51 protein-coding genes, 1 other RNA gene, 3 pseudogenes and 1 riboswitch (1 of these 56 only partly in view) are annotated in these 56,673 nt (G+C 66.1%); of the genes and pseudogenes, 17 read left to right on the top strand and 38 right to left on the bottom strand.

Going from position 1 to position 56,673, the window contains the following annotated elements:
* The 6 genes and pseudogenes from cobT to CF70_RS33540 all read right to left on the bottom strand — a co-directional run.
* A protein-coding gene (cobT, locus tag CF70_RS33560; protein WP_035876133.1) for a nicotinate-nucleotide--dimethylbenzimidazole phosphoribosyltransferase crosses the window boundary here: on the bottom strand, positions 1-975 show its 5' portion. 66 nt of this gene lie to the left of the window's left edge; the window shows 975 of its 1,041 coding nt (coding positions 1-975); it begins with the start codon at positions 973-975; the stop codon falls past the left edge of the window.
* 71 nt (positions 976-1,046) lie between these two features.
* Complete coding sequence (cobO, locus tag CF70_RS33555) at positions 1,047-1,688, bottom strand: cob(I)yrinic acid a,c-diamide adenosyltransferase (RefSeq protein ID WP_035876058.1); 642 nt, start codon at positions 1,686-1,688, stop codon at positions 1,047-1,049.
* A pseudogene (locus tag CF70_RS38535) lies at positions 1,681-1,930 on the bottom strand (ABC transporter ATP-binding protein); the annotation flags it as partial. The pseudogene CF70_RS38535 and the gene cobO, both read right to left, overlap by 8 nt.
* 1 nt (position 1,931) lies before the next feature.
* On the bottom strand, positions 1,932-2,547 hold a 616-nt coding region (locus tag CF70_RS33550; RefSeq protein WP_235185317.1), incomplete at its 3' end, for an ABC transporter ATP-binding protein.
* Positions 2,548-2,552: 5 nt separating this feature from the next.
* Entirely contained in the window at positions 2,553-3,551 is a 999-nt protein-coding gene (locus CF70_RS33545; protein ID WP_035876052.1) for a FecCD family ABC transporter permease, read from the bottom strand.
* A gap of 15 nt (positions 3,552-3,566) precedes the next feature.
* Positions 3,567-5,528: a TonB-dependent receptor plug domain-containing protein gene (locus tag CF70_RS33540; RefSeq protein WP_035876049.1), complete on the bottom strand. Its 1,962-nt coding sequence runs from the start codon at positions 5,526-5,528 to the stop codon at positions 3,567-3,569.
* Positions 5,529-5,623: 95 nt separating this feature from the next.
* A riboswitch (cobalamin riboswitch) is annotated at positions 5,624-5,867 on the bottom strand.
* 209 nt (positions 5,868-6,076) lie between these two features.
* Here CF70_RS33540 and CF70_RS33535 point away from each other — a divergent pair.
* The 6 genes from CF70_RS33535 to CF70_RS33515 all read left to right on the top strand — a co-directional run bounded on the left by CF70_RS33535 (position 6,077) and on the right by CF70_RS33515 (position 9,715).
* The gene (locus CF70_RS33535) at positions 6,077-6,394 is read left to right on the top strand and encodes a hypothetical protein (RefSeq protein ID WP_035876046.1); all 318 of its coding nucleotides are present in this window, start codon (positions 6,077-6,079) and stop codon (positions 6,392-6,394) included.
* Positions 6,391-6,732: a cell division protein ZapA gene (locus CF70_RS33530; RefSeq protein ID WP_035876043.1), complete on the top strand. Its 342-nt coding sequence runs from the start codon at positions 6,391-6,393 to the stop codon at positions 6,730-6,732. Before CF70_RS33535 ends, CF70_RS33530 begins: the two co-directional genes overlap by 4 nt.
* A gap of 285 nt (positions 6,733-7,017) precedes the next feature.
* A non-coding RNA gene (ssrS, locus tag CF70_RS34275) (6S RNA) lies at positions 7,018-7,228 on the top strand.
* 202 nt (positions 7,229-7,430) lie between these two features.
* Positions 7,431-7,925 carry an EVE domain-containing protein gene (locus CF70_RS33525; RefSeq protein ID WP_035876040.1) on the top strand — a complete coding sequence of 165 codons (495 nt, stop codon included), beginning with the start codon at positions 7,431-7,433 and terminating at the stop codon, positions 7,923-7,925.
* 155 nt (positions 7,926-8,080) lie between these two features.
* Positions 8,081-8,893, top strand: a complete 813-nt coding sequence (locus CF70_RS33520) for a sulfite exporter TauE/SafE family protein (RefSeq protein ID WP_035876037.1) — start codon at positions 8,081-8,083, stop codon at positions 8,891-8,893.
* 120 nt (positions 8,894-9,013) lie between these two features.
* Positions 9,014-9,715 (top strand): SIMPL domain-containing protein, encoded by a 702-nt coding sequence (locus CF70_RS33515; protein WP_035876034.1) that lies wholly within the window; start codon positions 9,014-9,016, stop codon positions 9,713-9,715.
* A 78-nt stretch (positions 9,716-9,793) separates the two neighbouring features.
* Here the strand turns inward: CF70_RS33515 and CF70_RS33510 are convergent, their stop codons facing one another.
* The 9 genes and pseudogenes from CF70_RS33510 to CF70_RS33475 form a co-directional block, all read right to left on the bottom strand.
* Positions 9,794-10,453 carry a nucleotidyltransferase family protein gene (locus tag CF70_RS33510; RefSeq protein ID WP_235185316.1) on the bottom strand — a complete coding sequence of 220 codons (660 nt, stop codon included), beginning with the start codon at positions 10,451-10,453 and terminating at the stop codon, positions 9,794-9,796.
* On the bottom strand, positions 10,450-11,493 hold the full coding sequence (locus CF70_RS33505) for an XdhC family protein (RefSeq protein ID WP_035876031.1): 1,044 nt from the start codon (positions 11,491-11,493) through the stop codon (positions 10,450-10,452). The genes CF70_RS33510 and CF70_RS33505 overlap by 4 nt, the downstream gene beginning before the upstream one ends.
* 20 nt (positions 11,494-11,513) lie before the next feature.
* A complete protein-coding gene (locus CF70_RS38530; protein ID WP_235185320.1) occupies positions 11,514-12,074 on the bottom strand; it encodes a VWA domain-containing protein in 561 nt (186 codons plus the stop codon).
* Between the two features lie 7 nt (positions 12,075-12,081).
* Positions 12,082-12,717 (bottom strand): annotated as a pseudogene (locus CF70_RS38525) (carbon monoxide dehydrogenase); the annotation flags it as partial.
* A complete protein-coding gene (locus CF70_RS33495) occupies positions 12,711-13,604 on the bottom strand; it encodes an AAA family ATPase (RefSeq protein WP_035876127.1) in 894 nt (297 codons plus the stop codon). The gene CF70_RS33495 and the pseudogene CF70_RS38525, both read right to left, overlap by 7 nt.
* 19 nt (positions 13,605-13,623) lie before the next feature.
* On the bottom strand, positions 13,624-14,217 hold the full coding sequence (locus CF70_RS33490; RefSeq protein WP_035876028.1) for an SRPBCC family protein: 594 nt from the start codon (positions 14,215-14,217) through the stop codon (positions 13,624-13,626).
* 67 nt (positions 14,218-14,284) lie between these two features.
* Complete coding sequence (locus tag CF70_RS33485) at positions 14,285-16,687, bottom strand: aerobic carbon-monoxide dehydrogenase large subunit (protein ID WP_235185315.1); 2,403 nt, start codon at positions 16,685-16,687, stop codon at positions 14,285-14,287.
* A gap of 58 nt (positions 16,688-16,745) precedes the next feature.
* The gene (locus CF70_RS33480; protein ID WP_035876022.1) at positions 16,746-17,264 is read right to left on the bottom strand and encodes a (2Fe-2S)-binding protein; all 519 of its coding nucleotides are present in this window, start codon (positions 17,262-17,264) and stop codon (positions 16,746-16,748) included.
* A gap of 44 nt (positions 17,265-17,308) precedes the next feature.
* Entirely contained in the window at positions 17,309-18,175 is an 867-nt protein-coding gene (locus CF70_RS33475; RefSeq protein WP_035876019.1) for an FAD binding domain-containing protein, read from the bottom strand.
* 240 nt (positions 18,176-18,415) lie between these two features.
* Between CF70_RS33475 and CF70_RS33470 the strand changes: the two genes are divergently transcribed.
* On the top strand, positions 18,416-19,225 hold the full coding sequence (locus CF70_RS33470) for a PAS domain-containing transcriptional regulator (protein ID WP_051649390.1): 810 nt from the start codon (positions 18,416-18,418) through the stop codon (positions 19,223-19,225).
* A gap of 53 nt (positions 19,226-19,278) precedes the next feature.
* On the opposite strand, the gene CF70_RS33465 is transcribed toward CF70_RS33470, so the two are convergent.
* The 7 genes from CF70_RS33465 to CF70_RS33435 all read right to left on the bottom strand — a co-directional run bounded on the left by CF70_RS33465 (position 19,279) and on the right by CF70_RS33435 (position 27,359).
* Positions 19,279-20,832 carry a malonate--CoA ligase gene (locus CF70_RS33465; protein ID WP_035876121.1) on the bottom strand — a complete coding sequence of 518 codons (1,554 nt, stop codon included), beginning with the start codon at positions 20,830-20,832 and terminating at the stop codon, positions 19,279-19,281.
* 75 nt (positions 20,833-20,907) lie between these two features.
* Positions 20,908-21,690: an enoyl-CoA hydratase/isomerase family protein gene (locus tag CF70_RS33460; protein ID WP_035876016.1), complete on the bottom strand. Its 783-nt coding sequence runs from the start codon at positions 21,688-21,690 to the stop codon at positions 20,908-20,910.
* 43 nt (positions 21,691-21,733) lie between these two features.
* On the bottom strand, positions 21,734-22,720 hold the full coding sequence (locus CF70_RS33455; protein WP_035876013.1) for a Bug family tripartite tricarboxylate transporter substrate binding protein: 987 nt from the start codon (positions 22,718-22,720) through the stop codon (positions 21,734-21,736).
* Positions 22,721-22,812: 92 nt separating this feature from the next.
* A complete protein-coding gene (locus CF70_RS33450) occupies positions 22,813-24,270 on the bottom strand; it encodes a malonyl-CoA decarboxylase domain-containing protein (protein ID WP_035876012.1) in 1,458 nt (485 codons plus the stop codon).
* A gap of 10 nt (positions 24,271-24,280) precedes the next feature.
* A complete protein-coding gene (locus CF70_RS33445; RefSeq protein WP_035876009.1) occupies positions 24,281-24,982 on the bottom strand; it encodes a GntR family transcriptional regulator in 702 nt (233 codons plus the stop codon).
* Positions 24,983-25,350: 368 nt separating this feature from the next.
* Positions 25,351-26,190 carry an HpcH/HpaI aldolase/citrate lyase family protein gene (locus CF70_RS33440; RefSeq protein WP_081862485.1) on the bottom strand — a complete coding sequence of 280 codons (840 nt, stop codon included), beginning with the start codon at positions 26,188-26,190 and terminating at the stop codon, positions 25,351-25,353.
* Positions 26,187-27,359: a CaiB/BaiF CoA transferase family protein gene (locus tag CF70_RS33435; RefSeq protein WP_035876006.1), complete on the bottom strand. Its 1,173-nt coding sequence runs from the start codon at positions 27,357-27,359 to the stop codon at positions 26,187-26,189. Before CF70_RS33435 ends, CF70_RS33440 begins: the two co-directional genes overlap by 4 nt.
* Positions 27,360-27,536: 177 nt before the next feature.
* Here CF70_RS33435 and CF70_RS33430 point away from each other — a divergent pair, with 177 nt between their 5' ends.
* Both CF70_RS33430 and CF70_RS33425 read left to right on the top strand, forming a co-directional pair.
* The gene (locus CF70_RS33430) at positions 27,537-28,508 is read left to right on the top strand and encodes a LysR substrate-binding domain-containing protein (protein ID WP_035876003.1); all 972 of its coding nucleotides are present in this window, start codon (positions 27,537-27,539) and stop codon (positions 28,506-28,508) included.
* A gap of 139 nt (positions 28,509-28,647) precedes the next feature.
* Positions 28,648-29,622 carry a Bug family tripartite tricarboxylate transporter substrate binding protein gene (locus CF70_RS33425; protein ID WP_035875999.1) on the top strand — a complete coding sequence of 325 codons (975 nt, stop codon included), beginning with the start codon at positions 28,648-28,650 and terminating at the stop codon, positions 29,620-29,622.
* 41 nt (positions 29,623-29,663) lie between these two features.
* Here the strand turns inward: CF70_RS33425 and CF70_RS33420 are convergent, their stop codons facing one another.
* From CF70_RS33420 to CF70_RS33410, 3 genes are all read right to left on the bottom strand, one after another.
* Complete coding sequence (locus tag CF70_RS33420; RefSeq protein ID WP_035875995.1) at positions 29,664-31,475, bottom strand: cytochrome P450; 1,812 nt, start codon at positions 31,473-31,475, stop codon at positions 29,664-29,666.
* Between the two features lie 328 nt (positions 31,476-31,803).
* Entirely contained in the window at positions 31,804-32,616 is an 813-nt protein-coding gene (lgt, locus tag CF70_RS33415) for a prolipoprotein diacylglyceryl transferase (protein WP_035875993.1), read from the bottom strand.
* Positions 32,617-32,695: 79 nt separating this feature from the next.
* Positions 32,696-33,706: a LysR family transcriptional regulator gene (locus CF70_RS33410; protein WP_051649388.1), complete on the bottom strand. Its 1,011-nt coding sequence runs from the start codon at positions 33,704-33,706 to the stop codon at positions 32,696-32,698.
* A gap of 164 nt (positions 33,707-33,870) precedes the next feature.
* Between CF70_RS33410 and ilvD the strand changes: the two genes are divergently transcribed.
* Entirely contained in the window at positions 33,871-35,544 is a 1,674-nt protein-coding gene (gene ilvD, locus CF70_RS33405) for a dihydroxy-acid dehydratase (RefSeq protein ID WP_035875991.1), read from the top strand.
* 308 nt (positions 35,545-35,852) lie between these two features.
* Here the strand turns inward: ilvD and CF70_RS33400 are convergent, their stop codons facing one another.
* From CF70_RS33400 to CF70_RS33390, 3 genes are all read right to left on the bottom strand, one after another.
* Entirely contained in the window at positions 35,853-36,437 is a 585-nt protein-coding gene (locus CF70_RS33400) for a hypothetical protein (RefSeq protein WP_035875989.1), read from the bottom strand.
* Positions 36,434-36,877: a DNA polymerase III subunit chi gene (locus CF70_RS33395; RefSeq protein ID WP_035875986.1), complete on the bottom strand. Its 444-nt coding sequence runs from the start codon at positions 36,875-36,877 to the stop codon at positions 36,434-36,436. The genes CF70_RS33400 and CF70_RS33395 overlap by 4 nt, the downstream gene beginning before the upstream one ends.
* A 73-nt stretch (positions 36,878-36,950) precedes the next feature.
* Positions 36,951-38,519: a leucyl aminopeptidase gene (locus CF70_RS33390; protein WP_035875983.1), complete on the bottom strand. Its 1,569-nt coding sequence runs from the start codon at positions 38,517-38,519 to the stop codon at positions 36,951-36,953.
* Between the two features lie 140 nt (positions 38,520-38,659).
* Here CF70_RS33390 and lptF point away from each other — a divergent pair, with 140 nt between their 5' ends.
* The 3 genes from lptF to CF70_RS33375 are packed head-to-tail and all read left to right on the top strand — an operon-like array spanning position 38,660 to position 41,367.
* On the top strand, positions 38,660-39,784 hold the full coding sequence (gene lptF / locus CF70_RS33385) for an LPS export ABC transporter permease LptF (protein ID WP_035875980.1): 1,125 nt from the start codon (positions 38,660-38,662) through the stop codon (positions 39,782-39,784).
* On the top strand, positions 39,781-40,935 hold the full coding sequence (lptG, locus tag CF70_RS33380) for an LPS export ABC transporter permease LptG (protein WP_035875976.1): 1,155 nt from the start codon (positions 39,781-39,783) through the stop codon (positions 40,933-40,935). Before lptF ends, lptG begins: the two co-directional genes overlap by 4 nt.
* Positions 40,936-40,956: 21 nt before the next feature.
* Positions 40,957-41,367 carry a sirohydrochlorin chelatase gene (locus tag CF70_RS33375; protein WP_035875973.1) on the top strand — a complete coding sequence of 137 codons (411 nt, stop codon included), beginning with the start codon at positions 40,957-40,959 and terminating at the stop codon, positions 41,365-41,367.
* A 155-nt stretch (positions 41,368-41,522) separates the two neighbouring features.
* Here the strand turns inward: CF70_RS33375 and cobA are convergent, their stop codons facing one another.
* The 7 genes from cobA to CF70_RS33340 form a co-directional block, all read right to left on the bottom strand.
* Positions 41,523-42,293, bottom strand: coding sequence for a uroporphyrinogen-III C-methyltransferase (gene cobA, locus CF70_RS33370; RefSeq protein WP_035875971.1), 771 nt, complete (start codon positions 42,291-42,293; stop codon positions 41,523-41,525).
* Between the two features lie 39 nt (positions 42,294-42,332).
* Complete coding sequence (locus CF70_RS33365) at positions 42,333-43,637, bottom strand: sulfate adenylyltransferase subunit 1 (protein ID WP_035875968.1); 1,305 nt, start codon at positions 43,635-43,637, stop codon at positions 42,333-42,335.
* Between the two features lie 140 nt (positions 43,638-43,777).
* Entirely contained in the window at positions 43,778-44,740 is a 963-nt protein-coding gene (cysD, locus tag CF70_RS33360; protein ID WP_035875965.1) for a sulfate adenylyltransferase subunit CysD, read from the bottom strand.
* An 11-nt stretch (positions 44,741-44,751) separates the two neighbouring features.
* Positions 44,752-45,540: a phosphoadenylyl-sulfate reductase gene (locus tag CF70_RS33355; RefSeq protein WP_035875962.1), complete on the bottom strand. Its 789-nt coding sequence runs from the start codon at positions 45,538-45,540 to the stop codon at positions 44,752-44,754.
* Positions 45,537-46,118: a DUF934 domain-containing protein gene (locus CF70_RS33350; protein ID WP_035875959.1), complete on the bottom strand. Its 582-nt coding sequence runs from the start codon at positions 46,116-46,118 to the stop codon at positions 45,537-45,539. Before CF70_RS33350 ends, CF70_RS33355 begins: the two co-directional genes overlap by 4 nt.
* 17 nt (positions 46,119-46,135) lie before the next feature.
* Positions 46,136-47,815 (bottom strand): nitrite/sulfite reductase, encoded by a 1,680-nt coding sequence (locus CF70_RS33345; RefSeq protein WP_035875956.1) that lies wholly within the window; start codon positions 47,813-47,815, stop codon positions 46,136-46,138.
* Between the two features lie 29 nt (positions 47,816-47,844).
* On the bottom strand, positions 47,845-48,618 hold the full coding sequence (locus CF70_RS33340) for a sulfite exporter TauE/SafE family protein (RefSeq protein ID WP_035875953.1): 774 nt from the start codon (positions 48,616-48,618) through the stop codon (positions 47,845-47,847).
* Between the two features lie 156 nt (positions 48,619-48,774).
* Between CF70_RS33340 and CF70_RS33335 the strand changes: the two genes are divergently transcribed.
* On the top strand, positions 48,775-49,716 hold the full coding sequence (locus CF70_RS33335) for a CysB family HTH-type transcriptional regulator (protein WP_035875949.1): 942 nt from the start codon (positions 48,775-48,777) through the stop codon (positions 49,714-49,716).
* Between the two features lie 181 nt (positions 49,717-49,897).
* The gene (locus CF70_RS33330) at positions 49,898-51,049 is read left to right on the top strand and encodes a methyltransferase (protein WP_035875946.1); all 1,152 of its coding nucleotides are present in this window, start codon (positions 49,898-49,900) and stop codon (positions 51,047-51,049) included.
* A 174-nt stretch (positions 51,050-51,223) separates the two neighbouring features.
* On the opposite strand, the gene CF70_RS33325 is transcribed toward CF70_RS33330, so the two are convergent.
* The 3 genes from CF70_RS33325 to CF70_RS33315 form a co-directional block, all read right to left on the bottom strand.
* Positions 51,224-51,592, bottom strand: coding sequence for a DUF1484 family protein (locus CF70_RS33325; RefSeq protein ID WP_051649385.1), 369 nt, complete (start codon positions 51,590-51,592; stop codon positions 51,224-51,226).
* 725 nt (positions 51,593-52,317) lie between these two features.
* Entirely contained in the window at positions 52,318-52,854 is a 537-nt protein-coding gene (locus CF70_RS33320; RefSeq protein WP_035875943.1) for a dihydrofolate reductase family protein, read from the bottom strand.
* Positions 52,855-53,102: 248 nt separating this feature from the next.
* Positions 53,103-54,020 (bottom strand): LysR family transcriptional regulator, encoded by a 918-nt coding sequence (locus CF70_RS33315; RefSeq protein WP_035875939.1) that lies wholly within the window; start codon positions 54,018-54,020, stop codon positions 53,103-53,105.
* Positions 54,021-54,159: 139 nt separating this feature from the next.
* Here CF70_RS33315 and CF70_RS33310 point away from each other — a divergent pair, with 139 nt between their 5' ends.
* Together CF70_RS33310 and CF70_RS39150 are read left to right on the top strand one after the other, a co-directional pair.
* Entirely contained in the window at positions 54,160-55,386 is a 1,227-nt protein-coding gene (locus CF70_RS33310) for an FAD-dependent monooxygenase (RefSeq protein WP_035875936.1), read from the top strand.
* A 1,208-nt stretch (positions 55,387-56,594) separates the two neighbouring features.
* Positions 56,595-56,673, top strand: a pseudogene (locus CF70_RS39150) (zinc-ribbon domain-containing protein); the annotation flags it as partial.

Raw genomic sequence — 56,673 nt, 5'->3', positions numbered from 1 at the left:
CGAGGCCACCAGCGGATAGGCCAGCGCGGCGCCGGTGCCTTCGCCCAGGCGCAGGTCGAGGGCCAGCAGCGGTTCCGCGCCGAAATGTTCCAGCAGCCGGCGATGGCCGTGCTCATGCGAGCAATGCGAGAACACGCAGTACTGCAGCACCTCGGGAGCAAGGCGCTGCGCCACCAGCAGCGCGGCCGAAGCGATAAAGCCATCGACCAGGATCACCATCCGGCTGGCCGCCGCGGCCAGGAAAGCGCCGGTCATCATGGCGATCTCGAAACCGCCGAATGCCGCGAGTACGTCGAGCGGCTCCACGGCATCGGCATGCAGGGCCAGCGCCTGCGCCAGCACCGCCCGCTTGCGTGCCAGGCCGGCATCGTCCAGGCCGGTGCCGCGGCCGATGCAATCGTCGATCGGCGTATCGGTCAGCCGGCTCACCAGGCAAGCGGCCGACGAGGTATTGGCGATGCCCATCTCCCCGAAGCCGATCACGTTGCTGCCCTGTTGCGCGTGGCGCAGCACGCGCGCCATGCCGGCGGTGAGCGCCGCCTGCACCTGCTCCGCGGTCATCGCGCGCTCTTGCGCGAAATTGCGCGTGCCCGCCGCGATGCGGCAGTTGACCAGGCCGGGCGCGGACGGCAGCGGCGCGCGCACGCCGGCGTCCACCACTTCCAGCGCCAGCCCGTGCAGACGCGAGAACACATTGATGGCCGCGCCGCCGGCCAGGAAATTGAGCACCATCTGCGCCGTCACTTCGGCCGGATAGGCGCTCACGCCGGCGTCGGCCACACCGTGGTCGCCGGCGAACACGATCACGGCCGGCCGCTTGAGTTCAGGCGTGCCGCTGCCGGTGATCAGGCCGATCTGCAGGGCCAGGTCTTCGAGCCGGCCGAGCGCGCCGAGCGGCTTGGTCTTGGCATCGATGGCGGCTTGCAGCGCCGGGCGCAGGGAGGCGTCGAGCGGGGCAATGTAGGGTAACTGCATGATGTTCGTCGCAATGATTGGCTGAATGACAAAGGGCACCAACGGCACCAATGGCACAAATGGCCGGAGCCTTACATCTCTACACCGCGCTGCGCCTTGATACCCTGCTGGAAGGCGTGCTTGACCGGCGTCATGTCGGTCACGGTGTCCGCCGCCTCGATCAGCGCGGGCGGCGCGCCACGGCCGGTGATCACCACATGCTGCATCGGCGGGCGCGCGCGCAGGTCGGCGATCACGGTGTCGACATCGAGATAATGCAGCTTTAGCGCGATATTGAGTTCGTCCAGCAGCACCAGCCCGACCGACGGGTCGCGCAGCAGCCCGCGCGCCACCTCCCACGCCGCCTGGGCCTTGGCCACATCGCGCGCGCGGTCCTGGGTTTCCCAGGTGTAGCCCTCGCCCATCACGTGGAAGGCGCACTGCTCCGGAAAACGCCGCAGGAACAGTTCCTCGCCGCTGGGAATCGCGCCCTTGATGAATTGCACCACGCCGGCCTGCATCCCGTGGCCGAGCGCGCGCACCACCATGCCAAACCCGGAGCTGGACTTGCCCTTGCCGTTGCCGGTGGTGATCACGATGACGCCGCGCTCGTCCTGGGCCGCGGCGATCTTGGCGTCCACGACATCCTTCTTGCGCGCCATGCGCGCCTTGTGGCGTTCGTCGCGGGCGGCGTCTTCGTTCGTGGAGGGGGCGTTGGCCTGTGGTTCAGTCATATCGATTTCCGTCTTGTTCCGGATGAGTGGCGCCGTCGGCAATCAGCGCGGTGTGGTGGCCGTCGCTGACGCTGACAATCGGCGTGCGCAGCGCGTGCGAGCAATACGCGGGAGTCAGTACTTCCGACGCGGGGCCATGCAGGCAGAGGCCGTCCTCGGCCAGCAGCAAGGCATGGGTCGCATAGCGCCGCGCCAGGTTGAGGTCGTGCAGGATCACCACGACGGCGTGGCGGCCGGCGCGCNCCCCCCCGCCGGCGTGGCGGCCGGCGCGCGCCAGCCGGGCCAGGGTTTCCAGCACCATGATCTGGTGGCGCAGGTCCAGGTGGGCGGCTGGTTCGTCGAGCAGCAGCAGTGGCGCCTGTTGCGCCAGCGTGGCGGCCAGCGAGACGCGCTGGCGCTCGCCGCCGGACAGGGTCAGCACGTCGCGCCCGGCCAGCCCATCGAGATCCAGTTCGCGGATGACCGCGGCGACCACCGCATCGTCCTCGCGGCCGGACCAGCCCCAGCCCGAGAGGTGCGGATGGCGGCCCACGGCCACGGCGTCGCGCACCGACATCGAAAAGGTATCGTGCACCGCCTGCGGCAGGTAGGCGCGGCGCAACGCCAGCGCGGCCGGCGCGATCTCCAGTGGCGCGCGGCCGTCGAGCAACACCGCGCCGCCGTCGGGCTTGCGCAGTCCGGCCAGCACCGACATCAGCGTGGACTTGCCGACGCCGTTCGGGCCGACGATGCACCAGAGTTCGCCGGCCTGCATGGTCAGGCTCAGGCCATCGAGCAAGGCGCGCTTGCCGGCGCGCAGTTGCAAGGACTGCAGCACCAGCGGCGGACAAGGCGAGACGGGTTGGTTCCAGCTCGTCATGGGGATCAGCGCGGCCTGCGCAACAGCAAGAAGAGAAAAGTCGGCACGCCCAGCAGCGCCGTGATCACGCCCACCGGCAACTGCGCGGGCGCGATCACCGTGCGCGCCACCAGGTCGGCGGCCATCAGCAGCGCGCCGCCGAGCAAGGCCGAGGCTGGCAACAACAGGCGCTGGTCGTTGCCCCAGGCCAGGCGCACCAGATGCGGCACCACCAGGCCGACAAAGCCGATCGAGCCGGCGGACGTGATGGCCACCGCGATGGCCAGCGAGGCCAGCACGAACACCGACATCCGTATGGCGCCGACGCGCACGCCCAGCGCCTGCGCTACCGTCTCGCCCAGCAGCATCGCATTGAGCGAGCGCGCCAGCGGCATCGCCAGCAGCACGGCCAACGCCAGGGCACCCAGCGCGAGCCCGTAGCTGGCGGTACCGCCAAGATCGCCGGTCAGCCAGAACAACATGCCGCGCAGCCGCGCTTCGGGCGCCACGCTCAGGATCAGGGTAATCAGCGCGCCCCAGCCCGCGGCCAGGATCACGCCGGTGAGAAGCAGGCGCGAGCCGGCCTCATGGTGGCCGCCCTGCACCTGCGGGTGCAGCAGGTCGCGCCGGGCCAGCGTGGCCACCAGCAGCATCGAGAACAGCGCGCCGCCCGCGGCGCCGGCCTGCACCGTCCACAGCGGCCACATCATCAGCATGGCGGTGAGAGCGCCGGTGGCCGCGCCGCCCGAGACGCCCAGCACATAGGGCTCGGCCAGCGGATTGCGCAGCAGCACCTGCATCAGCGCGCCGGTCAGTGCCAGCAGGCCGCCGCAGGCGAAGGCGGCGGCCGCGCGCGGCAGCCGCAGCTCGCGCACGATCGCGCCGGCGGTATCGTCGGTGGCGCCTGACAGCGCCTGCCAGACCTGCGTGCCCGACAGCGGCACGCTGCCCACCGCCAGGGACAGCAGGAACACCGCCACCCCGGCGGCGGCAAGCATCAGCCAGACGGCTAGCGCGCGGCGCATCTCAGGCGGCCGCCATCACTGGCGCCAGCCCAGCGTGACAAAGCCGGCGCGTCCCTGCGTGTTGTAGGGATAGGCGAGCTGGTAGTTCTTGTCGAACAGGTTTTCCACGCGGGCGGCAACGAACCATTGCTTGTCGATGTTGTAGCGGGCAGTGAGGTTGACGATACTGTATCCGCCCAGGGTACGCGAGCCGCTATCGAGGCGGGCCGACGAAACGATCCACTCCCCGCCCAGGCGGAAGGCGCCGAACTGGCGGCCCACGTCGAAGGCGGCATGGCGGCGCGCGCGGCGCAGCAACTGCGTATTGCTCTGCTCGTCCACCGGGTTCTGGAAGGTCACGCTGGCACCCACGTCGGTGCCCATCAGCCTGGCGCGCCACGAGGCTTCAATGCCCTGCACCTTGGCCTTGTTGATATTCTGCGCCAGGAACAAGCCGTTGGGCTGCAACGCGGCGGTGATCAGGTTGTCGTAGCGGGTCTCGAACGCGGTCACGCGCAGCAGGCCGGCGCTGTCCGTGCTGTACTGCGCGCCCAGCTCGACCGACTTGGCGCGCTCGGGCTGGATGCCGGGCTGACCATAGTTGGGATAGTACAGTTCGTTGAAGGTGGGCGCGCGGAAGGCATTGCTGGCGTTGGCGATCAGCTTGAACGCCTCGGTCACGTTATAGCCGTAGCCGGCGAAATAGCTCGCCTGGCTGCCGAAATCCGAGTAGTGGTCGTTGCGCGCATTGAGCTGCAGCTGGTGCTTGCCCAGCCGGCCATCGTAGCCGCCGAACACCGACACGATGTTGCGGCCCGGCGCGCCATACGTGTTCGAGCTGAATTCCTGCTGCGCATACTCCGTGCCGAACAGCAGCTTATGGGTGGGCGCCAGCGCATATTCGTTCTGCCACGTGTACTGGCGGTTGCGCGTGTCGAAGTTGCTGTTGAACAGTCCGTTCAGGGTGTTTTCGCTATTGTCCCCGCTCTGCGCGATCTTGAAATGCGTGGTCCAGTCCCGGGTGAACTTGCCGTTGACAAAGGCGGATACGGTGTACAACTCGCTGTTCATCCACCAGACATCGGTCGGTTTGCCTGTCGTGGTGTCGTAGGAGAGCTTGCTCTTCGAGTAGTAGGCGGTGACGCCGGCGTCCCAGTCGCTGGTGAAGCGATGCTTCACCTGGCCCGATACGCTCTTGTTGTCATACGGGTTGTCGTTCGGGTTCGGGCCTATGCCCTTCTTTGCCTTGGCCGGATTGTCACCGTTCCATTGCGCCGCATTGATCGCCGAAAAACCGTCTGTCTTGACGGCTGATCCGGTGATATTGAACGAGGTATCGCCCACCTGGCCGCCGTAGCCCACCGTGCCCTGGCGCGTATTGTTGCTGCCGTATTCGATCTGAGCGTTGGCTGCGGGAGCCTGGCCCGCGCCGCTCTTGGTGAAGATCTGCACCACGCCGCCGATCGCATCCGAGCCATAAAGCGCCGAGACATTGCCGCGCACGATCTCGATATGGTCGATCTGGTCGGGCAGGATATTCGAGAGCTGGGCCGTGCCGCTGCTGGCCGCCGAGATCCGCACGCCGTCGATCAGGATCAGCGTCTGGTTGGAGTTGGCCCCGCGCATGAACAGGCTGGTATTGGCACCCAGGCCGCCGTTGGCGGCAAACTCCACGCCGGCCTGCGTGCGCAGCAGCGAGCGCAGGTCGATGGCTTGCGAGTTGACGATGTCCTGCTGGGTCACCACGGTGGTATGCGGCAGTGCCTCGGTCAACGGCTGGACAGTGCGCGTGGCAGTGACCACCACCGGGTCTAGTTGCGCATCGGCCGCGAGCTGCGAGGCGGATTGGCCGGCGGACTGGGCCATGGCGATGCCAGGCGCGCTCACGGCAAGCAAGGCGGCAAGCGCGGCGGGCAGTTGCCGGGAGACGAAAACGGGGGCGGTGTGGCGGCGCGCCGGCAATGCCGGACGGCTCGACCTGTAGGACGATGAGCGCATGATGCGATTGTGGGAGAGATCTGCCTGGTCCGTTCCCCCGCGGACCGTCTGGCGACGAAGCACGCCGCCGGTTCCCGCAAAAAGACAGCAAAAGGCAGCGCACTCTCATCCAGGCCGGTATCCGGGCTGGCGACACCAGTCCGACCGCCTTCCCGAACCTTGCGGATCAGTGGCTTGTGGGTCGGCCTTGCGATCTTGCGATCGCGGTCGCTTACCGTTGCGGGGGCAGCACAGGTTGGCACGGCTCCACCCTGGCGGCGGCGGCTGGCTCCCTGTTTCCCGTTGAACTGCAACCCTGTAGTGAATAGGATTACGAGCACCTGGAACGTGCGCGAGTGTAGGCAGTTTCGGGGCAAGCGTCAATGCCGCGGGAAATCCGTGGCAAAGCGCCTGAAAACAGGCATAAAGCCGTCGCCCGGAATGCCGTTAAGCGACGATGCATGCAACTTCAGCGCGCAGGCCCGGTCACACACACCTGCGTTCGCCGTCCGCACGATAGCGCTTGGGCTAAAATCCCAAAACCCGAGACCCTAGATATGACAGGCTCTATGCTCACCGAACTCGAACAACTCGCCGCCAAGATCGGGCGTGTGCTGCACCATGCCGATACCCTTGCGGCGGAGAACCAGCGGCTGCGCGAGGAGATCGAACGCCTGCAGGCCGAGGCCAGCCTGCTGCGTGGCGACCGCGAAGCCATGGCGGCTGACCGCGAGCTGCTCAATATCAAGATCGAGGAAGCGCAGTTGCGCATCCAGTCGATCCTCGACAAGCTGCCCACCGCCAGCGACGCCCGCCAGCTCGACCTGCTTGGTGAAGGCGAGGCGGCCAGCCGCGCCGATCACAAGGCTTCCGGAGAAAACGCATGAGCAACAAGCAAGTCGAAGTGAACATTGCCGGCCAGTCATACCGCTTCGCCATTTCGCCCGACAATGAAGCCGCGCTGCTGGAAGCCGTGGCACTGGTAGACGACCAGATGACCCGCCTCAAGGGCGGCGTGTCCGCCAAAGGCGTGGAACGCGTTGCCGTGATGGCCGCCATCAGCATCGCCTCCGACCTGCTCTCGCTCAAGCGCAAGCAGCAGGAGGACGGCGCGATTCCCGTGGATGCCGTGCGCGCGCGCATTCGCGAACTCAACGAACGCGCGGACGAAGCCCTGCGGCAGTACGCGCACGTGGGTACCAATGCGCCCGCGCCGCGCAGCTGAACACGCCGCAGGCGGTGTACCGCACGGCACAGGGGAGCCGCGATGTGCCCGACATGCCGCGCGCGTCAGCAAAATGTAACGACACGCAACGACGGGCTTGGTATGGAAAGCGGTGCGGTGTATAGTGGAGCCAAGCCGCACCAAGCCACATAGTTGCGGCACCTTAGGTCGGGTTATCGCGCCTGACCGCCGTTTTCATCCCATCCAAGTTCGAAACGGCAAACGTCTGACAGCCCTCCCGGAGCCGTTGTGTTCGGTAGAGCAATAAAGGTCAGACGTTTGACAGTTTCCCTGCCTGGTTCGTCAGGATCATATTCCTTGAACCGATAAGCATTTGTTGGTGCGGGATTATGCCGTGTGGGCGAGCGCGTCGCTTGGTTCATAGTCGCAGTCTGGACTCCCTGAAACAGTGATGTACCCGAAATGCGGCTTCCGCAGCCACTCTGAACCTCACTTGGGTTCAGGATGCCGATCCAGCGGCCGAGGCGGGGACCCCTCTAAAGGCGGTGGTTTTTTAACCACCGCCTTTTCCTTTTGTGCCGCGCTTTCTTGCGCCGCCATGTTTCCCTCTTCCGCCCTGCCCCCGCTTCCTTGCTGATGCGGGCCCACGCCGGCCCGCGTCGGGCAAACGGTTTTCTTTTGGCCGGGCTTGCTGCACCATAGCGCTGTCGCCAACGTCACGCCTGCCCTGCCTGCCCATGAGCCGATCCACGCAAGCCAATGCCACCACGCGCGCCCGCCAGTACTGGCTGATGAAATCGGAACCCGACGAGGCCAGCATCGATACCCTGGCCGAGCGTGGCACCTTGCCATGGACCGGCGTGCGCAATTACCAGGCACGCAACTTCATGCGCGACGCCATGCGCATCGGCGACGGCGTGCTGTTCTATCACTCCTCCTGCCCGCAGCCCGGCATTGCCGGGCTGGCCGAAGTCAGCTCGCAGCCCTATCCCGATCCCACCCAGTTCGACCCGAAGAGCGACTACTACGATGCCGCCGCCAAGCCCGATGCGCCGCGCTGGATGCTGGTCGACGTGCGCTTTGCCGGCAAGGGCCCGCTGATCTCGCTGGCCGACCTGCGCGCGCACGAGGAACTGGCGGACATGGCCGTGCTACGCCGCGGCAACCGCTTGTCGATCACGCCGGTGACGCCGGCCGAATGGCGTTTCATTACCACGAAGCTGATGCGCTGATGGGCTGAAACGCTTCAAAGATGCGGTGCGGCGGCAGCCGCACGNGGGGGGGCCGGCCGCACGCCATGGCGGGTGGCACTGACGGTCACACAGGCGGCATGCCACAATGGCTGCCGACTACATAACTACAACACCAATAAGGCCGATTCCGCATCATGAGTTTTTCCCTGATTCCCGGGCTGTTGCTGCTCGGCGCCTTCACCGGTTTCTGCGCCGGCTTGCTCGGCGTCGGCGGCGGCATGCTGATGGTGCCCTTCCTCACGCTGCTGTTCACCGCCATGGCATTCCCGCATGAGGCCATCGTCCATATGGCGATCGCCACTTCCATGGCGACCATCCTGTTCACTTCGCTGTCCTCGGTACGTGCCCATCACAAGCGCGGCATGGTGCGCTGGAAACTGGTGCTCGCGCTGGCCCCGGGCATCCTGATCGGCGGCATGATCGGGGGCGGCAAGGTCTTCGCGGTGCTCAAGACGAGCTGGCTGTCGCTGCTGTTCGCGGTATTTGTCGGTTTCTCCGCGTGGCAAATGCTGCGCAACCGCAAGCCCGCTCCGCACCGGCAGCTCCCCGGCACGCCGGGCATGCTGGGCGCCGGCGGGGTGATCGGCTTCCTGTCCAGCCTGGTCGGTGCGGGCGGCGGATTTGTCTCGGTGCCGTTCATGACCTGGTGCAACGTGCCTATCCACAACGCCGTGGCCACCTCGGCCGCGCTCGGCTTTCCCATCGCCGTGGCGAGCGTGATCGGCTATGTATGGAGCGGGCTGGGCCAGGGCGGGCTCCCGGCGGGTTCGCTCGGCTACATCTATCTGCCGGCGCTGGCGGTGATCGCCGTGGCCAGCGTGCTGACCGCGCCGCTGGGCGCGCGCACCGCGCACCGCATGGATGTCGGGCAACTCAAGAAGGTCTTCGCCTGCCTGCTGTTCAGTCTTGCGGCCTATATGCTGTGGAAAGCCTGGCACGCGTTCTGAGCGGCTGCTCGGGCGGTGCACCACAGCGGATACATGTAGATACAACGTCGATCGCAAGGTAACGGAACGATCACCTCGGCCGCGCGTCTGATTTGCATCGCCAAGAAAGGGAGAATCCTGATGAAACAACTGCTTGCCGCCACGCTGCTGGGTACCACCGCCATGGTTGCCTCCGCCCAGGGCGGCGGCCCGACCCACGACCCGGCGCCCGCCGGCGTGCTGTCGCTGTCCGCCCAGGCTGCCACCGAGGTACCCACCGACGTGGTGCACATGACGCTGGCAGCCGAACAGGAAGGCGCCGAGCCCGGCGCGATTTCCTCGTCGCTGTCGGCGAAGACGCAGGAAGTGATTGCCCAGGCGAAGCGGACCAGCGGCGTGCAGGCGCAATCGGGCGGCTTCACCATCTATCCGTCCAACGACAAGAACGGGCGCATCAGCACCTGGCGCGGCCGCGCCGAGGTGATTCTGGAGTCGCGCGATTTCTCCGCGGTGTCCAAGCTCGCGGGCCAGCTCGCCGGCCAGATGCAGGTGCAGAACATCAGCTTCTCGCTGTCGCGCGAAGCCCGCCACGCCGCCGAGGCCAAGCTGACCGAGCAGGCCGTGGCCTCCTTCCGTGAAAAAGCGCAGGCCACCACCAAACTGTTCGGCTACGGCAGCTACACCATCCGTGAAGTCCAGGTGAGCGAAGCCGGCGCCGTGCAGCCGATGCCGCGCATGTACGCGGCCAAGGCCATGATGGCCGATTCCGCGCCGGTGCCGGTAGAGGGCGGCAAGGCCCAGGTCACGGTGACGGTGAACGGTTCGGTGCAGATGCTGAAGTAGATCCCGCGCGTCCGGACCAGGACGCACCACACACGGGTCAAACGGGCCTCTTCCACGCAGCGGGAGAGGCCCGTTTTCCTATGCGCAAGCCGTGCTGCCAACGCGCAGCCGCTCCACGACGCGGGCGTAGTCCTCCGGGGTATCCATGTCGGTGGTGAAGCGGTCGTGGCTGGCTTCATGGACGAAGACTTCGTCCGGATGGTCGGCGATCAGTTTGCGGCAGCCGGGATTGACGTGCCCCGCCACCACCTCGGCAGCATAGCTGGCGGAAAAGGCGACCGGGTTGCCGCGCTGCCCCGCGAATACCGGGACCAGGATCGAGCCGCGCGGCATGGCGCCGAAGGCGCCCACCAGCTCCCGGTAATCGCCGGCCTCCAGCAAGACCTGGTCGGCCAGGCAAACCAGCACCACGCTGCACGGCAGCCGCAGCGCGGCGACGCCGGCGGCCACCGAGGTCATCTGGCCCTCCTCGTAGCGCGGATTGGGCTGGAAGCCGACTGGCAGGTCCTCAAGCGCTTCGATCACCGCGCGGCCCTGGAAGCCCGTCACCACGACAAGCTCTTGCGGTCCCGCCGCAAGCACGGCGCACACGGTACGCCTGACCGCGGGTTGCCCTGCCACCGGCAGCAGCAGCTTGTGCCTGTCCCCCATCCTCGATGACATGCCGGCGGCCAGCACGACCGCCGAGAAGGCAGGCAGCGCGGTCGCAGTCTCGCTCATGTCGTTCATGTCGTTCATGTCGTTTCCCGCTGCCGCGCGATCGCCAGGTACTTGCCCGGCTCGCGCTCGAATTCCACCTTGCAGCCGTCGCAGCAGAAATACAGGCGCTGCCCGCCGTAGTCGACAACATACTTCGCCGAAGCGATATCGATCTCCATCCCGCAGACCGGGTTCACGTAGCGCACCGGCATCAGATCGACCGATGCCATCGACTCGCACGGACGCACCACGGGCAGCTTGTCGGCCGTCCCCGCGCCCGACACCTCGGCCGCCCGCTCCTGCTCCAGCAGGCGGCGCAGCATCACCAGTCCCGCGACCGCGCCCAGCGCGATCTCCTGCGGGGTCCGCGCATGGATACAGGGTCCGGCCGGCGCATGCAGCGCGGCCAGCCGTTCCGGGGCGATGCCGCGCGCGCGCATGGCCTCGCGCAGCTTGTCCGCCTTGCGCTGGCTGGCTACCAGCAGGACCGCCGCTGCAGGGCTGCGCATGGCGGCTTCCAGGGCCTCCTCGTCCCCGTCGCCCTGAGTGGCCACCAGGACCAGTTGCGGACCCAGCAATGCAAAGGCCGCATCGTCGAAGCCTTCGATGACACGCGGCAAGCCAAGCGCGGCGAGCGGCACGGTTACCTTCGCCGCGGCGGCAACGCTCAGCCCCATGCGCTGCGCGAGCACGCAGGCCTCCAGCGCGGTGGGCGTCGCGCCAAGCACCAGCACCACGGGCGGCGGCAGCGTCGGCTGGATGAACAGTTCGATGGTGCCGTTGCTCGCGCACGGCATGGCGTGGTTTTCCACATCCGCCTCCGGCGCCGCGGGCGCGTTGCTGATGCGAAGCAGCTTGGGCTGCCCCGAACGGATCGCCTCCAGCGCGGCCTGGATCACGATGGCGCGGGAACAGCCGCCGCCAATCCAGCCGTGCAACGCGCCATCGGCTTCCACCAGCGCCTGCGCGCCCACCCAGGCCGAAGTAGGCGGCTGCGCCCGTATTACGGTGGTAACGGCGAACGGCAGCGAGGCTTCGATCAGCCGTTGCTCTAGTTGCAGGAGAGTATCGTCGTTCATTGCGTCATTGCTTCATTGCTTCATTGCAGAATGGACAGCACTTGTGGCAGCACTTGCTGAAGACTTGCGAGATCGCGCGCGCCGGCCAGCAGGTCGATATACGGCAGCGCAGCCAACATGCCGGCGCTGGCCGGCGTAAAGCCGGGCTGGCCGACGAGCGGATTGAGCCAGACCAGCGTGCGGCAACGCCGCCGGATCCTGTGCAGCGACTGCCGCAGCAACGCCGGCGCGCCGGCATCGTAGCCGTCGCTGACGATGACGACAGCGGTGCGCGAGTGCAGCAGCGCCGCCGCATGCTGCCGGTTGAATTCGTCCAGGCTTTCGCCAATGCGCGTGCCGCCCGCCCACCCCGCCGACAGAAGCGCCAGCCGCTCCTGCGAGCGCCAGGGATCCGGATCGCGCAGCGCCTGCGCGATGCCCACCAGCCGCGTATGGAAGATGAAGCAATGCACGTCGGAAACGCGCGCGCTCAACACCCGTGCAAGCCGGAGAAAGAAGAAGCTGTACAGGCTCATCGAGCGGCTCACATCCAGCAGCAGCACGATGCGGGGACGCTGCCGCTGCGGCCGCCGCCAAGCCAGGTCCAGNGGGGGGGGGCCCGCCGCGCGACACGCTGCGCCGGATCGTCGACGGCATGTCGATCACGCGGCCGGAAACGGCGCGGCGTTCGCGGCGTGTCTGTATGCCGCGCAGCCGCTGCGCGAAGCGCCGCATCGCCTCGTCGATGGCGAACAGTGCATCGGGCTGGTTGAGATGGCGAAAATCCGCGTGGGCGAGCGAGGCCTCGTCCGAGACGCCGCGCGCGGCCGCGCTGCCCATACCGGTTGTGTCGTTGCCATAGCCACCGGGTGCCAGCGGCGTGCCTTCGCTGTCGTCAGGCTGGCCGCCCTCGCGCTGCCGCGTCATGCGGCCAGCGCCGCCCGCATGGGCCCGCACCAGCGCGCGCCGGTTCGGCCTGAGGAAGTAGGCGTCGAACAGTTCATCGAAGCGGCGCCATTCCTCGGCACGCGAGCACAACAGAGCGCGCAGGCTCCAGCGCAGCAGCTGGCTATCCATCTGCCCCATGCGCTGCGCCACCTCCATCGCGGCGGCCATCTCGCTGCTGGTGATGCCAAAGCCGTTGGCGCGCAGCCATCCCGCGAACCCGGCGTAGCGGGATTCGAGCATGGCGCCGAGGCTTTGCGCAGGCGCCTGTTCGTCGGTGCAAGGGATGGCGGTCAGCATGCTGCAGCCAGCTTTTCCACGACCGGACGGGTCAGCCCGGCCTGGTCCGCGCGCGTCTTGACGAGGGCGGACAGGGAATCCATGATCCGCTCGGCGCCGCCGGGGTCGAGCGCGCCGATGCCCAGCCGAAGCAGGGCCGACACCCAGTCGAGCGTCTCGGCAAGGCCGGGCCGCTTCTGCATATCCATCTGCCGCACGGCCTGCACGAACTCGACGACCTGGCGCGCGAGCTTCTCCGGCACTTCCGGCACCTGCATGCGCACGATCAGCAGTTCCTTGTCGAAGCTCGGATAGTCCACGTACTGGTACAGGCAGCGGCGGCGCAGCGCATCGGAGATCTCGCGCGTGCCGTTCGAGGTCAGGATCACGAAGGGACGCTCCGCCGCGCGGATCACGCCGAGCTCCGGGATCGACATCTGGAAGTCCGACAGCAGCTCCAGCAAGTACGCTTCGAACGCTTCGTCCGTGCGGTCTATCTCGTCGATCAGCAGCACCGGCGCCGGCGTCGTGGTGATCGCCTCCAGCAATGGCCGCTTCAACAAGTAGCGCTCGGAGAAGATGTCCTGCTCCTTGTCCGGGACCGGGCGTTCGTCCTGCTCAAGCAGCTTGATCGCCAGCAACTGGTGCTGGTAGTTCCACTCGTAGAGCGCCGAATGCGCGTCCAGCCCCTCATAGCACTGCAGGCGGATCAGGCGCGTGTCCAGCAAGCGCGCGAGCGCTTTCGCGACCTCGGTCTTGCCGACGCCCGCCTCGCCCTCCAGCAACAGCGGACGGCGCATCTCCATGGTCAGCAGCAGGGTCGCCGCGAAGCTGCGCTCGGCGATATAGCCGTGCCGCTCCAGGCGCTGCTGCAGCGATATCACGTCGTTCATGCGGCCGGTGGTCATGGCGGGCTCGGGCATCCGGTCAGGTGGCCTTGCGGGCAAATATCCCGCGCACCCAGTCGCGCAGCATGGCCCAGGCAAGCGCCAGGCCGTTCAACCCGGCTTGCGGCGCGGCCGCCTCCGGCACGGGGGCATCGGCGGCATCCGCAGCGGGCTGTGCCTGCGGCGCCTGCACAAGCGCCGCGAAATTGGCGGCGAATTGCTTGAGGATCTGGTCCCCCGCCGCGTTCATCATCCGCCCGCCAAACGCGGCCGCCTTCCCGCTCATCGTCACCTCGCTCCTGCCGGCCAGCTCGCATGCCGCGCCTGCCGCCCGCACGGTCGCGAGCAGGTCCATCGACGCGGCGGACGAGCCCGTGGAATCCGCGCCCTTGCCGGCCAGATGCAGGCTTCGTGCGGCCGGATCGAGGCCAAGCACTTCGATATCGCCCTTGAACGACATCGTGGCGGGGCCGAGCCGCACGACAATCGTCCCCTTGTAGTGCGTGGCATCCACGCGCTCGGTGATCGTCGCGCCCGGCATGCACGCAGCCACGGCCTCGACGTCCCGCAGGGAATGCCACGCGGCATCGACCGTGGATGCCAGCGGAAATACCTTTTCGAGTACGACTTTCATCAGACTTTCCTCGAGTTCGTGAGCCGCCGCCGGCCACCGGACGCGGCGCGATGGCGGGCTCCTGGCGTCAGCGCTCCGCCAGCCCGAGCGCGCGGCTTTGCTGCCAGACGCGATAGGCGCTGTGCGGCATGTTCATATGCGTGACACCCAGGTGCGCGAAGGCATCGACCACCGCCGAGGTGAAGCACGGGATCGAGCCGACGTGCGGCGATTCGGCCACGCCCTTCGCGCCAATAGGGTGATGCGGCGACGGCGTGACAGTGAAATCGGTATCCCAGTGCGGCGTTTCGATCGCGGTCGGGATGAAGTAGTCCATCAGCGTGGCGCCCAGCAGGTTGCCGGCTTCGTCGTAGGGCATCTCCTGCCCCATCGCCACGGCGAAGCCCTCCGTCAGCCCGCCGTGGATCTGCCCTTCGATGATCATCGGGTTGATGCGCGTGCCGCAGTCATCCAGCGCGTAGAAGCGGCGCACCCGCGTCTCGCCCGAGTAGCGGTTGATATCGAGCACGCAAACGTAGGCGCCGAACGGGAAGGTGAAGTTGGGCGGATCGTAGTAGTCCACCGCTTCCAGCCCCATTTCCATACCTTCCGGCACGTTGTTGTAGGCGGCCCATGCGACTTCCTTCAAGGTCTTGAACTGTCCAGGCGAACCCTTCAGGGCAAAGCGGTCCAGGTCGAACTCGACATCGTCCGGGCTGACCTCGAACAGGTGCGCGGCGATCAGCCGGGCCTTCTCGCGTATCTTGCGCGCCGCCCGCGCCACCGCCGCGCCGGCAACCGGCGTGGAGCGCGAGCCGTAGGTGCCAAGGCCGTACGGCGCGGTGGACGTATCGCCCTCCTCCACCTGGATCACCGATGCCGGGATGCCGGCCTCCGAAGCAATGATCTGCGCGTAAGTCGTCTGGTGGCCCTGCCCCTGCGTGATCGTGCCCATCCGGGCGATGGCCGAGCCGTCCGGATGCACGCGGATCTCGCACGAATCGAACATGCCGATGCCGAGGATGTCGCACGACTTCGACGGCCCCGCGCCGACAATCTCGGTAAAGGTGCTGACACCGATGCCCATCAGCCACTCGGCCTGCTTGTCAGCCCGCTGCGCTGCCTGCTCGGCGCGCAGCGCGGGATAGTCGACGGCGTCCAGTACCTTGCGCAGCGCGGTTTCGTAATCGCCGGAATCGTACTCAAGCCCCAGCGGCGTGAGATACGGGAACTGATCCTTTCGTATGAAATTGCGCAGCCGCAGTTCGGTCTTGTCGATGCCGAGCTTCAGGGCCAGCACGTCGAGCATGCGCTCGATCAGGTAGACCGCCTCGGTGACCCGGAACGAGCAGCGGTAGGCCACGCCGCCAGGAAACTTGTTGGTGTAGACGCCATCGACCGAGACGAAGGCGTTGGGGATCGCGTAGGAACCGGTACACACATGGAACATGCCCGCCGGCCACTTGGTGGGGTCGGCGCACGCGTCGAAGGCGCCATGATCCGCGACGACATGCACGCGCAGTGCCTTGATGCGTCCGTCGCTGTCCGCGGCGAGTTCGCCCTTCATGTGATAGTCGCGGGCAAACGCGGTGGTGCTGAGATTCTCCGCGCGCGATTCGATCCACTTGACCGGCCGCCCGAGCACGATCGATGCCACAATGGAGGCGACATAGCCGGGATACACGCCAACCTTGTTGCCGAAGCCACCGCCGATATCCGGCGAGATGATGCGGATCTTCGACTCCGGGATAGCGGACAGCAGGCCAACCACCGTACGCACCACATGCGGCGCCTGCGAGGTGATGTAGACCGTGAGGTCCCCGCGCGCCTTGTCGTAGGACGCCACGCAGCCGCACGTCTCCAGCGGGCACGGATGCACGCGGGGATACAGCATGTCCTGCGTCACGGTGACTTCGGCGTTGTCGAACGCGCGGTCGGTCTTGTCCTTGTCGCCGATATTCCACGTAAAGATGTGATTGGGATGCCTGCGCGCGCCATGCGCGCCCACCTGCTTGTCGCGGATGTCCTCGCGGATCACCGGCGCGTCCGGCGCCAGGGCTTGCAGCGGATCGACCAGCGCGGGCAGTTCCTCGTATTCCACTTCCACCAGTTCCGCGGCATCGGCCGCGACATAGCGGTCGTCCGCCACGACGAACGCCACCTCCTGGTTCTGGAAGCAGACCTTCTCGTCGGCCAGCACTGCCTGCACGTCGCCGGCCAGCGTCGGCATCCAGTGCAGCTTGAGCGGTTTCAGGTCGTCGGCGGTCAACACCGCATGCACGCCGGGATGCGCGAGCGCGCGCGATTTGTCGATCTTCTTCACGCGTGCATGCGCGTACGGGCTGCGCACCATCACGCCGAACAGCATGCCCGGCATCTTGATGTCATCGACATAGGTGCCCTTGCCCTGCAGGAAGCGCGGATCCTCGCGGCGCTTGCGCGAACAACCCATGCCTTCCAGCGCGGCCACGCGCTCGGATTCGGCATTCATATTTCCCATCATGCTTCTCCGTTGCTCTCCGTTGCGTCGATGTCGGATGACGGCGCGATCACCGCGTCTCGCCCATCAGCGGATGCGAGGTCTGGACCGCCTCGCCGCGCAGCTTGCGCGCGGCGTACTGCACGGCTTTCACGATGTTCTGGTAGCCCGTGCAGCGGCAAAGGTTGCCGGCCATCCAGTAGCGGATCTCCTCCTCGCTCGGGTCGGGGATCTCCTGCAGCAGCCGGTGCGCGCGGATCAGCATGCCGGGCGTGCAGAAGCCGCATTGCAGCGCGTGCTCCTGCATGAAGGCTTCCTGCAGCGCGTGCAGCTCGCCGCCTTGCGCCATGCCTTCCACGGTCAGCAGGTCCGCGCCCTCCGCCTGCACCGTCAGCACCGTGCAGGCCTTGACCGACATACCGTTCATGTCGACCGTGCAGGCGCCGCAATGCGAAGTCTCGCAGCCGATGTGCGGGCCAGTGTGCAGGCACCGCTCCCGCAACGTGTGGATCAGCAGCTCGCGCGGCTCGACCACCACGTCCGTGTCCTTGCCGTTCAGCCTGAACGACACCATCGTCTTCTTGCTCATGTCGTGCCTCCGGAACCTGCTTATCGGCTTACCGTACCGCCAGTTCAGTGCGCGGCGCGCGAATAAGCAACGCGCAGCGCGCGCTGCGTCATCTCACCCGCCATCGCCGTCTTGTATTCGACGTCACCGCGCAGGTCCCCGGCCGGGTCGCAGATGGCCATCGCCAGCCGCGCGGCCTCGGCAATGGCGGCATCGTCGAGCGGTTTGCCGCGCAGGTATTGCTCTGCGTCGCTGGCCCTGAGGGCGGTCGGCGCGACATTGGTCAGCGCGATGCGCACATCCTCCACGGTCTCGCCGCGCATGCGCAGCATCACCGCCGTGGCGGCGGTGGCGAAGTCGCCGGATTTGCGCTTGAGCTTGGCGTAGCAATTGCCGCTGCCCGTGGCCGGCACCGGAATGCGGATTTCGGTCAGGATCTCGTCTGCTTCGAGCAGCGTCATGTAGGTGCCGAGAAAGAAGCCGTCGGCCGGCACCACGCGTTCGGCAAGCTTGCCCGCGAGCACGAACGAGGCGTCCAGCGCAATCATCAGCGCCGGATGATCGTTGCCCGGATCGCCGTGCGAGATGTCGCCGCCGAGCGTGCCCCGGTAGCGCACCTGCGGGTCCGCGATCTGGCGCGCGCCTTCGACCAGCAGAGGACATTTCTCCTGCAACAACGCCGACCAGATCAGCTCGTTCTCGGTCGTCATGGCACCAATGCGGATCTCGCCGCCGTCCTCGCGAATGCCCTTGAGTTCCGCCAGCTTGCCCAGGTCGATCAGGTGGCCGGGCTCGGCGAAGCGCAGCTTCATCATGGGCAGCAGGCTGTGGCCGCCGGCAAGGAGCTTGGCGTCGTCGCCGTACTCTCCAAGCAAGGCGAACGCCTCCGGCAACGTCTTCGGCACGTGATATTCGAACGGACGAGGTATCACATCGGTCTCCTTGTCATGCGCCAGTTCCCGTCCAGGCCAGCGATGCCCCGGGCGCGCAGTGTTTCTTGCAGCATTTCAGAATGCACCGCAGCAAAGCAATTTGATTTCCCGAACGGCCGTTTTGCCTGCGCCAGGCGTCGGAAACTTGCACGAAATGCAGGTTGCACATACAACAGAAATGCACAACGGAAATGCCGGGCCAGGCGCACGAGGGGCCCCATGATTGACCAGGAGATGTGAATGGACCGCCATGCGCCCTTCACCGTGACGACGCCCGATGCGCGTCGCCAGGAGACGTTCCAGCACAAACTGGAGCAGTTCAATCCGGGCATCGTCTGGCTCGATGCGCAGGGGCATGTCACCGCGTTCAACGATGTGGCGATGCAAATCCTGGGTCCCGCCAGCGAGCAGTCGCTCGGCGTCAGCCAGGACAATCTGATCGGGATCGATGTGTTGCAGTTGCATCCGGAGAAGAGCCGGGAGAAGCTGCGCTTCCTGCTTCAGGCGGAGGACGCCGGCGGATGCCCGGTGAAGTCGCCCCCGCCGCTCGCCATGATGATCAACATCCCCGACCGGATCCTGCTGATCAAGGTGTCCAGGATGACGGCCTCGGGCGGTGTCTGCGGCACCTGCATGATTTTCTACGACGTGACGGATCTCACGACGGAACCGGAGGAACAGCGCGCGGGCGGCAACGTGCCGTCGCCGCGGCGGCTATTCAAGATTCCCGTGTACCGCAAGAACCGCGTGATCCTGGTGGACCTGAAGGACATCGTGCGGTTCCAGGGCGATGGCCACTACACGACGATCGTGACGAAAGACGAGCGCTACCTGTCCAATCTCTCGCTGACGGATCTTGAGCATCGCCTGGATGACAGCGTCTACCTGCGCGTCCACCGCAGCCATATCGTCAGCCTTCCGCACGCGATCGAAGTGATCCGGTCGGAAGAACATATCCAGCTGGTGATGGACGATGCGGAACACACGCTGGTGCCGGTGAGCCGGTCGAAGGCAACGCAACTGAAGGAGTGGCTCGGCGTGACCTGGTGAGCCAGGCCGGCATGACAGCGAGGCGGCGGCATTGACCGCCGCCTCTCGCAGGCTTACAGCGCCGCGAACTGCTGGCGCAGCACGTTCTTCTGCACCTTGCCCATGGTGTTGCGCGGCAGTTCATCGACCAGGTGCACGCGCTTGGGCACCTTGAAGTTGGCGATGCGGCCCTTGAGCGAGCCGATCAGGATGGACTCGTCGAGTTCGGCGCCGGGCTTGCCGACCACCACCGCTACCACCGCTTCGCCGAAGTCGGCATGCGGCACGCCGATCACGGCGCTTTCCGCCACGCCCGGCATCTCGTCGATAAAGCTCTCGATCTCCTTCGGATAGACGTTGTAGCCGCCGGAGATGATCAGGTCCTTGCTGCGGCCGACGATGGTCAGGTAGTCGTCCGGCACCTTGCGCTCGCCGGCCTGGCTGACGATGGCGCCGCCAAAGCGGCCCACGTCGCCGGTCTTGAACCAGCCGTCCTCGGTGAACTCTTCCTGCGTCTTTTCCGGCATGCGCCAGTAGCCATGGAACACGTTGGGTCCGCGCACCTCCACGTTGCCGATCTCGCCGGCCGCGCAAGCCTTGCCGTCGCCATCCACCACGCGCACGGAAACGCCCGGCAGCGCCTTGCCGACGGTGCCGCCGATGCGCTCGCCGGCATCCGCCTCGTACGGGTTGGAGACCAGCATCACGGTCTCGCTCATGCCGTAGCGCTCCAGGATGGTGTGCCCGGTACGCTCGCGGAAGGCGTCGAAGGTTTCCATCAGCAGCGGCGCCGAGCCGGACACGAACAGCCGCATGCGGCGGCAGGTATCGTCGTCGAAGCGCGGCTCCTGCAGCATGCGCACGTAGTAGGTGGGCACGCCCATCATCACGGTGGAGCGCGGCAGGAATTTCAGCACCTGGGCCATGTCGAGCCTGGGCGCCCAGATCATCTTGGCGCCGGCCAGCAGCGCGCCGTGCGAAGCCACGAACAGTCCGTGCACGTGGAAGATCGGCAGCATGTGCAGGAGCACGTCGTCGCTGCGCCAGCCCCAGTAGTCGTGCAGCGTCTTCGCATTGGAAGCGAGGTTGCCGTGGCTCAGCATGGCGCCCTTGCTGCGCCCGGTGGTGCCCGACGTGTACAGGATGGCGGCAAGATCGCCGGCGCCGCGCGCCACGGTGGCGAAGCTGTCCGGCTGCGCGGCGGCGCGGGACAGCAGCGAGCCCGAGCGGTCATCGTCCAGCGTGAACACATGCTGCGTGCCGTGGCGGAACGCCACTTTGGAAACCCAGCCGAAGTTAGCGCTGCTGCACACCACCACCGCCGGCTCCGCGTTGCCGACGAAATAATCGATCTCGGCTTCCTGGTAGGCGGTATTGAGCGGCAGGTAGACGTAGCCGGCGCGCAGCGTGGCCAGGTACAGGAACAGCGCCTCGGGCGACTTCTCCACCTGCACCGCCACGCGCGCGCCCTCGGGCAGCTTGAGCGCGGTCAGCAGGTTGGCCATCCGGGCGGTGGCGCGGTCGAGGTCGTCCCAGCTGTAGTAGAGGCCGTCGTGAGTCTCGATGCAGCAGGCACTGCGATCCGCCGGAAAGCGGGATTCAAATAGGGCGAACAGGTTGGCGTTCATGTGGCGGAAGATAAAAAACGGAATCGGCAATAGCATGGGCATCCCGATCAATAGCCGGCAATGATAGGCCCGTTGCTACTGCCCGGTAAAGCGCGGCGGCCGGCGCGCCAGGAATGCGGCCACGCCCTCGGCATGGTCGCTGCTGCCGCCATAACGGAAGTGCGCCTCCAGCTCCGCCGCCGTCAGCGGCTCGGGGGCCGGCGCGAGACGCCGGATGCTCTCCTTGTTGATACGTGCAGCCAACGGCGCGCCCGCGACGATACGTTTCACCGTGGCGGCCACTTCCTCGCCGAGCGCCGTGGCCGGCACCACGCGCGTCAGCAGCCCCTTGTCGCGCGCCTCGGCGGCGTCGAACACACGCCCCTCCAGCAGGATCTCCAGCGTCACCGCGCGGCCTGCCAGGGCCAGCAGCCCCGTCAGTTCGCCTGGGGCCATGGGAAAGCCGAGACGGTTGATCGGCACGCCGAAGCGGCTGTCGCCGGCGGCGATGCGCAGGTCGCAATGGCAGGCGATCTCCAGCCCGCCGCCCACGCATACCCCCTCGATCATCGCCACCGTGGGATGGAGGCAGCCGGCGATGGCGGCCAGTGCCGGCGCGATCACCTCCACGTGATAGCGGCGCAGCGCGGCGGCGTCGCCCCGCTCCCCGGGAAACTCGGCGATGTCGGCGCCGGCGGCAAAGTTGCCATCGGCGCCGCGCATCACCACGCAGCGCAGCGAGGGATCGGCCGACAGTTGCGCAAAGCCTTCCGCCAGCGCGCGCCACATGGCCACCGAGATCGCATTGAGCTTGCCCGCGTGCGACAGCGTGACGGTGGCCACGTCACCGTCACGCGAGAACTCCACCGTGCCGCTCATGCCTGCGCTCCACTCACACCAGGATGCATTGGTCGATTCCTCATCAGTCGATCTTGGCGCCGGACAGCTGCACCACCTGCGCCCAGCGCTTGATCTCGGCGCGCTGGAACTGCGCAAACTGCTCTTGCGTATAGGCCGGCGTATCAGAGCCGTTGGCAAGCCAGATCTGCTTCATCTCCGGCGTGTTCAGTGCCTTTTCCACTTCGGTGTAGAGCTTGTCCACGATGTCCTTGGGCGTGCCCTTGGGCACCCACATCGCGTACCAGGTGGAAACTTCATAGTTGGGCACACCCGCCTCGGCGGCGGTCGGCACATTCGGGAAAGCAGCCGAACGCTTGGTGGAAGCCACCGCCAGCGGCTTGATGCGGCCGGCGCGGATATGCTGGGCCGAGGAGCCGAGTCCGTCGAAATCCATGTCGACCTGGCCCGCGATCAGGTCGGACAGCGCAGGACCCGCGCCCTTGTAGGGAATATGCGTGATGAAGGTCTTGGTCTGCAGCTTGAACAGCTCGCCCGCGAGGTGGTGGGAAGAGCCGTTGCCGGCCGAGGCGTAGTTCAGTTTGCCGGGGTTCTTCTTGGCATAGTCGATCAGTTCGCCCAGCGTGTTGGCGCTCACCTTGGCCGGGTTCACCACGATTACCTGCGGCGGCTGCGCGATCACCGTGACCGGGATGAAATCCTTTTCGATGTCGTAGTCGAGCTTCTTGTAGAACGACGGCGCAATGGCGTGATGGGCACCGCCGATAAACACGGTATAGCCATCCGGCGCGGCCTTGGATGCAATGCTGGCGCCCACCGTCCCGCCGGCGCCACCGCGATTGTCGATCACGAACTGCTTGCCGAGCTGCTTGGAGAGCTGGGCGGTAAGGGGACGGGCGAAGGCATCGGTGCCGCCGCCGGCGGGGAACGGCACGATCACGGTGATCGGCCTGGACGGCCAGGTGTCGGCCTGCGCCACCGGCGCAACCGCGCCGAGACCCGCGCCAAGCGCGCAAGCCAGCCCTGCCAGATGAAACTGACGACGATTCATGAACCTGTCTCCTCTCTCTTATGCTGCGGAAAGTCAAATGAAGGACTGCTGAATGGCCCGTGAAAATGGCCCTGTTTACGACCTGACGAGGGTCACAACAGCTTGCTCACCGCGCGACTGATCCGCGGGTTGCCGTTGCCGAGGCGAACCAGATTGTCATCCAGCGCCTCGGTCGCGTAAAGGTAGTTCACCATCATGCCGCACGACTGCGCGCGCCCCTTGCGCGACAGGTCGGCGGCCCAGTTCAGGCGCTCCACGCAGGCGCCATTGCCCAGGTGGAAGCGTGCCACAGGGTCGGCCGGCAGCGCCTGCTGGCGCTCGCGCACCAGGTAGTGCGCGGCCAGCGCCAGCGCTGTGTCGCGCACCAGTGCATCCTCGGAATCCGCCGGCAGCGCCGCCAGCCAGCCAGCACCGTCGGCGGGCGGGGTGCCGTGGCGCTCGCTCCAGCGCGCCAGGCGCTTGTCGCCCAGCACCTTGGCCACCGACTCGCCGTCGCGCTTGCGCAGCCAGTCGGCAAAGCCGGGAATGGGGGACAGCGTGGCGAACTGCTTGAGCTTGGGAAACTCGCGCTGCAATTCCTCGATCACGCGCTTGAGCAGGAAATTGCCAAAGCTGACGCCGCGCAAGCCCGCCTGCGTATTGGAGATGGAATAGAAGATGGCCCACTTCACGCGGCGCAGGTCCTCCAGCGGCGCGGCCTCGTCCAGCAGCGCGTGGACGTTCGCCGCCATCTCGGGCACGAAGGCCACCTCGACAAAGATCAGCGGCTCGCGCGGCATGCGCGGATGGAAGAAGGCATAGCAGCGCCGGTCCGAATCGAGCCGGTTGCGCAAATCCGCCCAGGAGGCGATCTCGTGCACGGCTTCGTAGCGGATCAGCTTCTCCAGCAGCGAGGCCGGCGAGTCCCAGGTGATCGGCTGCAATTCGAGCAGGCCGACGTCGAACCAGTTGGAGAACAGCGCTTCGAGATCGTCGTCGAGCGGGCGCAGGCCCGGCACGCGCTTATGCCAGCGCAGCATGTCGGCGCGCAAGCCGATCAGGAAATGCAGGCCGCACACGCTGGCGCCCTGCTGCCCGTGCAAGGCGGCCAGGCGCTTGAAGAAACGGATGCGCGCGTTCGACATGGCTTGCGGCAGGCCGGCGACCGCTTTGGCGGCCTTGCCGTCCTCGCCCGCCTCCGTGCTGCCGTTGGCCGCGACTTCCGCCAGCACGGCGAGCATGGCCTGGCGCGCATCGTCGCCCGCCGCCTCGTACTCGGCGCGCCAGGTCTGCGCGGCGGTGTTGGCGGCGCCGTCGGTCAGGCGCGCGTCAAAGCACAGGCGCAGTTGCTCGCGCTGCCTGCGCAGCACGCGGGCCGGCAAGGTCACGGGCCCGGCGTCCGCCTTGGCATCGATGCCGGCATCGGGCCTGGCGTTGCCATCGCGCTCGCCCTTGCGGCCCCACCACCGGCCGAAGCGCGACAGCAGGGTTTCGCCCGAGGACTCGGGCCCGCTGAGGGGAGCACTGACGGGAGCACTGGCTTTCTGTTCGCTGTTGCTGAGGGTATCCATGGGGTACCTGCTATCGATGGATGGATGAACCGGCGCCCGCTGCGGTATCTGCGGGCGCCTGCAACTCTGCCGCGTCGAGCGCCCTGAGCGCGGCGCGCTGGCGCAGCAAGTGTGTCTTCATCAGGGTTTCGGCGCCCTCAGGATCGTGCGCCTTGAGCGCGGAGAACACCGACAGATGCTCGGCGCAGGATTCGCGGATGCGGCCCGGCAGCTTCAGGCTCTTGTGGCGCGACAACCGCAGCACCTTGCGCAAATCGCTGATCAGCCCCGACAGCCAGCGATTGCCGGCGAGTTGCTGGATCGCTTCGTGGATCTGGTAATTGGTTTCGTAGTAGGCGTCGATATTGCCGTCCTGGGCGTATCGCGCCAGGTCGGCATGCAGGCACTCCAGGGCATCCAGGTCGGCAGCGGTGGCATTACGCGCGGCCTCATAGGCGCAGCGCCCTTCCAGCAGCGCCATCAGCGGGAAAATCTCGTCGAGGTCCTGCTCGGACAGCGCATTGACGAAGCAGCCACGGCGTGGCTCCAGTCGCACCAGGCCTTCGGCGGCGAGGACCTTGAGCGCCTCGCGCATTGGCGTGCGCGAGATACCCATCGATTCGGCCACGCTGGCTTCGTCGATCCAGGCACCGGGCATCAGCGCGTGCTCGTCGATCATGGTGCGCAGGCGCTCCGCCACCTCAAGGTACAGGGCCTGCTGGATGATGCGCATGGTGCCTCCGGATGGAAGAATGCAATGGCATCGGGATGGCCTCGGATGTGTCTTGCCAGGCCCAATAATTCATAATTATGAATAACGGTGGCGCAATGACAAGACAATTCGATGCTGCGCAGCCGCATGCGCAGCGTGCGCCGCTAGTGCGCCGCTAATGTGACAAGGCGCGCTTTGGTTGCTGACGCAGGCTGCGGAAGCACTTCGCCAGCGCCCCTGGCCACCTTCCGGGCCACGCTCCGGGCCACGCTCCGCGCCGGTCGCGCGGCGCCTCCGGCGCAGGCCGTTCAGGCGCCGCACCAGCCGGCGCTCGCCCTGCCGCTCGCTGACGCGGCGCAGCACGCGCGCGGATCGCCCGCCGCACCAACCTAGCCGGCCTGACGCAGGATCCTGCGCGCGCGCTCCAGCACCGGCCGGTCCACCATCTTGCCGTCGACCGCGACCGCGGCGCCCTGCGCACCGGCGGCGGCGGCCACGATGCGCTGCGCCCACGCCCGCGCTTCTTCCGACGGCGCCAGTCCGGCATGCACCTGCGCCACCTGCTGCGGATGGATCAGCAGCTTGGCGCCAAACCCGAAGCGCCGCGCGCGCGTGGTCTGCCGGGCCAGCTCCACGGCATCGCCGATGGCCGTGCAAACCCCGTCCACCGGCGCCGGCAATCCCGCCGCGCGGGAATGCATCACCAGCCTGGCGCGGAAATAATCCAGCGGCTCGTCCTCGTCCGCCACGTCCAGGTCGAACATCAGGTCAATGCTGCCCAACAGCAGCCGCACCACGCCGGCCGCGCGGCTCACCGCACGCAGGTCGGCAAAGCCCGCCGCGGTTTCCATCAGCGGATAGCAATTGGCGTGCGGCAAGGCGAGCGCCAGCGCGTGCAGCGCAGCCGCATCGGCCTTGGGTAGTACCAGGTCGCGTGCCCGCTGCACGCGGCACCAGGCCAGGTCGCCCGCGTGATATTCGCTGTCGGTGGCATTCACGCGCACCAGCAGGGACACGCCAGCCGCAGCCGCCCGGGCCTGCCACTGTGGCCAGGATCCGGCCAGGCCCTCGCGCGCCGACACCTTGGCGTCGGGCGCCACCGCGTCCTCGAAATCGACAATGACCGCATCCGCCCCCGAACCGATCGCGCGCCCGATGCGCTCGGGGTGCGTGGCGGGCACGAACAGGTAGCTGCGGGCGGGCGCCCCGATGGCAGCGGCGTCGCTCATACCGCGCCCGCGCCGTGCAGCGCCGCCACCTGGGCGGGTGTCAGGCCAAGTTCGGCCAGCACCGCGTCGGTATGCTCGCCCACCGCCGGCACCGGGTCCATGCGGGCCTCTTGCACGCCGGGCGGCAGCAGCGCGGGCACGGGACCGGCGGGCGTGTCGACCTCGCGCCAGCGCCCGCGCGCGGCCAGCTGCGGATGCGCCCAGACATCGGCCATGGTGTTCACGCGCGCATTGGCAATGCCCGCCGCTTCGAGCCGCGCCGTGACCTGCTCGGCGCTGAGCGCGGCAAACGCCGCCACGATGCGCGCGCGCAGCGCGTCGCGGTTGGCGCTGCGCAGGGTGTTGTCGGCGTAGTCGGGATGCGTGGCGAGCGCCGGGTCTTCCAGCACGCGCTGGCAGAAGGTGTTCCACTCGCGTTCGTTCTGCAGGCCCAGCATCACGGTCTTGCCGTCGCCGGTGGGGAACGGGCCATAGGGATAGATGGTGGCATGGGCAGCGCCGGCGCGCGGGGGCGGCTCGGCACCGTCGAAGGCGTAGTAGAGCGGGAAACCCATCCACTCCACCGTGGATTCCAGCATCGAGATATCGATGCGTTTGCCGCGCCCGGTCTGGCCGCGCTCGATCAGCGCCGCCAGGATATTGCTGTAGGCATACATGCCGGCGGCGATGTCGGCCACCGAGGCACCGGCCTTTACGCCCTCTCCGGGCGTGCCCGTGACCGAGACAAAGCCCGATTCGCTCTGCACCAGCAGGTCATAGGCCTTCTTGTCGCGGTAGGGACCGTCGGCGCCATAGCCGGAGATATCGCAAACGATCAGGCGCGGAAAGCGCGCGCTCAGCGCCTCGTAGTCGAGCCCCAGACGCGCCGCCGCGCCCGGCGCCAGGTTCTGCACCAGCACATCGGCGCGCGCCAGCAGCGCCTCCAGCACCGGTGCCGCCTGCGCATGCTTGACGTCCATCGTCACGCTTTCCTTCGAGCGGTTGGTCCACACGAAGTGCGAGGACAAGCCGCGCACCCGGCCATCGTAGGCGCGCGCGAAGTCGCCCACGCCGGGGCGCTCGATCTTGATCACGCGCGCGCCGAGGTCGGCCAGCTGGCGGGTGCAGAACGGCGCGGCAATCGCCTGCTCCAGGGATACGACGGTGATGCCTTGCAGCGGTTGGGACATGGCTGGACTCGTTGGTGCTTGGGTACGTGGGTGGATGCCGGCGGCGCGAAGGCGCAAACCCGGCCGGCCAGCCCACAATCTAGCGCCTGGCGGCATCCGCTGGGAAATAGGGAATGCCTAGTCGCCCATAAGTAGAATAAATACCTCACACGGGAAACGCCAAACCAATGACACCCAATGGATATCCGCTCCATGCGCTACTTCGTGGCCATCGTCGACCACGGCAGCCTGACCCGCGCCGCCGAAGCGGTGTGCGTGGCGCAGCCAGCGCTGAGCCAGCAACTCGCCGCGCTGGAGGCCGAATACGGCGTGCCGCTGGTGCACCGCGGCCCCAAGGGCGTGAAGCCGACCGAGGCCGGCAAGACCCTGTACCGGCATGCGCGCACCATCCTCAAACAGGTGGAAAGTGCCGGCGCCGACGTGCGCGCGGCGGGCGCCGAGGTCTCCGGCGCGGTGGCCATCGGCTTGCCCACCACGGCCGCCGCGGCCTTTGGCATGCCGCTGATCCGGGCGGTGCGGGCGCGCTACCCGCAGGTACGCCTGCAACTGTTTGAGAGCATGAGCGGCTACATCTCGGAACTGCTCAACAACAACCGGCTCGATTTCGCCATCCTGTTCCGCGACACGGCTTCGCGCGCGGTGGAACCCGAAATGCTGGCCAGCGAGTCGCTGTACCTGATCGGCAACCCGCCCGCTGCGCCCGATGTGCCAGACGCCGCCGGCCGCCGCCGTGCCCGCCGCGACACCATCGCGCTCAGGCAACTGGCGGGCGTGCCGCTGGTCCTGCCGAGCGGCTCGCAGGGCCTGCGCGAAGTGCTGGAGCGCAGCTTCGCGCAGGCTGGCGCGGCACTCAATGTGGTGGCCGACCTGGACTCCCTGCCCTTCCTGCTCGGCGCCGCGCGCGAAGGGCTGGCCTGCACCATCCTGCCGGCCTCGGCGGTAGACCCGAGCGATACCGCCATGCCCACGCGCCTGATCCTGCCCGAGTTGCGCCGCACGCTGTCGCTGTGCTGGCCCCGCGCGCTGCCGCGCACGCGCGCGGCGGAAGCGGTGGCCGAGATCCTGCGCGAGATCGTCGACGCGCGCATCGCCCAGGGCGGCTCGCTCAAGCCGGCGCCGGGCGTCGCCCAGCCCGGCGCAGCGGAATAAATAATTCTTATGGCGGTAGTCGGCGATTGAATTTCCCCGCCGCAAACCCCTCGTGTAGAGTCGCTGCCAGCGACAGGCAAGGCGTAGCCATCCGCAGGAAAAGACTGCTATGCCGCCATCCCAACATCGAGGAGACACCATGCAACGCACCCGCCATGTCCTGGCCGGCATCGCCGCGGCGATTACGCTGTTCGCCGGCGCCACTGCGCAGGCCGAGACTTATCCCGCCAAGCCCATCCAGATGATCGTGCCGCAGGCGCCGGGCGGCACCAACGACATCGTCGCTCGCCTGGTCGCGGCCGACCTGTCGCAGCGCCTCGGCCAGCAGGTGGTGGTGGAAAACCGTCCCGGCGCCGGCGGCAATATCGGCACGCAGACGGCCGCGCGCTCGGCGCCCGACGGCTATACCCTGCTGATGACCATCAGCAGCACCCAGGCCATCAACCCCTCGCTGTACCGCCAGGTGCCGTTCGATCCGGTGCGCGATTTCGAGCCGATCTCGCCGGTGGCGAGCGTGCCCAATGTGCTGGTGGCCAATCCCGCCTTCCCCGCCAGGACGCTGCCCGAACTGATCAGCATGGCCAAGGCCAAGCCGGATTTCTACCGCTATGCCTCCGCCGGCAACGGCACGCTCAACCACCTGCTGGGCGAAATGCTCAACAGCATGGCCGGCATCAAGCTGGAGCACGTGCCCTACAAGGGCGTGGCGCCGGCGCTCAACGATGTGCTTGGCAACCAGGTGCCGCTGGCCTTCGCCAGCCTGCCCTCGGTGCTGGCGCATATCAAGGCCGGCAAGGTGCGCGCGCTCGGCGTCAGCTCCGCCAGGCGCTCGCCGTTCGCGCCCGACATCCCGGCCATCGGCGAGACCGTGCCCGGCTACAGCGGCGACCTGTGGGTCGGCCTGTTCGCGGTCAAGGGCACGCCGAAGGAAGTCACGCAGAAACTCGCGCAGACCATGCAGGCCGCGCTCGCCGACAAGACGCTGCGCGACAAACTGGCGGCGCAAGGCGCCGAAGTCCTCACCGGCACGCCGCAGCAGTTCGGCGCCATGCTCAAGGCCGATCTCGACAAATGGGCGGTGATCGTGAAAAAGTCCGGGGCGCAGGTGGATTGACAACGCTGCCGCCTGGCTGATCAGCCGGGCTGGCGATTCAACTATCGCGCTGAGAACATCACCCACAGGTCCGTCGGCATCATCGTAAAGCCGAAGGCCTCCCCGACCGGACCCGACTCGGGCGCTTGGCGGATGTCAAAGTTCTGGCAGACCATCGAAATCGCCGCCTTGGCCTCCAGCAGCGCGAGACTGCGTCCGGGGCACAAGCGCGGTCCCGAGCCGAACGGCACGTAGCCGCTGCGATGCTGGGCCGCCGGAGTGGCGCCCGGCAGCCAGCGCTCCGGCCGGAACTCGCGGGCAGCGGGAAAGTTGCGCTCCTGCAGTGCATTGGGCCGGTTCACCAACACCAGCAGCGTCCCGCGCGGCACCCGGATGCCGCCCACTTCCACGTCTTCATTCGGTTCCAGGAAGAAGAGCGGCGCGACCGGCTTGAGCCTCAGCGACTCGAGCGCGACCGCCTCCACGTACACCAGCCTGGCGGCATCCCGCATGTCCTGCAGGACGTCCGCCTGCCCCAGCACTATCCCGACCTCCTCCTGCATCCTGCGCTGCACCTCCGGGTGGCAGCACATGAAGTACATCATCCAGGCAACGGTATTGGCGGTCGTATCCTCGCCCGCTACGAGTATCGTGAAGATATTGGCGAACAGTTCCTCGTCGTCCAGCGGCGCCTGCCCCGTCTGCTGGGCCACCAGCATCGCCTCCAGGAAATTGGCCGGGTGCGCGGCAAGCTCCGGCGCCCGCGCCAGCCGCTCGCGGGCCGCGGCGATGAACTCGCCGATGATCTGGTGGATTGCCGCGAGGGCGCGGTCGAACGAGCGATCCGCCGGCAGCCTGACATAGTGCCAGTACGGGAATGGCGCATTGACGCGCCGGTTCACCATCGGCAGGATCTGTTCGAGATGCTGCTGGATGACCTCGCCCTCGCGCTCCAGCGTGTTGATGTCGTAGCCGAAGGCCAGGGCGGTCGTCACATCTACCGTGTAGCGCATCAGGTCGTGCTGCACATCCACCCGCCGCCGCTGCGCGGCCGCCTTATGCCAGCGCCGCTCCAGCCTGCGCGTGACGCTGGCCAGCATCGGCAAGAAGGCACGCAGCCGGTATGCATCCAGTGCCTGCGCCACCGGCCGGCGCTGCCTGCGCCATGCCTCGCCCTCGGCGGAGAACACGCCAAGCGCGCCCATCTCCAGCGCCACCGCCTCCAGCGCGCCGATACGGCGATAGGTCGCGGGCCGGTCGCGGAGGATCTTGTCGATCAATGCCCCATCGGCGATCACCAGTGCTGGCCGGTTCGCCATGCGCACGCAGAACAGGGAGCCGAACTCCTCGCACCATTGCTCGAAGACGAGGTGCATTCGCTGCTGCCGCCATTGCAACTGCAGCGCGCTGCCCAGCCAGGGCAGGCCTTTCGGACCGGGAAGCTCCGAGAGCGAGCGCAGGCCAGGGCCCGGCGTTGTGGATGGCGGCGCCGGATCCGGCAGGGCCTGCAGGCGCTGCCACGCAAGGATCTCGTCGCGGTCCGCCATGACCGCGCCGTCCTCGATGACGGCGGCAAACCGCTTCAGGCAGACTTCGGGCCGTTCGACAACCGTGCCGGAGCCGCAGTCGAAGCGCCAGCCGTGGCCGCGGCAAGTGAGCACGCCATGCTCGATGGCGCCTTCGGCCAGCAGCGTGCCCCGGTGCGGGCAATGCCCCTGGTAGACCAGCGCGCCGCCGCCATGCCCGATCACGACGAGATCCACGCCGTCGACCCTGGCAGGCAGCGCAACATCGTCGCGCAGCTCCGAAGCAGCCGCGAGGCGCACCCGCCTCAAGGAAGCCTCGGGTCCCGCCGCCTCACGCGCCATTTCCATCGCTTTCTCCCTGGCCGGACTTCAAGCCAGACGGCATGCGCCGCTAAAGCCGCCGCTGTCCGGCTTGCGACGGCAGTGGCGCACATCGGCGTGGCAGCCTCTGTGGCAAACGGCCCGCCTGAAAGCAAGCATATACACCCCCAGCAGTCCTGCCCAAGCGCCGTTGACGCGCCCGCCGGGGTCACCGTGCCGATACCACGCGGCCATCACATAACGTCGTCGATGCTCAGGCGCGGCCAAACCAATGGGGTGCACCCAATGGGGCGCACCCATAAGAAAAGCGGGCCTCGGCCCGCTTTCTTCAATCCGCCGGCAGAAGCCGCAGAGGTCAGCGCACTGAAGCCTGCGCCGCATGCCCGCGGCGGTTGGCCCAGACCAGCATCGCCACGCCGGCCAGGATCATCGGCAGGCTGAGCCACTGGCCCATGGAGAAGTTAAGCGCCAGCAGGCCAAGGAAGTTGTCCGGCTCGCGCGCGAACTCCGCGAGGAAACGGAAGCCCCCATAGCCGATCAGGAACACGCCCGAGACGGCGCCCATGGGCCGCGGCTTCCTGGCGAACAGCCACAGGATGATGAACAGCGCCACGCCCTCGCCGGCAAACTGGTAGAGCTGGGAAGGATGGCGCGGGATGTTGTCGCCGGCCTGCGGGAAAATCATGCCCCAGGGCAAGTCGGTGGCGCGGCCCCACAGCTCACCGTTGATGAAGTTGCCGATGCGCCCGGCCGCCAGCCCGCAGGGAATCATCGGCGCGATGAAGTCCGTGACCTCCATCCAGTGCCGCCCGCGCAGCTTGCCGAACAGCCACATCGCCACGACCACGCCCAGGAAGCCGCCATGGAAGGCCATGCCGCCCTCCCACACCTTGAAGATCTCCAGCGGATGGCTCAGGTAGTAATCGGCCTTGTAGAACAGCACATAGCCCAGCCGGCCGCCCAGGATCACGCCCAGCACGCCGAAGAACAGCATGTCGTCCAGGTCCTTGACGGTCCAGCCCTGGGCCGCGATATGCGGCTGGCGGATGCGCAGGCGGCCAAACCACAGGAACATGATGAAACCGGCCAGGTACATCAGCCCGTACCAGCGGATGGCAAGCGGACCGAGATGAATGGCGACCGGATCGAATTGGGGATGAATCAGCATGTGTGCCGTGGAATTGGGTTGAAGGAAGACCGCCGCAGACAACTTCGAAAAACGAAAGGCGCCCGGACGGTATCGGATGTCAGTGTTCAGCCTGCGGCCGTGCCGCGCGCCGGATGGCTACATTCGTGCCGGGCTCCGTGCCCGGCTTTATGCCAGCCAATTGCGTCAGCGTCATGGCAGACGCCAGCGCACCGGCAATCTCGATGAACGACCTCAGCACCGGGCTCACGCTGCCCGCACCGGCCTCGCGCCACACCAGGCCGGTCTCGATATCGGGCCCGGCGTCGCGCAACGGCAGGTAGGACACACCGGTACGGCGAAGGTTGCAAAGCGACGCCGGCACCAGCGCCACCCCCATGCCGGCCGATACCAGGCTGACGATGGTCTGCATCTGGATAGCCTCCTGGGCAATGACCGGCGTAAGGCCTTCGCGCGCGTAACAGCCCGTAATGATGTCATAAAACGCCGGCGCGCTTCGCCGGGGGAAGATGATGAGGGGCTCGTGCGCCGCATCCCTGAGGGAAACGCCGGCTGCCCCGGCGCCCTCGCCCGTCCCCGCGTGCCAGCCTTCCGGCACCGCCAGCACCAGCGGCTCGCGCACCAGCGGCAGATAGGAAACGCCATGCGGCATCGCCGGCAACTGCGGGCGGATCACCAGCCCGGCGTCAATGGTGCCTTCCATCAGGGCCTCCAGCTGGATATCGCTGGTGGCCTCGCGCAGCTGCAGTTGCACATTGGGATGACGCGCGCGAAAGCGCCGCAGCAGGTCGGGCAGGATGCCGTAGTCGGCCGTGCTGACAAAGGCCAGCGAGAGCGTGCCGGCCTCCCCGCGCGCCAGCCGCTGGGCCAGCCCCGGCAGCGCGGCGGCGTCCGCCAGCACGCGCCGCACCTCGGGCAGCCATTGCTGGCCGGCCGGCGTGAGCGCCACCGAGCGCCGCGTGCGGGCGAACAGTTGCACCCCGATCCCCTCTTCCAGTGCCTGGATCTGCTGGGAAAGCGGCGGCTGGGTCATGGCCAGGCGCCGCGCGGCACGGCCGAAATGTAACTCCTCCGCCACCGTCACGAAGTAGCGCAGCTGGCGCAGGTCCACATGGGCTCCTGATATGTTTATCGACTCAATAAAGGTTGAATAATATATTTGACAGCATAAAAGGCAAGCGGCATGCTCTCGTCCACAACATGGCAAGAGCCTGCCCGGTCCCCGGCTACCTCGGGGCGCCCCTTGCAGGCCGGCACATTCCCCCGGAGATTCCCATGGCATACAACAAACGTTCGCAGAACATCACGCAAGGCGTGGCGCGCTCCCCCAACCGCTCGATGTACTACGCGCTGGGCTACAAGAAGGAAGACTTCGACAAGCCGATGGTGGGCATCGCCAACGGCCACTCCACCATCACGCCGTGCAACTCCGGCCTGCAACGCCTGGCCGACGCCGCCGTGGACGCCATCAAGGCCTCCGGTGCCAACCCGCAGATCTTCGGCACCCCGACCATCTCGGACGGCATGTCGATGGGCACCGAGGGCATGAAGTACTCGCTGATCTCGCGCGAAGTCATCGCCGACTGCATCGAGACCGCGACCCAGGGCCAGTGGATGGACGGCGTGGTCGTGATCGGCGGCTGCGACAAGAACATGCCGGGCGGCATGATCGCGCTGGCGCGCACCAATGTGCCGGGCATCTACGTGTACGGCGGCACCATCAAGCCGGGCAACTGGAAGGGCAAGGACCTGACCATCGTGTCGTCGTTCGAAGCCGTGGGCGAATTCACCGCCGGCCGCATGAGCCAGGAAGACTTCGAGGGTGTCGAGAAAAATGCCTGCCCGTCGTCGGGTTCGTGCGGCGGCATGTACACCGCCAACACCATGAGTTCCTCGTTCGAGGCGCTGGGCATGTCGCTGCTGTACTCGTCGACCATGGCCAACCCGGACCAGGAAAAGGTCGACAGCGCTGCCGAATCGGCGCGCGTGCTGGTCGAAGCCATCAAGAAGGACATCAAGCCGCGCGACATCATCACGCGCAAGTCCATCGAGAACGCGGTCGCGCTGATCATGGCCACCGGCGGCTCCACCAACGCCGTGCTGCACTACCTGGCGATCGCCCACTCGGCCGAAGTGGAATGGACCATCGACGACTTCGAGCGCATCCGCCGCAAGGTGCCGGTGATCTGCAACCTGAAGCCCTCGGGCCAGTACGTGGCGACCGACCTGCACCGCGCCGGCGGCATCCCGCAGGTCATGAAGATCCTGCTCAAGGCAGGCCTGATGCACGGCGACTGCCTGACCATCACCGGCCGCACCCTGGCCGAGGAACTGGAAAACGTGCCGGACACCCCGCGCGCCGACCAGGACGTGATCCTGCCGATCGAAAAGGCGCTCTACAAGGAAGGCCACCTGGCCATCCTGAAGGGCAACCTGGCACCGGAAGGCGCCGTCGCCAAGATCACCGGCCTGAAGAACCCGGTCATCACCGGCCCGGCCCGCGTGTTCGAGGACGAGCAAAGCGCCATGGACGCCATCCTGGCCGACAAGATCAATGCCGGCGACATCCTGGTGCTGCGCTACCTGGGTCCCAAGGGCGGCCCCGGCATGCCTGAAATGCTGGCCCCCACCTCGGCCATCATCGGCAAGGGCCTGGGCGAGTCGGTCGGCTTCATCACCGACGGCCGCTTCTCGGGCGGGACCTGGGGCATGGTGGTAGGCCACGTGGCGCCGGAAGCGTACGTGGGCGGCAACATCGCGCTGGTGCAGGAAGGCGACTCGGTCACCATCGACGCGCACAAGCTGCTGCTGCAACTGAACGTGAGCGACGAAGAACTGGCCAAGCGCCGTGCGGCATGGAAGCAGCCGGCACCGCGTTATACGCGTGGCGTGCTGGCGAAGTTCTCCAAGCTGGCTTCGACGGCAAGCAAGGGCGCAGTGACGGACTGAGGCTGAGTGCTTTAGCGCCGGAAAGGAAAAGCCCGCGAGCGATCGCGGGCTTTTTTTTGGTGCGTGCGCAGACTCAAACACCCGCTTGGTTGCTCTCCTCTCCCGCCTGCGGGAGAGCAAGCCGGAGGCGAGGGCGGGCGCTGGATACATCGCCATGCTGGAAACAACCATGGGCTCCGCTTCAGGTGGCTCCTGGCTAAGCCACCTCTCTCCCCGGCTCTCTCCCCCTGAGGGGAGAGGGAGAGACAGCCGCCGTCATCGCCGGCGGCTTTGGCCTGATCGTCGGCTTCGTTCCGTGCCTGGAACCTTCACATGCCGCCCGGATCCCGCTCAATTTCTTCCAGCGTGGCATCCAGCCACTCCACCAGCCGGGCCTCCAGCGACTGCGTCAGTTCCGACGCCAGCTGCGCGGTCAGCGGGGCCAGCCGCGATTGCAGCGTAGCCTCCGTATGGGCCTCCACCACCTGCGGCCACTCGGTGCGAAAACGCATCATCACGCGCGTCAGCAACTCGCTGCGCACCGCGCGCAGTTCGTCCGCGCTGGGCGGCGGGCTGGCGTGGGCCGCGGCATGGGAAACCGAATAGGCACCGTCCCGGGCGGATGGGGTGGGCTGGTGCAGCGCGGGCACCTCGGCGGCGGGAATGCCCGCCCCCGCCTCGCGCGGCACAACGACATGGGTCAACGCACCGGGCCAGCTGATATCGGGAGCGGGCTGGGCATGGCTCCGGCCGCCAGCCTCGGCTTCTGACCGCGCGACCGTGCCCGCGCCCGGCCCGTCCTGCACCGGCGGCCTCGCGCCGTCGGCAGGCAGGTCGATCACCTCGGTCAGCAACGGAATGCTGTCGTTGGGCCCGATGCGCGGGATCACGCGCGAGGTGGTGCGTTCGGTCATGCGGCGTCCCCCTTGCCCTGGCTGGCCTGGGCGATATCGTGATGGGCCAGCGCATAGCCGCGTTCGCGGTAGAGGCGGAAACGCTCGCGCCCCGCGGCCCGGTCGCCGGCGTCGCTGCCGACCACCTCGATCATGCGCTCGAAACTGGCGAATTGCGCGGGCATCTCAACACTGAGGTTGATCAGCAGCTGGTGATGCGGTGCCTGGTCCAGCCTGGCTGCCAGCACGATCGGCGTCACGCCGGCATGCGGGCTGTCGACGCCGCAATGCGGCAGGAAATCCAGCGCGGAGAATGTCCACAAGCGCGCATCGAGCTGCGCCAGCTGCTCCGGCGCGCCGTGCACCACCAGCTTCTGGCCGGCGCCGTAGGCCTTGCGGATCAGCCGGCAAGCGTAGCCGAGCTTGTCGGGCACGTTGCTGTGGAAATCGATACGCGTCATGGGTGAAAACCAATCCTGTGAAGATAAAACCGGGCGGGCCGGCGCCGGAAGGCGGCGCAGGCCCGCCCCGCCGTCAGCCGGCGCGATCCATCAGGAACTGCGTCAGCAACGGCACCGGACGGCCGGTGGCGCCCTTGGCGGCACCGCTCTTCCAGGCCGTGCCGGCGATGTCCAGGTGGGCCCAGTCGTATTTCTCGGTATAGCGCGCCAGGAAACAGGCCGCGGTCACGCTGCCGGCCGGGCGGCCGCCGATATTGGCCATATCGGCGAAGTTGGACTTGAGCTGGTCCTGGTAGTCATCGTCCAGCGGCATGCGCCAGGCGGTGTCCATGGCCTTGCGGCCGGCTTGCAGCAGTTGATCCGCCAGGCCGTCGTTGCGGGCGTAGAGGCCGCTGTTGACGTGGCCCAGCGCGATGATGCAGGCGCCCGTCAGGGTTGCCACATCCACCACGGCGGCCGGCTTGAAGCGCTCCACATAGGTCAGCGCGTCGCACAGGACCAGGCGGCCTTCGGCGTCGGTGTTGAGGATCTCGATGGTCTGGCCGGACATGCTGGTGACCACGTCGCCGGGCTTGGTGGCGTTGCCGGACGGCATGTTCTCGCAGGTGGGAACCACCGCGATCACGTTCAGCTTGAGGCCCATCTCGGCCACCGCCTGCAGCGTGCCCAGCACCGAGGCGGCGCCGCACATGTCGTATTTCATCTCGTCCATGCCCTCGCCGGGCTTGAGCGAGATACCGCCGGTATCGAAGGTGATGCCCTTGCCCACCAGCACCACCGGCGCCTGTTTGGCCGAGGCGCCGTCGTAGCGCAGCACGATGAACTGGGGCGGCTCGACGGCGCCCTTGGAGACTGCCAGGAAGGCACCCATCTTGAGGGCTTCGAGCTGCTTGCGGCCCAGCACTTCCACCTTGAGCTTGTGGCGCTTGGCGATGCCGCGCGCGGTGTTGGCCAGGTAGGTCGGGGTGCAGATATTGGACGGCAGGTTGCCCAGGTCCTTGGTCAGCTCCATGCCGTTGGCGATGGCCGCGCCGCGCACCACGGCCTGTGCCGCCGCCTTTGCGTCGGCCGCGTCGACCGTCAGCACCACCTTGCGCAGGCCGGGCAGCTTGTCATTGGCGTTGCCATTGCCGGCGCCGTTGCCCTTGGCGTTGGCGCGCTTGAGCCCGGGATGGCGCTCCAGCAGGCGGTAGCCGGCTTCGCGGATCAGCGTGACGGTGGTAACCAGGCGCCAGGCCAGGTCGCGGGCATTGCCGGCCTGCTGGGGCGCCTGCTGCTGGGCGAGGCACCACAGCACATTGGCGGCACGCGTGCCGGACAAGGCACGCAGGGACGTGCGCACGGCTTCGGCGAATGCCTTGTCGCCGAACTCGGCTTCCTTGCCGAATCCCACCAGCAGCACGCGGGCGGCACCCACGCCGGCCACTTCGTGCAGCATCAGCTGCGTACCGCGCTTGCCCTCGAAATCGCCGAGCTTGACGATGCGGGACACCAAGCCCTTTGTCGCCACGTCAAGTGCCTTGGCCACGCCGGCCAGGCTCTGACCTTCAAACAGGCCCACTACCAGGCAATCGGTCTTGGTCGCCAGGAAACCATTTTGGCCCGCTTTGCTCCAATCCAGGGCTTTTGTGCTAAATTCCATCGCGCTTCCTTCCAGGGGCTCGTCCACCACGAAAGCTCCTATTATCCGCGATTTGCTGCCGGCGGTCCGCTATGCTTGCTAGCAAGCACCTCCGGCACCGACATCGCCCGCGCCGGCCGGCAGCCCGGAACCGACTCCGCATGATCTTTCAACAAGCCTTGCGTCGCGAGCTCGCCTACACCGCCGGCGCGGTGTTCCTGGTCATGCTGACATTCATGCTGACCTCGCTCGTCATCCGTATCCTGGGCATGGCCGCCAACGGCAAGGCCAGCCCCAACGACGTGCTGATGCTGATCGGCCTGGCCACCATCGGCTACCTGTCCATCCTGCTATCAGCGACGCTGTTCATCTCCACCCTGATCGTGCTCACGCGCTGGTACAAGGATTCGGAGATGGTGGTGTGGTTTTCGGCAGGCATCTCGCTGCGCGACCTGGTCAAGCCGGTGCTGCAGTTTGCCGCGCCCTTCATCATCCTGTCGCTGCTGCTGGGCATCTTCGCCTGGCCGTGGGCCAACCAGCAGACCTCCTTGTTCCGCGACCGTTTCGAGCAGCGCGGCGTGCTGTCGATGATCGCCGCCGGCCGCTTCATCGAGCCGGCCAAGGGCAACTATGTGCTGTTTATCGAAGGCATCGACGCCGACATGAAGTACGCGCGCAATGTCTTTGTCGCCAACGCCGAAGCCGACAAGATCGGCGTGGCGCTGGCCCACCAGGGCCAGTTCCAGACCCTGCCGAACGGCGACCGCATGGTGGTGATGGAAAACGGCCGCCGCTACGCCGGCACACCCGGCAAGCTCGACTACCGCATCGTCGAGTTCGATCAGTACGCGGTCAAGGTGGACAGCAAACCACCCGAGGCGGAAGGCGACGTCCCGACCAAGAGCCGCGACACCATCGACCTGCTGCGCAACCCCACCAACGAGAACCTGGGGGAGTTGCTGTGGCGCCTGTCGCTGCCGCTCTTGGCCTTCAACTTCGTGCTGATCGCCATCCCGCTTGCCTATGTCAACCCGCGCCTGGGCCGTTACACGCCGCTGGTCTTCGCGGTGCTGATCTACCTGACCTACAGTAACTTGATCAATCTCTCGCAGGCCTGGGTGCGCTCCGGCTCGATCCCGTTCTCCCTGGCCTGGTGGCCGTTCCACCTGCTTGCCCTGCTGGGCGCGGTGATGCTGTTCCGCTACCGCCAGAACCGCAGCCTGGGAGGCTGGCGTGCCGTCTTCGCCCTGCCCCGCAAGGGCGGCAACACGGGGAGCCAGGCATGAGGGTATTGCGGGTCTACGAGCGCTATTTCGGGCAGCTGATCTACGGCGTCTTCGCCTTTATCCTGTTTGCGGTGCTGGCGCTGTTCGTGTTTTTCGACATGCTCAGCGAACTGGAGAGCGTGGCCGGACGCTACACCTCGCTGGTGGCGTTCTTCCACGTCATGCTGCAAGCGCCCACGCGCATCTATGAGGTGCTGCCGATCGCCGTGCTGATCAGTGCGATCTATGTCTTCTCGCAACTGGCCAGCCAGTCGGAATACACGATCTTCCGGGTGGCCGGCCTGAATACGCGCCAGGCGCTGTTCTCGCTGTTCAAGCTTGCTGTGCCGCTGGCCATCGCCACGTTTATCTTCGGCGAGTTCATCGGCCCCAAGGCCGAGCAATACGCGCAGAAGATCAAGCTGGAAGCACTGGGCGCGACCGTCTCCGCGGGTTTCCGCTCCGGCGTGTGGGTCAAGGACCGCGACCGCGACGCCACCCTGGGCCATGAGGTCACCCGCTTCGTCAACGTAGCCGGCCTGCGGCCCGACCAGAGCATCACCGGCGTCACCATCTACGAATTCGACCAGCAATACCGGCTCAGCGTGATCCGCGTGGCCAAGGAAGGCCGCTACCAGGGCAACCAGTCCTGGCAGCTCACCGGCGTCACCGAAACCCATTTCCTGGATTTGCCCAGGGGCGAGCCGGGCAAGGCCGACACCCTGGCGCCGGTCTTCCGCGGCGAGCAGCGAAGCGTGCCCAGCCTGGCCATGCGTTCCGAACTGACGCCGCAGATCCTGTCCGTGCTGCTGGTGGAGCCCGAGCGCATGTCCACGCTGGACCTGTTCCGCTATATCCGCCACCTGCGCGACAACAAGCAGGACACCCAGCGCTATGAGATCGCCTTCTGGAAGAAAGTGATCTATCCGCTGACGCTGTTCGTGATGGTGGCGCTGGCCCTGCCCTTCGCCTACCTGCACGCGCGGGCCGGCGCGGTGGGCGTCAAGGTGTTCGGCGGCATCATGCTGGGGCTGTCGTTCCACCTGTCCAACACGCTGTTTTCGCACGTGGGGCTGTTGCATACCTGGCCGCCGATCGTCTCGGCGCTGATACCCGGCACGCTGTACCTGCTGGTGGCGCTTGGCGCGTTGCGCTGGGTGGACCGGCATTAAGACCAGCATCGAGGCCCGAAGATGACCGCGACCCCCGCCCCCCTTGCGCGCCAGGCCCTGGTGCTGTTCGGCCACGGCGCGCGCGATGCGCGCTGGCGGGAGCCGTTTGACCGGCTGCACGCCAAGCTGGCCGCTGCCTTGCCGGACAGCGCCGTGCGGCTGGCCTTCCTGGAACTGATGACGCCTTCGCTGCCGGACACGCTGGCCGAACTGGCTGCCGCCGGCGTTGCCGATATCAATGTGGTGCCGGTCTTCTTTGGCCAGGGCGGGCATCTGCGGCGTGACCTGCCGGCGCTGCTCGACGACTGCCGCCAGCGGCATCCCGGGGTGACGATCCGCTGCGCCACGGCGGTGGGGGAGGATGAGAGCGTGCTGGATGCGATTGCGGTCTACTGCGTGGGGACGCTCAACGGGGCGGAACAAAAGCCCTGATACGCAACGCCGTTTGAAATGACGACGGGTTTCGCTCCCTCTCCCCTCAGGGGGAAAGGGTTGGGGAGAGGGGAGCAAACCAGCGCAGCCCGAAAACACAAAGAAAAAGCCGGACAACGCTACGTTGTCCGGCTTTTTCACATCGCGCCCACGATTCAGGCTGCGCGAGTTTCCCCGTACGACACGCCGCCATCGGCATCCTGCGGCACCGCCTCGCTGGCCCGCGAAGCCAGCGCCTCGCCGATCATCAACAGGCTGGGATGGGTCGGATCGATCCATGCCGCCGCCTCGCCCGCCGCCATCTGGCGCAGCGTGAACTGCCTGCTGCGCTGGTGCGCCGACGTCGCGGCCTCGACCACCCAGGCGGGCGTGGAGGCCGGCTTGCCATGCGCGATCAACTGCGCCGCGATGGACGCGGCCTGATCGCGGCCCATGTAATACACCAGCGTATCGGCCTTCACATCGGCCTCCACGTCGACCGTGTCGGCTGCCTTGGACTGCGTCGCAAAGGCCACGCTGCGCGATACGCCGCGCTTGGTGAGCGGCTTGCGGATGGCGGACGCGGCCGCCAGCGCGGCGGTAATGCCCGGCACGATCTCATACTCGATGCCAGCTTCTTCCAGCGCCTGCAATTCCTCGTCGGCGCGGCCGAACAGCATCGGGTCGCCGCCCTTGAGGCGCACCACGCGATCATGCTTGCGGGCCTGGTCGACAATCTGGCGGTTGATGAACAGCTGCGCGGTGGAGCGTTGCCCGCACCGCTTGCCCACCTCGATCAGCTGCGCCTGCGGACACCATGCCAGCATCTCGGGGGACACCAGCGCATCGTGCAACACCACCTGGGCTTCGCCCAAAAGCCGTGCACCGCGCACCGTAATGAGGTCCGCGGCACCGGGACCTGCCCCGATCAGGTAGACCTTGCCCATGCCATGCTCCTTCGCGTTCGCTTGATCAGTTCATTCGCCTTAAGCGAATGCACGGATCATGCCTGCGGCCACCGTGTGGTTGGTCGCCTCGTCGATCAGCACGAAAGCGCCGGTCGCCGGGTTGTCGCCGTATGCATCGCAGACGATGGGCTTTTGCAGCGAGATCTGCACCGAGCCGATATCGTTCAGGCCGATGTCGTGGCGGCCGGTTTCGTGCAACAGCGTGTGCACATCCAGCACGCGGTCCACAGACGAGACGCGCGCAAACACGCTGGCCGTGGTGTGCTTGAGCACGTACTTGCGGGCCGGGTTGAGCGATTCGTCGTCGAACCAGCACAGGTCGGCGGTCAGCTTCTTGGCCGAAACGCTGTCCGCGCCAGCGGCAACGAACATATCGCCGCGTGACACATCCACATCTTCGGACAGGCGCACCGTGACGGTCTCGCCAACGCTGGCCGATTCTGCCACGCCATTGGGCGTCAGCACCTCGGCCACCACGGCATCGCGATTGGTCGGCAGCACGCGCAGCTTCTGGCCCACGCGCACGGTGCCTGCCTCGACCCGGCCGGCATAGCCGCGGAAATCGTCCGCCTGGGCGCCGTCCTGGCGAATCACCAGTTGCACCGGGAAACGCAGCGCATCGTCGCCTTCGGATGCGGCTTCTTCCACCGGCAGCGCTTCGAGCAGCGGCAGCAGCGGCTCGCCCTGGTACCACGGCATGGCCTGACTGGCGTTGACGATATTGTCGCCACGCAGCGCCGATACCGGCACGTAGCGCACGTCCTTCAGACCCAGCTGGGCAGCCAGCTCGGTGTAGGCGGCGCGGATCTGGTTGAAGCGCTCTTCGCTGAACTCGACCAGGTCCATCTTGTTGACCGCCACGATCACATGCTGCAGTTCCAGCAGCTTGAGAATGGCCGAGTGGCGCTTGGTCTGGGCCAGCAGTTCGGCGCGGCCGTCGGTCACGGTCACGCGGGTGGCGTCGACCAGCACGATGGCGGCATGCGCGGTGGACGCGCCCGTCACCATGTTGCGGGTGTACTGCTCATGCCCCGGCGTGTCCGCGATGATGAACTTGCGGCGCGCGGTGGAAAAGTAACGGTAAGCCACGTCGATGGTGATGCCCTGCTCGCGCTCGGCTTCCAGGCCATCGGTCAGCAGCGAGAAATCGATCTGCTCACCGGCGGTACGCTTGTTCTTGGCCTTGGTCAGCGCGGTCAGCTGATCGGACAGCACAGCCTTGCTGTCATACAGCAGGCGGCCAATCAGCGTGCTCTTGCCATCGTCGACCGAACCAGCGGTGATAAAACGCAGCAGGCCTTGGTGTGTTGCTTGGGTGCTCATTTCAAATCCTTTCTTCTTCCCTCTCGCAGCGCTCGCTCCGGCGCACAGGCGGGAGGCAGCGCTAGGCGCGTGAGGGCGACGTGTACATTGGTACACGAGCACTCTCGCAACGACGCGATGTGCCCGCCTATGCGTCCGGGTTAGAAGTAGCCTTCTTTTTTGCGGCGTTCCATGGACGCTTCGCTCGTCTGGTCGTCCATCCGCGTCGCGCCGCGCTCGGTGATTTCGGTCACGGCCGTCTCGGCGATGATCTCGATCGGCGAGGCCGCAACGCTGGCCACCGGGCAGGTGCAACTGATGTCGCCCACAGTGCGGAAACGCACGGACAGCACTTCGCTGACGTCGCCGTCTTGCTTCGGCGTGATCGGCGTGACCGGCACCAGCAGGCCGTTCTTCCTCACCACTTCGCGCTCATGCGCGTAGTAGATCGGGGGCAGTTCGAGGTTCTCGCGAGCAATGTACTGCCACACGTCCAGCTCGGTCCAGTTGGAGATGGGGAACACGCGCATCTGTTCGCCGGCGGCCATGCGGGCGTTATACAGGCTCCACAGTTCCGGGCGCTGGGCCTTCGGGTCCCACTGGCCGAACTCGTCGCGGAAGGAGAAGATGCGTTCCTTGGCACGCGCCTTTTCTTCATCGCGGCGGGCACCGCCCATCAGTGCGTCGTACTTGTTGGCTTCGATGGTTTCCAGCAGGGTCACGGCTTGCGCGGCATTGCGCGAGTCGGTTTCCTTGCGCAGGCGCACCGTGCCGCGCTTGATGGAATCTTCCACATGGCCCACCACCAGGCGCGCGCCGAGCTCGGCCACGCGCTGATCGCGGAAGGTGATCACTTCCGGGTAATTGTGGCCGGTGTCGATATGCACCAGCGGGAACGGCAGTTCGGTCTTGCGGTCGCCCAGGCGGAACGCCTTGAGCGCCAGATGCAGCATGACGATCGAATCCTTGCCGCCCGAGAACAGCAGCGCCGGGTTGCGGCACTCCGCCACCACCTCGCGGATGATGTAGATGGATTCCGCCTCGAGCTTGTCGAGGTGATCGTTTTGCACTTGCAGCAGGTGCGCCACTTCCGGCGCGCCAGTCAGTTCGTTCATGATGCCCATTTCGTCTGGCCTCAATGCTTGATGTTCTGTTCGTGAAGCCCGCACTCTTTCGAGTCCTTGCTCTCCCACCACCACCGTCCGGCGCGCACATCCTCGCCGGCACGCACGGCGCGCGTACAGGGCTCGCAGCCGATGCTGGGGTAGCCCTTGGCATGCAGCGCGTTGACCGGTACGTTATGCCGCTTCAGATAAGCCCACACCTCGGCCTCGCTCCAGTCGGCGAGCGGGTTGAACTTCGGAATGCCGCGCGCTTCGTCCATTTCCTCGAACGGCAGCTCCGAGCGCGTCACCGCCTGCTCGCGGCGCTGGCCGGTCAGCCAGGCGTCCGCATGCGACAGCGCGCGGTTCAGCGGCTCCACCTTGCGGATGCCGCAGCAGGTCTTGCGCAGGTCCACGCTGTCGTAGAACGCGTTCAGCCCGTGGTTCTTCAGGTAGTTCTCGACGGCCTCGGGATCCGGCGTGAAACGCTCGATGTCGTAGCCGTAGTGCACCTTGACCTCGTCCAGCACCGCCAGCGTCTCGGCGTGCAGGCGGCCGGTTTGCAGCGTGAACACGCGGATGCCCGCGCGCACCTGCTCGGAGCCGCGCAGGATGGCGTCCGTCACCACCATGTCTTCGGCCGCCAGGCTGGAGGCAAAGCGGGCGCGGAAGAAGCGGCCGGCGATCTGCGCCAGACGCTGGCCCAGCTCACGCTCCTTGGCTTCGAGATCCGCCACGCTGCCGGTGTATTCCGGCGCGGTCCACAGCGCCGGGGGGCGCAGCGAAGAGACGGCAGCCTCGACGATAGCAATCTCGCTCATGCCGTTTCCTTGCCCAGCGCTTCGGCGCGGTTGCGGCGGAACAGCGGCAGCGGCTCGTCCACCGATGCCTGGTAGGCCACGGTGAATTCGGTGAAGCCCTTGATGGCGTCGTCGATGTTCTTGTCGGCGCGCACAGCGAAGGTGTCGAAGCCGCAGCGCTTCATGAAATTGAGCTGGTCGCGCAGCACGTCGCCGATGGCGCGCAGCTCGCCCTTCCAGTTGTAGCGGGTGCGCAGCAGATAGGCGGTGGAAAAACCACGGCCATCGCGGAACACGGGGAAATCCACCGCCACCACGGCCACGCTGGCAAACGCGGCCTGCGCGTCGGCCGGCTCGTCTTCCGGCGCCAGCCAGATGCCGGTGATGTCGGCAGCGCGGCCAGCCAACACGCCGTCCTTGTGCGCCAGCCATGCGGTCAGCGGGAACAGCACAGCGTCCTTGCCTTGCGCGGCGGCGACGATCTGCTCTTCCGTCAGGGCCGCGCCCTCGGCACCGCGCAGCACCGTCCATGCGTCGTCGATGATGACCGGGACCGGGTTGGCGCCTTCGCCGCGTTGCAGTTGAATAATCTTTGCCATGTCGTTATCTCCGGTGCTCAGGCTTCGGCGCGTTCGCGTTGCTTGTCGGCGTAGACGCGTTCCTTGAACGGGGCGATGCCGATACGGCCCAGCACATCGATGAAGCGTTCGTCGTCATGGCGATTGGCCACATAGGTGTCGATGATGTGCGACACCACGTCCGGCATTTCCTCAGCCTTGAACGACGGGCCGATCACCTTGCCGATGGCGCTCTTGTTGCCTTGCGCGCCGCCCAGCGTGACCTGGTACCACTCCTCGCCGTCCTTATCCACGCCCAGCACGCCGATGTTGCCAACGTGGTGGTGGCCGCAGGCGTTGATGCAACCCGAGATATTGAGCGAGATCTCGCCGAGGTCGTGCACGTAGTCCAGGTTGTCGAAACGCTCCTGGATGGCCAGCGCGATGGGGATCGACTTGGCATTGGCCAGCGAGCAGAAATCGCCGCCCGGGCAGGCGATGATGTCGGTCAGCAAGCCGATGTTGGCAGTAGCCAGGCCAGCCTTCTTGGCCTCCTGCCACAGCGCGTACAGGTCGCGCTTGCGCACGTCCGGCAGCACCAGGTTCTGCTCGTGCGCCACGCGCAGTTCGCCGTAGCCGTAGCGGTCGGCCAGGTCGGCCACCAGGTCGATCTGCGCGTCGGTGGCATCTCCCGGGGGCGATGCCGGGCCGGGCTTGGTCGACAGCGTGACCGCGGCGTAGCCGGGCACCTTGTGCGCATGCACGCTGCGGCTCACCCAGCGGGCGAAGGCCTTTTCTTCCAGCAGGTGCTTTTCATACGAAGCATCGGTATCGGCCAGCTTGTCGTAGGCCGGGGGCGCGAAGTACTGCGCCACGCGGTCGAACTCAGCCTGCGTGATGGTGGCGGGACCATCCTTGCTGTGCTGCCATTCTTCCTCGACTTCCTGCGCGAACTTCTCCGCGCCGATGGCCTTCACCAGGATCTTGATGCGGGCCTTGTACTTGTTGTCGCGGCGGCCATAGCGGTTGTACACGCGAATGGCCGATTCCACGTACGACAGCAGGTGCTGCCACGGCAGGTCGTCCTTGATCACCGAACCCAGGATCGGCGTGCGGCCCAGGCCACCGCCGGCCAGGATGCGCAGGCGCGTTTCGCCCTGGGCGTTGCGGTAGGCGTAGATGCCGATATCGTGCATCTGCACCACGGCGCGGTCGTCGGCCGAAGCGGAGATGGCGATCTTGAACTTGCGCGGCAGGAACGCGAATTCCGGCTGGAAGGTGCTCCACTGGCGCAGCAGTTCGGCCAGCACGCGCGGGTCCACGGACTCATCGGGCGCAACGCCGGCGAAGTGGTCGGTGGTGATGTTGCGCACGCAGTTGCCGGAGGTCTGGATGCCGTGCATCTCGACGCTGGCGAGTTCGGCCAGCACGTCGGGCACGCGCTCCAGTTCCATCCAGTTGTACTGGATGTTCTGGCGGGTGGAGAAGTGGCCATAGCCGCGGTCATACTCGCGCGCGATATGGCCCAGCATGCGCATCTGCTTGCTCGACAGCAGGCCGTACGGAATCGCCACGCGCAGCATGTAGGCATGGCGCTGCATGTACAGGCCGTTCTGCAAGCGCAGCGGCAGGAATTCTTCCTCGGTCAGCTCGTCCGACAGGCGGCGGCGCACCTGGTCACGGAACTGGGCTACGCGCTCGTTGACGATGCGCTGGTCGTATTGGTCGTACTGATACATGGTGTGGGTCCGTTCAGTATTCGTTGAATTCAGGAGACGAGCTTGATGGCGACCAGCGTCAGCGTGGTAGCCAGCGCGGCGCGCCCCAGCCGCTCGGGCAGCGCCCGCGACAGTTGCGCGCCCAGCCAGATGCCGGGGATCGAACCCACCAGCAAGGCCAGCAACAGCGTCCAGTTCACCGTGCCGAGCCAAACGTGGCCCAGGCCGGCAAGCGCCGTCAGCGGGACGGCGTAGGCGATATCGGTGCCAGCCACTTCGGCCGGCTTCATGCGGGGATACAGCAGCAGAATGAGCGTGGCGCCCACGGCACCCGCGCCGATCGAGGACACCGTTACCAGCACCCCGATCACGGCGCCCACCACCACGGTGGCAACCGCCTGGGCACGGCCTTCGAGCTGGAAGCGCGGGTTGCGTGCCAGCCACGCCAGCATCTGCTTGCGGAACAGGAGCGACAATACCGTCAGGATCACCGACACGCCGATGGTCAGGCGGATCGCGTGCAGCCACTGCGCGTTGAGTTCACCGGCGCTCTTGAGCACCAGGATGGCCACCACCGCGGCCGGCAGGCTGCCGATGCACAGGCGGCGCACCACCTGCCACTGCACATGGCCGTGGGCGCGGTGCGCCAGCGTGCCGAAACCCTTGGTGATGGCGGCGAAAGCGAGGTCGGTGCCAACCGCCGTAGCCGGCGAGAAGCCGAACAACAGGGTCAGCAGCGGCGTCATGAGCGAACCCCCGCCAACCCCGGTCAGACCGACGAGGACGCCTACTAGCAGACCGGAAACGGTATAGGCAAGAGACATTGGGGTTCACCGGGCCGGTGAGCGTCCGGGACTGCCTGAAAAAGAGGCACGTGCGCGGAGGTTCCGACCGTTCATTAACAAAGTTCGAGAATCGTAATAAACTGGCCTCATATCTCAAACTAATAAGAAGTTGTTTGTTTATACGAACACGGATATATGAACCTGCACCAGTTCCGCTTTGTGCGCGAAGCCGTACGCCAGAACTACAACCTGACCGAAGCCGCAAAAGCGCTCTACACATCACAACCCGGCGTCTCCAAGGCCATCATCGAGCTTGAGGAAGAGCTGGGCGTGGACATCTTTACCCGCCACGGCAAGCGCATCCGCAGCCTGACGGAGCCCGGCCGCCGCATCCTGGAGTCGGTGGAGAAGATCCTGCAGGAAGTGGAAAGCCTGAAACGGGTGGGCAAGGACTACGCCGCCCAGGACCAGGGCAACTTCACCATCGCCACCACCCACACGCAGGCGCGCTACGCCCTGCCCCGGGTGATCGCGGAGTTTACCAAGCGCTACCCAAAAGTGCGCCTCTCCATACAGCAGGGCAATCCGGCACAGATCGCCGACATGGTGCTGCACGACCACGCCGACATTGGGATCGCCACGGAAGGCATCTCGGCCGACAAAAACCTCATCTCCCTGCCCGGCTACCAATGGCAACACATGGTCGTCACGCCGCCCGACCATCCCCTGCTGGAAAAGAAGCACCTGGCGCTGGAAGACCTGATGGGCTACCCCATCATCACTTATGATCCGAACTTCGCCGGCCGCCCCAAGATCGACAAAGCCTTCGAGCTGCGCCACCTCAAGCCCGACATCATCCTGGAAGCCATCGACGCCGACGTGATCAAGACCTATGTGGAAATCGGCCTTGGCGTAGGCATCGTCGCCGGCGTAGCCTTTGACGCCGAGCGCGACCGCAACCTGCGCGGCATTCCCGCCGGACACCTGTTCGGCACCAATGTGACGCATCTGGCAGTCAAGCAAGGCGCCTACCTGCGCAGCTTTGTGTATACCTTTATTGAGTTGTTCTCCCCGACGCTGAACCGCAAGCTGGTAGAACAAGCCATGTCGGGCGAGCACGAAGCCTACGAACTCTGAAGCACCCAATCCAGCGCGGCTGACCAGAACGCCACCAGCCGCGCCATGCCAGCCCTGCCAGGGCGCCCCGGCTTGCCAGCCGGCGCGCGGCGGGGCCGGATCGCCTTGAATGGCCAGCCCACGTTGGCCAGACTTATCCGCACAACCCCATTGGCCGCCATAAGTGGCCAGAAAGAAACTAATGACCGAGCAAGCCACCATCCACTGGACCGAAAACGGCGAAGAACGCAGCGCGAACTGGCGCTCCGAAGCCGGCGCGCCGCCGCCCAAGCGCGTCGTCATCGCCGACGACACCACCACCGGCGACACCGCCTACCGCCTCGCCTGCGAAGGCACCGCCATGCTCTGGCGCGGCGACTTCCAGAACGCCCGCCAGCTGCTGCAAGCGCTGGCCCGCCGCGCCGACAAGCCCAAGAAAGCCGCCAAGGCCTCCAAGGTGCCCAAGGCAAAGCCAACCCCGACCGAAGCCTTCCACCTGCACCGCCAGGCCCAGTCCCAGCGCGCCCGCACGCTCTCCATGCTGCTGCTGCCCTTCGACGCCGACCACCTGGTGCCCCTGCGCCGCTCGCCCGATGTGCGCGAGGCGTGCCTCGAAGCCTACGGCGAAGTGGACGCCCCGTATGTGGCATCGATGCGCGAACTGCTCGGGCTGATCGGCGCGCACGAGTGGCGCAAGAAGGGCGTGGAGATTCCGGCGCTGGCTGAGCGCATCCATCCGTACTACGGCGTGTTCTCGCCGGTGCGCGGCGAATACATCGACCTGGTCGCCAAGGCCCAGCTACCCGCCGGCGCCCTCAACCTGGCCTTCGATATCGGCACCGGCACCGGCGTGCTGGCCGCCCTGCTGGCCCAGCGCGGCGTCAAGCGCGTGATCGCCACCGACATGGACCCGCGCGCACTTGCATGCGCCAGCGATAACATCCACCGCCTCAAGGCGGCAGGCCAGGTGGAAGTGGTGGAAGCCGACCTCTTCCCGGAAGGCCGCGCCCCGCTGGTGGTGTGCAACCCGCCCTGGGTGCCGGCACGTCCGAACTCACCGATCGAACGGGCGGTGTATGACCCCGACTGCCAGATGTTGAAGGGCTTTATCGCCGGGCTGGCGGATCACCTGGAGCCCAAGGGCGAAGGCTGGCTGCTGCTGTCGGACCTGGCGGAACACCTGGGCCTGCGCACGCGGGATCAGTTGCTGGGGTGGATTGATGAGGCTGGGCTGAAGGTGCTGGGGCGGCTGGAGGTAAAGCCGAATCACCCGAAGGCTGCCGACATGACCGACCCGCTGCACGCTGCGCGCGCGGCTGAGGTGACTTCGTTGTGGCGCTTGGGTATCAAGTAAGCTGCGGCTGATAAACCGGGCGACGCTCGTCGCCTTGGTCTGAAGACAAGCAGAGCCTCTAACATTGCGCCCTGTTGTCTCCCCTCTCCCGCCTGCAGGAGAGGGGCGGGGGAGAGGGCGGGAGCCCGCAAGAGCGACGCATCTCACCCTTCCGCAAACCCCCTACCCCCTACCTCAAAGCAACCCCTGCACCCGATTCAAAGCCGCATCCAACTGCTGCTTCAACGGCGTCAGCAAGCAATGCAGGCCGTGACTGTCTTCTACCTCGTCACTGTCGTAATCCAGCAATCTCAGAACGGAGCCAAGGCCCGCGCTAACGCGTAGTAGGTCGGCGCAGCTTTCCTGCGCGATGCCTTGGGCGTCGTTGCGCAGGGCGTCTAGTTGGTAGGCTAGTTCCTGGACGCTTAGCTTTGTGGGGGTGTCTGCTGGGAAGGTGATGCGGATGAGGTCGGCGAGTAGGTCGGATTGCCGGGAGAGGGTCAGCGTGCGCTCGAGTGGATTGACGTGGGTGGTTTGCTCGGAGCGAGCGAGGGAATTAGGCATTGTGGCCTCCAGTGCTTGGTGGATGGCCCGCCGCTCATTTCCACGTGAGGGTGGCGGGCCCGCAGCGAGGGTGGAAACCGGACGCACTTACCGGCCAGCCCGAGAGCTGCCCCGCCCGGCCCGCCTCAGAAAACTGGGCGCGCGCGAACGCGATGGACAAATAGGCCCCAAGTTGAGGCCATCCATCAGTGCTTATCGGGTTTCCACGCCCGATCACCTTTGTTTGAGGTGACTAGTGGATTCTCAGGCAGGTGTGTGGGGATGTCAATCTGGAGTGGGCTTGTGCTGTGGACAACTTCGGCTATCCGGTCATGTGATCGGCGCGATGGCGCTTGTAGCGGTCGCCCGCCGGCCGCGCGCTGATGCCTGTTTTGAATCGAAGGGAAGCGACGAGTCAACGTCCGGGTTCGAACCCGGAAGTTCGTCGTCGGCCAGCGCTCGATTGTCCCGACTCGGCACCGAACTTCCGTCGACCCATCTCTGCCATTGCAACTCCATTTGGGAACGGCCGCTAACAGACGGAGCGGTCCACTGCTTGCGATTGGCAATACGGCCCTCGCGGCGCCATAGCGATTGTCGGCCCGAATGCGCGACGGGCATCGGCGCGACTTGCGTAAGCAGACGCCAGCAGAGATTGGCCGGTCCGACCGCATAAAATCCTGGCCATCTAGATCGTGCCGTTCACGGTGCCAGACGTAAATCCCCCGACACCGCATTAGAACTCTTCAGAGCAGCACGCGGTAGGTCGACTGCACCAGTCCGGACGGAAAATGTCGGCTCGATACAAGCGTCAGATTCACGTCCTGCGGCAGCGCGCCGAACAATGGCCTCCCGGCTCCAATCAGCACGGGCACCGTGGTAACCACTAGGTCGGCGATCAATCCATCGCGCAGAAAAGATTGGACCAACTGACCGCCATCGACATACACGCGATTCACGCCTTCGGCCGCCAGTTGCGCCATCGCGTCCTTGGGCGTGCGACCCGAGAAACGCACCTTTCCCTGCAACGCCTCCGGCACCGGCTTACCGGCCAGTTGGCGGGATAGCACCAGCACGGGCCTGTCGTAAGCCCATTCGCCCATCGTGAAGACTTTCTCAAAGCAGCCCCGCCCCATCACGATCGCGCCCTTGTCGGCGATGAAGTCCGAGTAGCCATGGTCTTCCGCCGGGTCGTCCCGCGCCAGAAGCCAGCCGATGTCGCCATCGGGCCGGGCAATAAAGCCATCTAGGCTGGTAGCAATAAAGACGTGTCCCGTAATCATCAGTCCTCCATTGTTCCGTCGCGATCGCGCGCAAACCTCAACAGGCGCCTCCAGTTGCTGCCAGAACGAGCAGCGCGATCGGGGAGAGGTGTCTATCGGGGATACCGCATTCTCTGCCGGAGAACGGACTTTAGCACTGTTGCTGCGAGCGGTGAACCTCAGCCGGCAAGCGCCCCCTAAGAGCGAGGGTGCGGCCGGCTGTAGCCGACCCATTGCAGACATTCGGCGATTCAGATGCATCGCGCATTTCACCTCGCGAGGTTGCCCAATTCGCCTAACCTCATCTGAATTAATTCCAGCAATGCCCGCACACGCGCTGTTACGGAATGCCGGTGGCTGTAGGCGCCAAGCAATTGCAACGGCGCAGGACATAGGTCCAGTGTCACCTCTTGCAATCGGCCTGCGGCAAGATCTTCCTGGCATGGGTAAGCCGCCACAATCGCGAAACCGATGCCTTGCCGTGCGCCTGCCACGGCCAGTTCTCCGCTGTTGACGCGGTAGCGGCTACGGACCGGCACCTTGACGATTTCGCCCGCAGCGTCCTGAAACTGCCAGGGCTGGCCCTTCAGTGCACTGAGGGTGGTGATGCAGGGCAGAGATTTCAGCTCACGCACGTAGCGTGGCATTCCAGTCTTGGAAAGCAAGGAGGGAGCGGCGACCACGATGCTGGGCAGTGTGGCGAGTTCGCGGGTGATGAAGGCACTGTCCTCCTGATGACCCCGATGGAAGACGATAGATAGGTCGACGTCCTCTCGAAGCACTTCCAGTCCGGTCATCCGGGTATCGCATTCCAGCTCGATGCCGGGATGGAGGCTACAGAATTCGGCGAGGATGGGAGCCAGCAGCCTTGGCGCTTCGCCAGGCATGCACATCTTCAGAGGACCGCGCAATTCGCGCTTTACCGCGCCAAGCTCTTCCTCCGTGGAGAGCAAGGTGTCGAGCAAGGGCTTTGCGCGCTCGTAGAGCAGCCGGCCGGCTTCCGTCATGCGCAGATGGCGGGTACTTCGCTCCAGTAGGCGTACACCGAGTCTGCGCTCCAGTGCTGCGACGTGGCGGCTGACATTCGACGAGGGCATGGCCAACAGGCGTGATGCGCCAGCGAAGCTCTGCTCATCGACGACTGCCGCATAGACACGGACAGTATTCAGATCGAGTGCATCGCGCATTGATTATCCCGTTTGAGGTATGAAATCTGCCCATTTTTGCACGCTAGTTCTCCGCGTTGGTGGAATCTAAGATGCCCTTCTTGTCCGATGAGTCACCCTTGGCCGTGCATCAGGACAGCTTGAGAAGGAGAGCTTCAGCGTGGAAATTGGAATACTTGGCGGCGGTATTGCGGGGCTGAGCGTGGCACTAGCCTTGCACAAGCAGGGGTACCGTCCCTGTGTCTATGAGCGCCGGGCGGAGCCTGCGCCTATGGGAGCTGGCGTGACGCTCTGGCCCAATGCAGGCTTTGTGCTGGAAGAGTTGGGATTGCTGCGAGACATTGAGGCTGTTGGTGGCCGGCCTGTGATAGCGCATCGCTACGATGACGCAGGCAACGCTCTGGGAGGCGTCGACATTGCATTGCTGGATCGGATGATGGGGTATCCGACCCATACGGTGCTGCGCCGGGACTTGCAGGAGGTGTTGCTGAAGCATGCGGCGCGGGCAGGCATCCCGGTGGAGTTCGGACACCGGGCGGCGGCCATTGATCTGGATGCCCATGGCAGGGCCGTGGCCCATTTTGAGAACGGCGTGAGCATCCGCCCGGACTTGCTCATCGGGGCCGACGGCCGTATGGATTCAGTGGCGCGCAAATTTGTTGCGGGTGACAACACGCCGATCTACCAGGGCTTCGTGAACTGGATCGGCGTGGCGCAGGGACAAAGTGCGCTGGTCGACGACATCGCGATTCAGGACTTCTGGGGGGCAGGCAAGCGCTTCGGATGCGTGGCGATCCGGAGCGATTTGCTCTACTGGGCAGCAGCGCAGGCGCGGCCATTGCCTGGGGAAACCTCCACCTCAAAAATGCGCAAGGAGATGGAGGATCTGTTCGCCGGATGGCCCGAGCCTGTCGCCCGCATCATTCGGGCCACGCCTGCGCGTGCCATCCGGCTGATTGCGGTGCATGACCTGGAGCCACTGCGTGCGTGGAGTCGGGCAAATGTGCTGCTGATTGGAGATGCAGCGCATGCGCCTTTGCCGACATCGGGGCAAGGTGCCTGCCAGGCACTGGAAGATGCATGGCATCTGGCTCGGTGCCTGGAGGGCACAGGCGGTAGCTTGGACGAAGTCTTCCAGCAATTCACAGAGATCCGCAGTCCCAAGACGACCAAGCTGGCCGAAAAGGGACGGATCTTTGCACGCGCCCTATTTGCGACTGACCCAGAAACCTGTCGCATCCGCAACGAGCGGGCCAAGGCATCCAATCCTGTCCGTGATGTACAGATATTGGCTGAGGGATGGGCGCAAGGATTGCCCATGCCACTCTATGCAGGCGGCATGCCTGTGGATGGTGCCGGTGTCAGCAGTCTGTACGCTCCTGAATGACCGCGCCAAACTAAACAACGGTTGGAGTCTCCGGCAGTGAGACTCCTCGCGGTGAACTGTTGGCCTGTATCTTTCACACTAGCAGAACCAGATGGCCTTTGGCAGACGGATCGTTGCAAATGCATGCTCTTGGCCGGGAAGCGACCTCGGCCCGCCGCTACCCGGTTGAATCCACAACCCGTTGCGGTCGTTCGAGGCACCGGCTTCGAACGCCAGACAGGCCACTAACGTTCATTCGCCAATGGCCACGCGGCATGCCGCGTCAAGCGCGAGCCGGCTTGCGATACCTGCGCCCGTTGATTCCTGCACGCTCTCGTCAAATGCCGGGATCCCGAGGCGCGCTGTAAAGCCGACCGTCCTTGTCTAAGGCACGTGGAAATCACCAGTTCGCAATCGCCGTATCGTCCGTATCAGGACGTACGCGGTGCAGTAGCGCGGGTGATACATCCCCCTGAAGCGAGCATTCGATCACTGACATGCCGCTGACAAGTTTCATTCCTGGTCCCGTCTCCACGGGCTCAACGATAAGTACGCGCTCGACTGTCGCGGGCTTGGGCACCTCACCTAGTGGATCATCGATCTTAGTCCATTGATCTACGGGATCCTTTGCCAGCCTCATCTCCCCGCGTATCCACGCTGGCCAATCCACCCCCACGGCTGGCTTGAAGCGTTCTTCGTCTCGCACGACAGGCCTAATTTTCGCCACGATGCTAGCGGGCGCACCTTCCACAAGGAATCCCCAGAAAGCTTGCTTACCGGCTCCATCGGCTGATGGCACCTCGTTCCTCGCCGCCCGTTGCCTGACCGGCTCTCGCCTCTCCCCATATGGACGCTATGTGAGACGGACCAGATTGCAGACTTACGGCTGACTCCGGCCGAACTTCAATCCCACCGATTGGCTCTTCCACAGCGCAGTTGACAATCTATGAGCCCGCCCCACGTAAGCGCCCCCGCATCAAGCCCTTTGCGCGCCGGGAATCAGCATTCACGTTGAATGGACTTCCCGCCCCTCCAACGTGGGGTTTAGAACGCACGCCCACCTTCCGTTAAGGCGGGAAAGTCGGGCATCCGATGACGGCTACGCCAACCTCCCAGCCGGCCTTTGCGATGGATCGAACTCGCGCAAGTGCCACCTCCTCCTGAGCCGGCGAAGCTTGGATGCTCATCAAGAGAGCGCGCCTCGATATACCAATAACCAAGGGAATGGAATGACAAGCTGTACAAACTGCGGCACCGGCACTCCAACCGGCGCCCGCTTCTGCAAAACATGCGGAACGCCAGTCAAAG

Source organism: Cupriavidus sp. SK-3 (genome assembly GCF_000611145.1).
Classification (GTDB): Bacteria; Pseudomonadota; Gammaproteobacteria; order Burkholderiales; family Burkholderiaceae; genus Cupriavidus.
This window is presented reverse-complemented; position numbering and strand designations above follow the sequence as displayed.

Coding starts and splice junctions, on each gene's coding strand:
- CF70_RS33365 (WP_035875968.1), bottom strand. CDS start 43,637: ATGAGCACCCAAGCAACACACCAAGGCCTGCTGCGTTTTATCACCGCT.
- CF70_RS33465 (WP_035876121.1), bottom strand. CDS start 20,832: ATGAACGCCAACCTGTTCGCCCTATTTGAATCCCGCTTTCCGGCGGAT.
- CF70_RS33335 (WP_035875949.1), top strand. CDS start 48,775: ATGAACCTGCACCAGTTCCGCTTTGTGCGCGAAGCCGTACGCCAGAAC.
- CF70_RS33455 (WP_035876013.1), bottom strand. CDS start 22,720: ATGAATCGTCGTCAGTTTCATCTGGCAGGGCTGGCTTGCGCGCTTGGC.
- CF70_RS33375 (WP_035875973.1), top strand. CDS start 40,957: ATGACCGCGACCCCCGCCCCCCTTGCGCGCCAGGCCCTGGTGCTGTTC.
- CF70_RS33420 (WP_035875995.1), bottom strand. CDS start 31,475: ATGGAAATGGCGCGTGAGGCGGCGGGACCCGAGGCTTCCTTGAGGCGG.
- lgt (WP_035875993.1), bottom strand. CDS start 32,616: ATGCTGATTCATCCCCAATTCGATCCGGTCGCCATTCATCTCGGTCCG.
- CF70_RS33395 (WP_035875986.1), bottom strand. CDS start 36,877: ATGACGCGTATCGATTTCCACAGCAACGTGCCCGACAAGCTCGGCTAC.
- CF70_RS33545 (WP_035876052.1), bottom strand. CDS start 3,551: ATGCGCCGCGCGCTAGCCGTCTGGCTGATGCTTGCCGCCGCCGGGGTG.
- CF70_RS33320 (WP_035875943.1), bottom strand. CDS start 52,854: ATGATTACGGGACACGTCTTTATTGCTACCAGCCTAGATGGCTTTATT.
- cobO (WP_035876058.1), bottom strand. CDS start 1,688: ATGACTGAACCACAGGCCAACGCCCCCTCCACGAACGAAGACGCCGCC.
- CF70_RS33450 (WP_035876012.1), bottom strand. CDS start 24,270: ATGGATACCCTCAGCAACAGCGAACAGAAAGCCAGTGCTCCCGTCAGT.
- CF70_RS33355 (WP_035875962.1), bottom strand. CDS start 45,540: ATGAGCGAGATTGCTATCGTCGAGGCTGCCGTCTCTTCGCTGCGCCCC.
- CF70_RS33345 (WP_035875956.1), bottom strand. CDS start 47,815: ATGTATCAGTACGACCAATACGACCAGCGCATCGTCAACGAGCGCGTA.
- lptF (WP_035875980.1), top strand. CDS start 38,660: ATGATCTTTCAACAAGCCTTGCGTCGCGAGCTCGCCTACACCGCCGGC.
- CF70_RS33400 (WP_035875989.1), bottom strand. CDS start 36,437: ATGACCGAACGCACCACCTCGCGCGTGATCCCGCGCATCGGGCCCAAC.
- CF70_RS33390 (WP_035875983.1), bottom strand. CDS start 38,519: ATGGAATTTAGCACAAAAGCCCTGGATTGGAGCAAAGCGGGCCAAAAT.
- CF70_RS33330 (WP_035875946.1), top strand. CDS start 49,898: ATGACCGAGCAAGCCACCATCCACTGGACCGAAAACGGCGAAGAACGC.
- CF70_RS33520 (WP_035876037.1), top strand. CDS start 8,081: ATGAGTTTTTCCCTGATTCCCGGGCTGTTGCTGCTCGGCGCCTTCACC.
- CF70_RS33540 (WP_035876049.1), bottom strand. CDS start 5,528: ATGCGCTCATCGTCCTACAGGTCGAGCCGTCCGGCATTGCCGGCGCGC.
- CF70_RS33440 (WP_081862485.1), bottom strand. CDS start 26,190: ATGAGCGACGCCGCTGCCATCGGGGCGCCCGCCCGCAGCTACCTGTTC.
- CF70_RS33435 (WP_035876006.1), bottom strand. CDS start 27,359: ATGTCCCAACCGCTGCAAGGCATCACCGTCGTATCCCTGGAGCAGGCG.
- CF70_RS33535 (WP_035876046.1), top strand. CDS start 6,077: ATGCTCACCGAACTCGAACAACTCGCCGCCAAGATCGGGCGTGTGCTG.
- CF70_RS33490 (WP_035876028.1), bottom strand. CDS start 14,217: ATGAAAGTCGTACTCGAAAAGGTATTTCCGCTGGCATCCACGGTCGAT.
- CF70_RS33430 (WP_035876003.1), top strand. CDS start 27,537: ATGGATATCCGCTCCATGCGCTACTTCGTGGCCATCGTCGACCACGGC.
- CF70_RS33460 (WP_035876016.1), bottom strand. CDS start 21,690: ATGAGCGGCACGGTGGAGTTCTCGCGTGACGGTGACGTGGCCACCGTC.
- cysD (WP_035875965.1), bottom strand. CDS start 44,740: ATGGGCATCATGAACGAACTGACTGGCGCGCCGGAAGTGGCGCACCTG.
- CF70_RS33515 (WP_035876034.1), top strand. CDS start 9,014: ATGAAACAACTGCTTGCCGCCACGCTGCTGGGTACCACCGCCATGGTT.
- CF70_RS33425 (WP_035875999.1), top strand. CDS start 28,648: ATGCAACGCACCCGCCATGTCCTGGCCGGCATCGCCGCGGCGATTACG.
- CF70_RS33530 (WP_035876043.1), top strand. CDS start 6,391: ATGAGCAACAAGCAAGTCGAAGTGAACATTGCCGGCCAGTCATACCGC.
- lptG (WP_035875976.1), top strand. CDS start 39,781: ATGAGGGTATTGCGGGTCTACGAGCGCTATTTCGGGCAGCTGATCTAC.
- CF70_RS33480 (WP_035876022.1), bottom strand. CDS start 17,264: ATGAGCAAGAAGACGATGGTGTCGTTCAGGCTGAACGGCAAGGACACG.
- CF70_RS33445 (WP_035876009.1), bottom strand. CDS start 24,982: ATGCGCATCATCCAGCAGGCCCTGTACCTTGAGGTGGCGGAGCGCCTG.
- CF70_RS33495 (WP_035876127.1), bottom strand. CDS start 13,604: ATGACCACCGGCCGCATGAACGACGTGATATCGCTGCAGCAGCGCCTG.
- CF70_RS33315 (WP_035875939.1), bottom strand. CDS start 54,020: ATGCGCGATGCACTCGATCTGAATACTGTCCGTGTCTATGCGGCAGTC.
- CF70_RS33505 (WP_035876031.1), bottom strand. CDS start 11,493: ATGAACGACGATACTCTCCTGCAACTAGAGCAACGGCTGATCGAAGCC.
- cobA (WP_035875971.1), bottom strand. CDS start 42,293: ATGGGCAAGGTCTACCTGATCGGGGCAGGTCCCGGTGCCGCGGACCTC.
- CF70_RS33340 (WP_035875953.1), bottom strand. CDS start 48,618: ATGTCTCTTGCCTATACCGTTTCCGGTCTGCTAGTAGGCGTCCTCGTC.
- CF70_RS33470 (WP_051649390.1), top strand. CDS start 18,416: ATGGACCGCCATGCGCCCTTCACCGTGACGACGCCCGATGCGCGTCGC.
- CF70_RS33350 (WP_035875959.1), bottom strand. CDS start 46,118: ATGGCAAAGATTATTCAACTGCAACGCGGCGAAGGCGCCAACCCGGTC.
- CF70_RS33525 (WP_035876040.1), top strand. CDS start 7,431: ATGAGCCGATCCACGCAAGCCAATGCCACCACGCGCGCCCGCCAGTAC.
- CF70_RS33325 (WP_051649385.1), bottom strand. CDS start 51,592: ATGCCTAATTCCCTCGCTCGCTCCGAGCAAACCACCCACGTCAATCCA.
- ilvD (WP_035875991.1), top strand. CDS start 33,871: ATGGCATACAACAAACGTTCGCAGAACATCACGCAAGGCGTGGCGCGC.
- CF70_RS33485 (WP_235185315.1), bottom strand. CDS start 16,687: ATGAATGCCGAATCCGAGCGCGTGGCCGCGCTGGAAGGCATGGGTTGT.
- CF70_RS33510 (WP_235185316.1), bottom strand. CDS start 10,453: ATGAACGACATGAACGACATGAGCGAGACTGCGACCGCGCTGCCTGCC.